Annotated in this window: 51 protein-coding genes and 1 tRNA gene (2 of these 52 running past the window's edge); 33 read left to right on the top strand and 19 right to left on the bottom strand. The window is 61.4% G+C overall.

The window, feature by feature from the left end; genetic code table 11:
* Nucleotides 1–455: the 5' portion of an amino acid ABC transporter permease gene (locus EP30_RS03310; protein WP_094663606.1), read on the bottom strand. Its footprint begins 205 nt before the window's first position; 455 of the gene's 660 nt are visible here — the first part of the coding sequence; the start codon lies at nt 453–455; its stop codon lies beyond the left edge, outside the window.
* Between the two features lie 505 nt (nt 456–960).
* Here EP30_RS03310 and ychF point away from each other — a divergent pair.
* The 4 genes from ychF (at nt 961) to EP30_RS03330 (ending at nt 4,306) form a co-directional block, all read left to right on the top strand.
* A complete protein-coding gene (gene ychF / locus EP30_RS03315) occupies nt 961–2,055 on the top strand; it encodes a redox-regulated ATPase YchF (protein WP_094663608.1) in 1,095 nt (364 codons plus the stop codon).
* A gap of 222 nt (nt 2,056–2,277) precedes the next feature.
* The gene (locus EP30_RS11310) at nt 2,278–2,436 is read left to right on the top strand and encodes a DUF4160 domain-containing protein (RefSeq protein ID WP_219846787.1); all 159 of its coding nucleotides are present in this window, start codon (nt 2,278–2,280) and stop codon (nt 2,434–2,436) included.
* Between the two features lie 132 nt (nt 2,437–2,568).
* Entirely contained in the window at nt 2,569–2,871 is a 303-nt protein-coding gene (locus EP30_RS03325; RefSeq protein WP_258185348.1) for a DUF2442 domain-containing protein, read from the top strand.
* 256 nt (nt 2,872–3,127) lie between these two features.
* Nucleotides 3,128–4,306 (top strand): MFS transporter, encoded by a 1,179-nt coding sequence (locus EP30_RS03330; protein WP_094663614.1) that lies wholly within the window; start codon nt 3,128–3,130, stop codon nt 4,304–4,306.
* On the opposite strand, the gene mmuM is transcribed toward EP30_RS03330, so the two are convergent.
* On the bottom strand, nt 4,299–5,306 hold the full coding sequence (mmuM, locus tag EP30_RS03335) for a homocysteine S-methyltransferase (RefSeq protein WP_140556110.1): 1,008 nt from the start codon (nt 5,304–5,306) through the stop codon (nt 4,299–4,301). The genes EP30_RS03330 and mmuM overlap by 8 nt on opposite strands.
* A gap of 213 nt (nt 5,307–5,519) precedes the next feature.
* Here mmuM and EP30_RS03340 point away from each other — a divergent pair, with 213 nt between their 5' ends.
* The 3 genes from EP30_RS03340 (at nt 5,520) to EP30_RS03350 (ending at nt 7,593) form a co-directional block, all read left to right on the top strand.
* The gene (locus EP30_RS03340; RefSeq protein WP_094663764.1) at nt 5,520–6,422 is read left to right on the top strand and encodes a MazG family protein; all 903 of its coding nucleotides are present in this window, start codon (nt 5,520–5,522) and stop codon (nt 6,420–6,422) included.
* Nucleotides 6,423–6,546: 124 nt separating this feature from the next.
* Nucleotides 6,547–6,861: a hypothetical protein gene (locus tag EP30_RS03345; RefSeq protein WP_094663618.1), complete on the top strand. Its 315-nt coding sequence runs from the start codon at nt 6,547–6,549 to the stop codon at nt 6,859–6,861.
* Between the two features lie 48 nt (nt 6,862–6,909).
* A complete protein-coding gene (locus EP30_RS03350; protein WP_094663620.1) occupies nt 6,910–7,593 on the top strand; it encodes a haloacid dehalogenase in 684 nt (227 codons plus the stop codon).
* Nucleotides 7,594–7,643: 50 nt separating this feature from the next.
* Here the strand turns inward: EP30_RS03350 and EP30_RS03355 are convergent, their stop codons facing one another.
* Nucleotides 7,644–8,489: a sulfite exporter TauE/SafE family protein gene (locus EP30_RS03355; RefSeq protein WP_140556113.1), complete on the bottom strand. Its 846-nt coding sequence runs from the start codon at nt 8,487–8,489 to the stop codon at nt 7,644–7,646.
* 247 nt (nt 8,490–8,736) lie between these two features.
* Between EP30_RS03355 and EP30_RS03360 the strand changes: the two genes are divergently transcribed.
* Nucleotides 8,737–9,447 (top strand): SDR family oxidoreductase, encoded by a 711-nt coding sequence (locus EP30_RS03360; protein WP_140556115.1) that lies wholly within the window; start codon nt 8,737–8,739, stop codon nt 9,445–9,447.
* A gap of 24 nt (nt 9,448–9,471) precedes the next feature.
* Here the strand turns inward: EP30_RS03360 and brnQ are convergent, their stop codons facing one another.
* The 4 genes from brnQ to EP30_RS03380 all read right to left on the bottom strand — a co-directional run bounded on the left by brnQ (nt 9,472) and on the right by EP30_RS03380 (nt 13,859).
* Nucleotides 9,472–10,866 carry a branched-chain amino acid transport system II carrier protein gene (brnQ, locus tag EP30_RS03365; protein ID WP_140556117.1) on the bottom strand — a complete coding sequence of 465 codons (1,395 nt, stop codon included), beginning with the start codon at nt 10,864–10,866 and terminating at the stop codon, nt 9,472–9,474.
* Between the two features lie 90 nt (nt 10,867–10,956).
* Nucleotides 10,957–12,546 (bottom strand): ABC transporter ATP-binding protein, encoded by a 1,590-nt coding sequence (locus EP30_RS03370; RefSeq protein ID WP_140556119.1) that lies wholly within the window; start codon nt 12,544–12,546, stop codon nt 10,957–10,959.
* Nucleotides 12,543–13,253: an energy-coupling factor transporter transmembrane component T gene (locus EP30_RS03375; RefSeq protein WP_140556121.1), complete on the bottom strand. Its 711-nt coding sequence runs from the start codon at nt 13,251–13,253 to the stop codon at nt 12,543–12,545. The genes EP30_RS03370 and EP30_RS03375 overlap by 4 nt, the downstream gene beginning before the upstream one ends.
* Nucleotides 13,254–13,256: 3 nt before the next feature.
* On the bottom strand, nt 13,257–13,859 hold the full coding sequence (locus EP30_RS03380; protein WP_094663766.1) for an MptD family putative ECF transporter S component: 603 nt from the start codon (nt 13,857–13,859) through the stop codon (nt 13,257–13,259).
* 314 nt (nt 13,860–14,173) lie between these two features.
* Here EP30_RS03380 and EP30_RS03385 point away from each other — a divergent pair, with 314 nt between their 5' ends.
* Nucleotides 14,174–15,001 (top strand): histidine phosphatase family protein, encoded by an 828-nt coding sequence (locus EP30_RS03385; protein ID WP_140556226.1) that lies wholly within the window; start codon nt 14,174–14,176, stop codon nt 14,999–15,001.
* Between the two features lie 152 nt (nt 15,002–15,153).
* Here the strand turns inward: EP30_RS03385 and EP30_RS03390 are convergent, their stop codons facing one another.
* Complete coding sequence (locus tag EP30_RS03390; RefSeq protein WP_094663768.1) at nt 15,154–16,410, bottom strand: alpha-amylase family protein; 1,257 nt, start codon at nt 16,408–16,410, stop codon at nt 15,154–15,156.
* Between the two features lie 346 nt (nt 16,411–16,756).
* On the opposite strand from EP30_RS03390, the gene EP30_RS03395 reads away from it, so the two are divergent.
* A complete protein-coding gene (locus tag EP30_RS03395; protein ID WP_140556124.1) occupies nt 16,757–17,761 on the top strand; it encodes a DMT family transporter in 1,005 nt (334 codons plus the stop codon).
* Here EP30_RS03395 and EP30_RS03400 read toward each other — a convergent pair.
* Both EP30_RS03400 and EP30_RS03405 read right to left on the bottom strand, forming a co-directional pair.
* Nucleotides 17,727–18,431 (bottom strand): Fic family protein, encoded by a 705-nt coding sequence (locus EP30_RS03400; protein WP_181160767.1) that lies wholly within the window; start codon nt 18,429–18,431, stop codon nt 17,727–17,729. The two genes, EP30_RS03395 and EP30_RS03400, sit on opposite strands and share 35 nt — an antisense overlap.
* Before the next feature lie 137 nt (nt 18,432–18,568).
* A complete protein-coding gene (locus EP30_RS03405) occupies nt 18,569–19,846 on the bottom strand; it encodes a glycoside hydrolase family 3 N-terminal domain-containing protein (RefSeq protein ID WP_245819334.1) in 1,278 nt (425 codons plus the stop codon).
* A gap of 227 nt (nt 19,847–20,073) precedes the next feature.
* On the opposite strand from EP30_RS03405, the gene EP30_RS03410 reads away from it, so the two are divergent.
* The 17 genes from EP30_RS03410 to EP30_RS03490 all read left to right on the top strand — a co-directional run bounded on the left by EP30_RS03410 (nt 20,074) and on the right by EP30_RS03490 (nt 39,573).
* Entirely contained in the window at nt 20,074–20,823 is a 750-nt protein-coding gene (locus EP30_RS03410) for a L,D-transpeptidase (RefSeq protein WP_140556126.1), read from the top strand.
* Nucleotides 20,824–20,980: 157 nt separating this feature from the next.
* Complete coding sequence (locus EP30_RS03415) at nt 20,981–24,208, top strand: UPF0182 family protein (protein WP_140556128.1); 3,228 nt, start codon at nt 20,981–20,983, stop codon at nt 24,206–24,208.
* Nucleotides 24,209–24,340: 132 nt separating this feature from the next.
* Nucleotides 24,341–24,931 carry a GNAT family N-acetyltransferase gene (locus EP30_RS03420; protein ID WP_258185350.1) on the top strand — a complete coding sequence of 197 codons (591 nt, stop codon included), beginning with the start codon at nt 24,341–24,343 and terminating at the stop codon, nt 24,929–24,931.
* Nucleotides 24,931–25,530 (top strand): aminoacyl-tRNA hydrolase, encoded by a 600-nt coding sequence (gene pth, locus EP30_RS03425; RefSeq protein WP_140556231.1) that lies wholly within the window; start codon nt 24,931–24,933, stop codon nt 25,528–25,530. The genes EP30_RS03420 and pth overlap by 1 nt, the downstream gene beginning before the upstream one ends.
* The gene (mfd, locus tag EP30_RS03430) at nt 25,520–29,137 is read left to right on the top strand and encodes a transcription-repair coupling factor (protein WP_140556131.1); all 3,618 of its coding nucleotides are present in this window, start codon (nt 25,520–25,522) and stop codon (nt 29,135–29,137) included. The genes pth and mfd overlap by 11 nt, the downstream gene beginning before the upstream one ends.
* Nucleotides 29,134–30,738: an anthranilate synthase component I family protein gene (locus EP30_RS03435; protein ID WP_140556133.1), complete on the top strand. Its 1,605-nt coding sequence runs from the start codon at nt 29,134–29,136 to the stop codon at nt 30,736–30,738. The genes mfd and EP30_RS03435 overlap by 4 nt, the downstream gene beginning before the upstream one ends.
* Nucleotides 30,731–31,549 carry an aminotransferase class IV gene (locus EP30_RS03440; RefSeq protein WP_140556135.1) on the top strand — a complete coding sequence of 273 codons (819 nt, stop codon included), beginning with the start codon at nt 30,731–30,733 and terminating at the stop codon, nt 31,547–31,549. The genes EP30_RS03435 and EP30_RS03440 overlap by 8 nt, the downstream gene beginning before the upstream one ends.
* A 117-nt stretch (nt 31,550–31,666) precedes the next feature.
* Nucleotides 31,667–32,224: a MarR family winged helix-turn-helix transcriptional regulator gene (locus EP30_RS03445; RefSeq protein WP_140556138.1), complete on the top strand. Its 558-nt coding sequence runs from the start codon at nt 31,667–31,669 to the stop codon at nt 32,222–32,224.
* Nucleotides 32,221–33,663 (top strand): DHA2 family efflux MFS transporter permease subunit, encoded by a 1,443-nt coding sequence (locus EP30_RS03450; protein ID WP_140556141.1) that lies wholly within the window; start codon nt 32,221–32,223, stop codon nt 33,661–33,663. The genes EP30_RS03445 and EP30_RS03450 overlap by 4 nt, the downstream gene beginning before the upstream one ends.
* A gap of 140 nt (nt 33,664–33,803) precedes the next feature.
* On the top strand, nt 33,804–35,102 hold the full coding sequence (gene eno / locus EP30_RS03455; RefSeq protein WP_094663654.1) for a phosphopyruvate hydratase: 1,299 nt from the start codon (nt 33,804–33,806) through the stop codon (nt 35,100–35,102).
* A 110-nt stretch (nt 35,103–35,212) separates the two neighbouring features.
* Nucleotides 35,213–35,860: a septum formation initiator family protein gene (locus EP30_RS03460; protein ID WP_140556144.1), complete on the top strand. Its 648-nt coding sequence runs from the start codon at nt 35,213–35,215 to the stop codon at nt 35,858–35,860.
* A complete protein-coding gene (locus tag EP30_RS03465) occupies nt 35,857–36,495 on the top strand; it encodes a DUF501 domain-containing protein (RefSeq protein WP_140556146.1) in 639 nt (212 codons plus the stop codon). The genes EP30_RS03460 and EP30_RS03465 overlap by 4 nt, the downstream gene beginning before the upstream one ends.
* A complete protein-coding gene (locus EP30_RS03470; protein ID WP_140556149.1) occupies nt 36,492–37,499 on the top strand; it encodes a Ppx/GppA phosphatase family protein in 1,008 nt (335 codons plus the stop codon). The genes EP30_RS03465 and EP30_RS03470 overlap by 4 nt, the downstream gene beginning before the upstream one ends.
* An 85-nt stretch (nt 37,500–37,584) precedes the next feature.
* Nucleotides 37,585–37,664 (top strand) — tRNA-Leu (locus EP30_RS03475).
* A gap of 160 nt (nt 37,665–37,824) precedes the next feature.
* Complete coding sequence (locus EP30_RS03480) at nt 37,825–38,451, top strand: 4-hydroxybenzoate polyprenyltransferase (RefSeq protein WP_140556151.1); 627 nt, start codon at nt 37,825–37,827, stop codon at nt 38,449–38,451.
* 146 nt (nt 38,452–38,597) lie between these two features.
* A complete protein-coding gene (locus EP30_RS03485) occupies nt 38,598–39,008 on the top strand; it encodes an FKBP-type peptidyl-prolyl cis-trans isomerase (RefSeq protein ID WP_140556154.1) in 411 nt (136 codons plus the stop codon).
* Between the two features lie 79 nt (nt 39,009–39,087).
* On the top strand, nt 39,088–39,573 hold the full coding sequence (locus EP30_RS03490) for a transcription elongation factor GreA (protein WP_094663666.1): 486 nt from the start codon (nt 39,088–39,090) through the stop codon (nt 39,571–39,573).
* 113 nt (nt 39,574–39,686) lie between these two features.
* Here the strand turns inward: EP30_RS03490 and EP30_RS03495 are convergent, their stop codons facing one another.
* Nucleotides 39,687–40,553, bottom strand: coding sequence for a hemolysin III family protein (locus EP30_RS03495; RefSeq protein ID WP_094663774.1), 867 nt, complete (start codon nt 40,551–40,553; stop codon nt 39,687–39,689).
* A gap of 221 nt (nt 40,554–40,774) precedes the next feature.
* Here EP30_RS03495 and EP30_RS03500 point away from each other — a divergent pair, with 221 nt between their 5' ends.
* Entirely contained in the window at nt 40,775–42,256 is a 1,482-nt protein-coding gene (locus tag EP30_RS03500; RefSeq protein WP_140556156.1) for a sensor histidine kinase, read from the top strand.
* A gap of 218 nt (nt 42,257–42,474) precedes the next feature.
* Here EP30_RS03500 and EP30_RS03505 read toward each other — a convergent pair whose 3' ends face one another.
* From EP30_RS03505 to EP30_RS03520, 4 genes are all read right to left on the bottom strand, one after another.
* Entirely contained in the window at nt 42,475–42,753 is a 279-nt protein-coding gene (locus EP30_RS03505) for a WhiB family transcriptional regulator (protein ID WP_093961469.1), read from the bottom strand.
* Nucleotides 42,754–42,851: 98 nt separating this feature from the next.
* The gene (locus EP30_RS03510) at nt 42,852–44,801 is read right to left on the bottom strand and encodes an FtsK/SpoIIIE domain-containing protein (RefSeq protein WP_181160768.1); all 1,950 of its coding nucleotides are present in this window, start codon (nt 44,799–44,801) and stop codon (nt 42,852–42,854) included.
* Between the two features lie 100 nt (nt 44,802–44,901).
* Nucleotides 44,902–45,801: an LCP family protein gene (locus tag EP30_RS03515; protein WP_258185344.1), complete on the bottom strand. Its 900-nt coding sequence runs from the start codon at nt 45,799–45,801 to the stop codon at nt 44,902–44,904.
* A gap of 526 nt (nt 45,802–46,327) precedes the next feature.
* Nucleotides 46,328–47,692 (bottom strand): LCP family protein, encoded by a 1,365-nt coding sequence (locus tag EP30_RS03520; RefSeq protein WP_094663674.1) that lies wholly within the window; start codon nt 47,690–47,692, stop codon nt 46,328–46,330.
* Between the two features lie 401 nt (nt 47,693–48,093).
* Between EP30_RS03520 and EP30_RS03525 the strand changes: the two genes are divergently transcribed.
* Genes EP30_RS03525 through EP30_RS03535 form a run of 3 tightly spaced genes read left to right on the top strand, consistent with a single transcriptional unit; the run spans nt 48,094 to nt 53,171 of the window.
* A complete protein-coding gene (locus EP30_RS03525) occupies nt 48,094–48,435 on the top strand; it encodes a WhiB family transcriptional regulator (protein ID WP_245819336.1) in 342 nt (113 codons plus the stop codon).
* 42 nt (nt 48,436–48,477) lie between these two features.
* Nucleotides 48,478–51,624: a glycosyltransferase family 2 protein gene (locus EP30_RS03530; RefSeq protein ID WP_140556162.1), complete on the top strand. Its 3,147-nt coding sequence runs from the start codon at nt 48,478–48,480 to the stop codon at nt 51,622–51,624.
* On the top strand, nt 51,621–53,171 hold the full coding sequence (locus EP30_RS03535) for a DUF5719 family protein (RefSeq protein ID WP_140556164.1): 1,551 nt from the start codon (nt 51,621–51,623) through the stop codon (nt 53,169–53,171). Before EP30_RS03530 ends, EP30_RS03535 begins: the two co-directional genes overlap by 4 nt.
* A 71-nt stretch (nt 53,172–53,242) precedes the next feature.
* Here EP30_RS03535 and EP30_RS03540 read toward each other — a convergent pair whose 3' ends face one another.
* Entirely contained in the window at nt 53,243–53,713 is a 471-nt protein-coding gene (locus EP30_RS03540; RefSeq protein ID WP_094663778.1) for a metallopeptidase family protein, read from the bottom strand.
* Nucleotides 53,714–53,917: 204 nt separating this feature from the next.
* On the opposite strand from EP30_RS03540, the gene EP30_RS03545 reads away from it, so the two are divergent.
* Nucleotides 53,918–54,736: an HAD-IIB family hydrolase gene (locus EP30_RS03545; protein ID WP_094663680.1), complete on the top strand. Its 819-nt coding sequence runs from the start codon at nt 53,918–53,920 to the stop codon at nt 54,734–54,736.
* Between the two features lie 61 nt (nt 54,737–54,797).
* A complete protein-coding gene (locus EP30_RS03550; protein WP_140556167.1) occupies nt 54,798–55,550 on the top strand; it encodes a ComF family protein in 753 nt (250 codons plus the stop codon).
* A 27-nt stretch (nt 55,551–55,577) separates the two neighbouring features.
* Here the strand turns inward: EP30_RS03550 and EP30_RS03555 are convergent, their stop codons facing one another.
* From EP30_RS03555 to glgB, 3 genes are all read right to left on the bottom strand, one after another.
* Nucleotides 55,578–56,588 carry a cell wall metabolism sensor histidine kinase WalK gene (locus EP30_RS03555; RefSeq protein WP_223848161.1) on the bottom strand — a complete coding sequence of 337 codons (1,011 nt, stop codon included), beginning with the start codon at nt 56,586–56,588 and terminating at the stop codon, nt 55,578–55,580.
* 97 nt (nt 56,589–56,685) lie between these two features.
* Nucleotides 56,686–57,405: a response regulator transcription factor gene (locus tag EP30_RS03560; RefSeq protein ID WP_094663686.1), complete on the bottom strand. Its 720-nt coding sequence runs from the start codon at nt 57,403–57,405 to the stop codon at nt 56,686–56,688.
* Between the two features lie 125 nt (nt 57,406–57,530).
* A protein-coding gene (gene glgB / locus EP30_RS03565; RefSeq protein ID WP_140556172.1) for a 1,4-alpha-glucan branching protein GlgB crosses the window boundary here: on the bottom strand, nt 57,531–57,671 show its 3' portion. The gene runs 2,106 nt beyond the window's last position; the window shows 141 of its 2,247 coding nt (coding positions 2,107–2,247); the start codon falls outside the window, past its right edge; the stop codon is at nt 57,531–57,533.

Below are 57,671 nucleotides of genomic sequence, written 5' to 3' on the forward strand. Positions count from 1 at the left end.
ATCGCGTTGGCGGCCATTGCGGGCACGCTGCGCACCAGTCCCTGGGGGAGGATGACATGCCGGATCATCTGCAACGGCGACAGGCCGAGCGCTTTGGCCGACTCGATCTGGATCTTCGGAATGCCGCCGAATCCGCCGCGGAATGCGCCGGACATGTAGGCGGCTCCAAGCAGGGACGAGCCGAGGATTGCGCAGGTCTCCGCGCTCAGCTTGAGGCCGATGGACGGTAGACCGTAGTAAAGGAAGAACAGCTGGATGAGCAGCGGGGTGTTGCGTAGCAGCTCTTCGAACGTTGCGCAGATCTGCGAGACCACGGGGATGCGGCTATCGCGGGCGATCGCCACCACAAGCCCGAGCAGGGTGGCGAGAATCACGGCGATGGCGGATAGTCTCAGCGTGAGGATGAACGCCTTTTCGAACAGGGGCAGGCTTTGCTGGATGACTTCCCAGCTCATTGCGTGCCTCCTCTCTTATATGGCGTATGTGGAATCGACAATGGTGTCATGGTTTTCTCTTGGAAACGTCTGTGAATACAATACGGGGTTTTCGCCGTCCCACCGGACGCCCATAGGCTCGCCCAATGGGTTTTTGAGGGGTGGAACAAGGGGGACGACGGGTGGCGAGATCATGAAGACCGATGGTTGTCGTTGATCTCAATACGCCGGCATTCGTTGCAAGAAGTGGCGTTTCGACGTGCGGAACATGTCTCGACGAGACGTCCGTGGCATGGAGGATCCTCCAGTCGTTATGAATGATGGTTATGGCGTGCTATCAGCAAATCAATAATAGCTATAACCAAACTTTGGTGTGTCGCGATTGTCTGAACCAAATCAGTTGGGATATTGGGGGCGACGGTCGTCCGGGTGACGGGAAAGTCGCGTCACTGAATGCCGACCATCGGTGTTCTCCGGGCTTCTGCGATATCTCACCGATGTCTGCATTCGCCTTAGACTGGAAGTCATGTCTCTTACTATTGGAATCGTCGGACTGCCCAACGTCGGCAAGTCCACCATGTTCAACGCGCTGACCCGCAACAACGTGCTGGCCGAGAACTACCCGTTCGCCACCATCGAGCCGAACACGGGCGTCGTGCCGCTGCCGGACAAGCGCCTCCCCGTGCTTGCCAAGCTGGTGAACACCGAGAAGATCGTCCCCGCCACCGTCACGTTCGTCGACATCGCCGGCATCGTCAAGGGCGCGTCCGAGGGTGAAGGCCTTGGCAACAAGTTCCTCGCCAACATCCGTGAGGCCGACGCGATCTGCGAGGTCGTGCGCGCCTTCGAGGACGACGACATCGTGCACGTCAACGGCAAGGTCGATCCCGCCGACGACATCGACACCATCAACACCGAGCTGATCCTCGCCGATCTGCAGACCATCGAGAATGCGCTGCCCAAGCTGGAGAAGGATCTGCGCGGCAAGAAGATCGAGCCCGAGTACTTCGAGGCAGTCAAGCAGGCCAAGATCATCCTCGAATCCGGCGAAACCCTTGACAAGGCCGCCCGTGAGGGTCGCTTCGACAAAGACAGCGTCTACGATCTGCACCTGATGACCGCCAAGCCGTTCATCTACGTGTTCAATGTGGATGACGACGAGCTGCAGAACAAGGATCTGCAGTCCAGGCTGGCCGCGTCCGTGGCGCCCGCCCCGGCCGTGTTCCTCAACGCCCAGTTCGAAGCCGACCTCACCGAGCTCGATGAGGCCGACGCGCGTGAGATGCTGCAGGACGCCGGCCTTGAGGAGTCCGGTCTGGACCAGCTGGCCCGCGTGGGCTTCGACATCCTCGGCCTGCAGACCTTCCTCACCGCCGGCGTCAAGGAGGTGCGCGCCTGGCAGATCCACAAGGGCTTCACCGCCCCGCAGGCCGCCGGCGTGATCCACACCGACTTCGAAAAGGGCTTCATCAAGGCCGACATCGTCTCCTACGACGACTTCGTGGCAGCGAACGGTTCCATGGCCGAGATCAAGGAACAGGGCAAGCTCCGTCAGGAGGGCCGCGACTACGTGATGCAGGACGGCGACATCGTCGAGTTCAAGTTCAACGTGTCCAAGTGATCGCCGGGTAGGGTTAAAGGCCTTGGAATCCATTGACGGTTCCAAGGCCTTTTCCGCTCATATGGGGTTATGGTCGTTGGCGATTGTAATGTCGATCGGCATACGTTCGCGGCTACGTTATCCGGTGATGCCCTGCGCATGGTTATGCGCGGTCATTGCCTTGGAGAATATACTTGAGACAGAAGCCGCGCTCATATGGGATGATGGATCGGAGGGACTGGAATGCCGGAGTTGAGTCGGTTCTTTGGCATCATCATTCGCATGATGTGTCAGGACGAGAGTGAGCATCATAAGCCGCATGTCCATGTGTACTACGGTGATTTCAAAGCCTCTGTCGGTATTGACGGCGAACTGTTGGCAGGATCGTTGCCGGCGAAATAATACAAGCTGGTGGCCGCGTGGCTCGTGCTGCACGAGGACGAGCTGTACAAGGCATGGAATGAGGCCGTATCCGGGCGTCCGTTCGACCGTATTAAGCCACTGTCGTAGAGAAAGGAAACCGACGTGTTCGAGATGAATGGCATCCTGTATGCGGATGAACCCTCTCGGGAACTGGAGGTCCGCTCAGCCCGTATCACTGATGATCACATCATGCTGGTGACGTTCTCCACCGGCGAGACACGGTTATGCGATTTCACTGAAATGTTTGACGATGTCCCCGCGTTCTCTCCATTGCATGATGAGAAGATATTCGAGGATTTCCGCATCGACCATGGCGTTCTGACGTGGCAGGACGGCGACATCGACATCTCGCCCACGTATCTGTACAACCATTCATACAAATACGCCATTCGAGGTGAACTGGTCTCGCTTTGATGCCATATGACGGCATCGTCGAGTGCAAGTTCAACGTCTCCAAGTGAGTAGCCTTTCGTTAGAACGGCGGAATCCAGTGTTTCCAGTTTGAGAAGGCTGCGGATTCCGTCGTTTTGCCGGGATATATCAGCCTGCAACGAACAAGGTCACAGAATATGGCAGCTGTCGATTGCAAGCGCTGTCATTCGGCGTTATCCTGTGCTGGTCACAGTCCGTACACTCATGTCGAGAGAGCAGCGAGAGAACAGGAAGACCAGTGAAAAAGAGCCTCTTAGCCATTGCCGCCGGAGCGTTTGTGCTTGGTGCCGCCGAATTCGTGATGATGGGCATCCTGCCCGAGGCGGCCGCCGCCACGCACGTTTCCATTCCGACCGCCGGACACTTCATCTCCGCATATGCGATCGGCGTGTGCGTGGGCGTCACCATGCTTGTCTTCGGCAGGAAGACCAGTCCGAAGCATCTGGTGATCCTGTTCATGATCCTCGCACTGATCGGCAACGCGATGAGCGCCGTCGCGCCGAACGCCACGGTGCTCGTCATCGCCCGATTCATCGCCGGACTGCCGCATGGCGCGTTCTTCGGCACAGGAACCGTCATCGCCAGGGCGCTCGCCGACAAGGGTAAGGAAGGCAAGGCCGTGTCCGTGATGGTCACAGGCCAGACCATCGCCAACATGTTCGGTGTTCCCGCCGGCACGCTGCTGGCCGAATACGTGGACTGGCGTCTCGCCTTCGTGATCCTGGCCATTGGTGCCGGACTCACCATCGTATTGACGCTGGCATGGATGCCGCTCATCGCCGCAGTACCGGACGCCGGTCTGGCAGGACAGTTCCGCTTCCTCTCCAAGCCCGGTCCGTGGCTGGTGCTGGGTGCCGTGTTCGTAGGCAATTCCGGCGTGTTCTGCTGGTGGAGCTACGTGTCCCCGTGGCTGCAGAAGACCGGAGGCTATGACTCGCGGTTCGTGCCGTTGCTTATGATGCTCGCCGGATTCGGCATGGTGGTCGGCGGTCTTGCCGGCGGACATTTCGCCGACCGGTGGCTTCGCGCGGTGACCGCCGCGGTAGGTCAGTCGATCTCCGCAGCCGGTCTGCTTATGGTGTTCCTTGTCCCGGGCAATCTTGTGACCTGCGCGCTGCTTACCTTCTGTATCGCCTTCGGCCTATTCTTCATCAACGGTCCGCAGATGCTGCTCATGGCCGAGGCGGGCAAGGGCGGCGGCGAGCTGATCGGCGGAGCCGCGGTGCAGATCGCCTTCAACGGCGGCAATGCCGTCGGCTCACTGGTCGGTGGCATGGCGCTGAACGCCGCCGGCATGAACTACCACATCACCGGTCTTGCCGGATTGCCGTTCACCTTGGGCGCGGTGCTGCTGCTCGGCATATTCGCCATGCGCTTCGAGCGCAGAAAGCCCGTGGAGCTGAAAGCCGTCAACTAAGCGTTTCTCGGCCGCTGGTTTGCGTTCGCACGGACGGCCCGTGGCAGACTGCGGCCAGATTACGAATATCCGCCGGCGTAGTGCGGCAACAGCCGCGGTGGATCGACGCCCCGGCATCAATCCACCGCGGTGCAAGTTGGGCAAGGCTCAGACCACTGGGATTCGGCGTCCACGTCTTGGTGCCGGGATGATAGATGTCGCCGTTGTTCGGATAGACAATGATCGGCTTGCTCGTGGCGGAGCGAATGCATCCGATCGCATCGCCAACCAATTCCAGCGGCACGCAGTTGACGCCGATCGCGCTGATGCCGGGAACACGGTCAAGCGCGGCGGTGGCCTCATCAAGCGCTGTGCCGTCACACAAATGTCCCGCATCCCGCAGACTGAACGACATCCACGCTTCCATGTCGGAGAATTCGTCGTTTAGCAATCCGACCAGGGCCTGTACCTCCGCCATGTTCGGCATGGTTTCGAAGGCAAAGAGATCTACGCCGGCGTCGGCGAGAACGCGCATGCGCTCGCGGTGGAAGTCACGGTATTCCGCATCGGTGAGCGAATACCCGCCCGTATATTCACTGCCGTCCGCAAGAAACGCCCCGTACGGGCCCACGCTTCCGGCGACAAGCAACGGTCGGGAGCGGCGATCATCGGACGTGTTCTCCATGGCTGGCGCAGGAACGGACGAGCGATAGTCATCTCGTGCCGCAACCGCCTCGTCCACCGCGACGGTGATCAGTCGTCGTGCCTCATCGTCAGTCAGACCGATCCGTTCAAACCCGGGAATATTCGCCTGATAGGTATTCGTGATGGCGATGTTCGCCCCGGCCTCGAAATAGCTCCGGTGCACGTCATGCACCGCCTGCGGGTCACGGATCAACGCCATCGCCGACCACAGTGCGTTCGCCATATCGACCCCACGCTTCTCCAGTTCGGTGGCCATGGCCCCGTCCACGAGCAAAGGAGATTGCGCGGCCAATGCCGTGCCAAGTATGCCGTTCATGATTCCGTCCCGTGCCTTCTTGTGATGGGATATTGTGGTTGCCCTCCACAGTAGCGGCGGATGGCCCGTATTCCGGTATTGCGCTGTATTATGCCATGTCTGCCGGTTCGGCAGATCGTTTACCATGGTGTGCGACGAAGCGAGACGTGGGCGACGTGTCGCCGCGAAGGATGGAGGTCGATCATGGCAGAGTCGAATACGAATAATCCCAACATGGGCGAGACCGCAAACAACGGCCAGAGCACCCAGAACATTCAGGGCAACCGCGGCAAGTACCATCTGCCCGCAGGCTATGAGCATTGCGCGAAGCTGCGTCCCGTCGCCGAGGCGGCCACGGCGCTCGACCGGGTCAAGGCCATCGTCGACATCCTGTACTCGCCGGGTGGCTGTCCGTGGGATGGCAAGCAGACGAACCGGAGCCTCCTCAAGCATCTGCTCGAGGAGACCTATGAGTACATCGACGCCGTGGAAACGAACGATCGTGACAACATGCGCGAGGAACTCGGCGACGTGCTGCTCCAGTCCGTGTTCCAGGCACGCGTATGCGAGACCGATGCCAAGGATCCATTCGATATCGACGAGGTGGCTGACCGACTGGTGGCCAAGCTCATCACCCGCCATCCGCACGTGTTTGTGCCGGACGATGGCAACGATGACGACGATGATGTGGCAAATGTGTCGAATGCCGACACGTCCGTCACCGGGGAGCGTGCCCCGGAGACCCCGGAGGAGACGCTGGCCCTCTGGGAGCGCGTCAAGCAGCGGGAGAAGCATCGCAAATCCGTGCTCGACGGCATCTCGCATACGCAGGGCGCGTTCCTGCGTGCCGCGAAGGTGGTTTCCCGTGTGTCCAAATCCCCGGATGCCGACGAACTGTTCAAGGCGTTCGAGCATGAGGAATGCATGCTTCCTGCGGCATCTGCGGTTTCCGGCACTGAGACCACACCACGTGACGGTGCCTCCGATGATGTTCGGTATGCCGATGAGATCCTTGATGTCATTCGTCGTGCGCAGAGTGCTGGAGTGGATGTGGAATCCGCATTGCGGAACCGATTGCGGATGGTGGAAGCCGAGATCGGCAAGCGAGAGGATGTGTTGCGTTCATCCCGTTCCTGACATTGATGCCGACGGTGGCCCGTATCCGTTACCATGTGTCATGAGGAGAACGGAAAGCAGGACGCTTGCGGGTGGGGCGGGCGAGCCATTTCCAGATATTCGGATACAAAAAAGGAGCCATCATATGCAGTCGACCATCGATCAGATTCTGTTATGGTATGGTGACTTGCCATCGGGTGTGCAGACCGGCATCACCGTCGTGGTGGGTGCCGTTGTGGCGATGATCGTGTTCAAGATCGTCATTCGTTTCCTGACCGGTATTCTTACCGCGGTCATCGCAGCCGCGCTTTCGTTCCTGCTCACTACCGTGCCGGGGCATGCATTACTGCAAACCGGCGTGGATCAGGTGAAGCAGCGTGTGGATACGTCAATCAGTGAACAACAGCGGGGCGATTTCATTGGAGGCGCATCATTCTTAGCGTTTTCTGAGCGTATTTAGCATAATCTTACTTACACTGGAACCGAGTGGTACTGGGGAGAGCGAATTATGCGGGTGTTTGATTTTGACGGCACGATCTACGACGGTGAAAGCCTGTTCGACCTGTATCTGTTCAGCGCCCGCTATGATCCCAAGGTGTTCCGCCATATCGCACCCGTATTGCGATACGCCATCAAATACAAGCTTGGTCGCGCCACTCTTGAACAGATGGAACGCGGCGTAGGCAAAGTCGCCAAAGGCTATCTCAAGGATCTAGCCGGCTCCCGGAGAATCGACGGCATTCGGATGAATCCGCTGCTGCACGCGGAAAATGCGGGCCTGGGGGACGATGTGCTGGCAAGTGACGCGTCCACGATCGAACGGGAGTCGCTTACCGGAGGGCTAAGGTCGCTGGTCAGTGCGTTCTGGGACCGCAACATGCATCGCATCAAGCCGTGGTATGTGCCTCGCCCGGATGACGTGATCCTCACCGCGTCGTTTGATGTGACCGTGGGGGAGGCCTGCCGTCGTCTGGGCGTTGGCCGTCTGATCGCGTCGACTATCAATCCCGCCACGCTGGAGGTTACCTACCTCAATTTCAATACGAACAAGCCGAAGCGTCTACGTGAAGTGCTGGGCGCGGATGCGGTAATCGACGAATTCTACACCGACAGCAAATTCGACCAGCCCATGATCGACATGGCCCGCAAGGGGTTCATGGTCAAGGGGAACCTGATCACTCGCGTCAAATAGCGACAAGCATCGTGGCCATGACAGCCATATCTCTATCCGAGGAATCCTGATCACAGATACGTACTCCAGCCGAGCTTGACGGCAAGCGTCACACTGGCGAGCACGGCTGCGGCGCGCATGATGTTCGCGGGAATGCGACGGGTGATCGGCGGGGCGATGTAGCTGCCGATGAAACATCCGGCGCACAGTGCGATCGCGAACGGCCAGTTGACCGAACCGCGCACGATGAACATCGCCGACGCGGTGATGTTCGCGCCGAATCCGATCACGGTCTTCAGTGCGTTGATCTCATGGAATCGTCCGATATGGCCCAGATCGAGCATCGCCAGGGCAAGCGTTCCAGCTCCCGCGCCGAAGTAGCCGCTGTAGATGCCGACGAAGCTTACGCCCAGCCACATCCACCGTGGATCCTTATGTACATCGTCCTTGGGCCTGTCCAACTCTCGTTGGGCGGATTCCCTCGCCTGCACGGACTGCGGACCAAGCGCGCGGCCTGCCGTGTCCCGGGCGTGTGCCCGTTCCTTCGGGTTGAGCGCGATGATCAGCGCACTGAACAGGATCAATGGCGGAACCAGATATTCGAACACGACCGCGGGAAGCTCGAGCAACAGCATTCCACCGGCCACGCCGCCGACGATGCCGATGCATGCGTAGATGATTACGCGCGTGCGATGACCATGCAGTTCCTTGCGTGCGGAAAGACAACCGCCAACGCCGGTTCCCACCACGCCCACGGTGTTCGTGGTGTTCGCCAGCACCGGAGGCACGCCGATGGCCAGCAGTGCCGGATAGGAGACCAGAGAGGACGCGCCCACCGCATAGCCGACGAATCCGGCCCCGGTGCCGGCGATGAGCACAAGCATCAGGGTGACGGCGGATGTTCCTGGGATGGTCATGACAGCCTCCAGCGCGATCTCACGGGTGTTAGGATTCCGTTAGGGTGCTTGCGAGCATACCCATGACGCCCACGGTGGCGATCGCTGATGATCAGAACGTGGACTGTTTTCGGACGGTCGGGACACGCATTCATCAAACGATTGACATCATGCGGTTTTGAGGCGGTACGATCGGATATGACAACCACTACGCGTCGGGTCGGATTACGGTCCTCCGGCGTTCTCACAACACGACGGGAGTCCCACTATGAGCACACAATCCGGCAGGAAACTCGCCATCGTCACCGGTAGCGCACTGGGTCTGGGCTACGAGCTGGCCCGGCAGTTGATCGACAAGGGCTGGTTCGTGGCTGGCATCGATTTCAACGAGGAGCGACAGATCGAATTATCCCGCCAGTTCCCGGCCGACACCTACCGAGGATTCGTGGGGGACGTGTCGGATGAGCTGTTTGTGAAGGCGTCCGTAGCGGAAATCGCGAAGATCGGTCACATCGATCTGCTGATCAACAACGCCGGTCAGCCCTCGTTCAAGAAGCCGACGGCGTATGAGGCCGCCGATGTGGACAAATGCCTCAAAGGTCTTAAGGGCATGATCCTGTGGAGCGTGGAGACCCTCAAGGCCACCGGCGAACAGGATCTCAAGATCGCCAACGTAATGAGCACCGCCGCGACGCGCGGCAACGCGAACGAATCCGTGTACTGCGCTACCAAGTGGGGGGAAAAGGGCTACACGCAAAGCCTTAAGGTGGCATACAAGGGATCCAGCGTGAAGGTCGTGGGCGTCTATCCCGGTGGAATCGACACGGACTTCTACCGGGACAGCCACGACTACGTTTCGCTGGAGAAGCAGCATTCGTTCATGAATGCCGCGGAACTGGCCGAAGTGATCCTGTTCAATCTTGTCAACGAGGCGAATCTGACCGTCTCCGACATTCTCATCGAACGCAATTACCGGTAATGACGACGACGGTTGCGGTGTCGGCTATCGTCGGGCGGCCTGTCGCCCAACCGGCCGCACCCGGCTGTCGATCACGCCCACGATCATGCCGATAAGCGCGGGACAGAGCCATCCGAACTGGGCGTCGGCAAAGGGCAGCAACGCCAGCATGGCGTCCAGCCATGGAAGCGAGCCGCCGAATACGGCGACCAGACTCGACACGCAGTGCAGCGCGGCGGCGATCCCCGTCAGCAGCACCGTCCAGAAATACACACGCGGGAACCGCGACGAGAACACACGATCGACCATCGACAGCGCCACCAGTACGATGGCGATCGGGTACAAGGCCGACAGCACCGGCACCGACACCTTGATGATCATGCTCAGACCGGCGTTCGACACCACGAAGCTGAACACCGTGAACACCGCGCCCCAACGGCGATAGTTCATGTGACGGCCGGCCACGACGGGGAAGTGGTTCTGGAAATACGTGCCGCAGGTGGAGATCAGACCGGTGCACACGTTGAGACAGGCGATGATGAACACCAGACCGACGAATGCGGTGCCGAACGGGCCGAACATGGCGGACGTCAGATTCGTCAGCACCGTCGCGCCCGTGTCATGCGAGGGATCGATCGAGGCAATCGATCCGGACACCGCACCCATATAGGCCAGTACGCCGTAGATCGCGATGAGCAGCAGACCGGTGCCCACGCCGGCGAGCGCGGTCTCGCGGCGCACCTGTGATTCGTCGTCCACGCCCATCGATCGCACGTTCGCCGAGATCACGATGCCGAAGTACAGGGCCGCGAGGAGATCCATCGTCTGGTATCCGTCGAGGAATCCGCGTGCCATCTGGCCGTTGGCGTAATCGCCCATGGGGGCGGCGAATCCGCCCGGATGACGTATCACGCAGAAGACGAACAGGATCGCGATCAGGATGAGCAGCAGCGGACCCATGAACTTGCCCAGTGTCTTCGACAGTTTCTCCGGATGCTGGGAAAGCAGGTACGACACCGCGAAGAACACCAGAGAATACACGAACTGCGTGAGACCGGTCGGCAGCGCGGTCGTGAACGGCACGATCGCCATTTCGAATGATGTGGTCGCCGTGCGGGGGATCGCGAAGCACGGTCCGATGGTCAGGATGATCGCCAGGCCCAGAATGAGTGCGAATCGGTTCGACACGCGGTTCGCCAGTCGTTCGAATCCGCCGGCGAACGACACCGCCACCACGCCGAGGATGGGCAGACCCACCGCCGACACGATGAATCCGATCGAGGCGAACACCGTGCGTTCCCCGGCCTGTGCTCCCACGAACGGGGGAAATATCAGGTTGCCGGCACCGAAGAACATGGAGAAGAACGTGAACGTGGCCAGTATGCGGTTGCGCCCGTTCAATGCCGTGGCTCCCGTTGTCGCGTTCCGCGTGTCCGTCATGAGGACGATCCTCCCGTGGTGGTTGAGTGGTTTCGAAAAAATACTCAACGCATTGTGATGGAATCGTCCCGATTCGTCAAATCGGCAGGGTCATTCGGCGATGATGACGTCGTCGGTCGGCGGGTCCAGATCGATCACGTCGTCGCACCAGTCGGCGGCCAGTTCCTCGTCATGCGTGACGACGACCACGATCCTGCCATCGCGTTTCAGCCGTTGCAGCAGCAGTCCCACTTGGCGCATGTGGAATCGGTCGAGTCCGCTGGTCGGTTCGTCGAGCACGATCAGATCCTTGCCGCACATGAGTGCCGATGCGATGGCCGTGCGTTGCTTTTCCCCGCCCGATAGGCTCATTGGATGCCGCTCGGCGATGGCGTCGAGATCCAGATCGTGCAGGATACGATCGCAACGCTTGCGCGCCGTGGCGTCGTCACTGGCCGTCTCGGCGAAACCGAGCATGACTTCCTCCCGTACACTGTCGGCGAACAGCTGATAGTTCACATCCTGCATCACCAGAAACGCCTTGGCCGTCAGCGTGTGCGCCTTCACCGGTTTCCCGTTCCACAGGATGCTGCCGCCGATCGGACGGAGCAGACCGCACAGGGTACGTACCAGCGTGCTTTTTCCGGTGCCGTTGGCGCCCATCAGCGCCGTAACCCGTCCGGCTCGCAGCGCCAGATCGGGGACGTCACGAAGGAATTCGCCGCGTGACGAGCGACGGTTGGTGCGGACAAGCGTCCCGAGCCCGCGTCTCCTGCCGTACCCGATGCGCAGCATGCGTGTGCGCAGGACGGGGGTGGTGCCGGCGCCCTCCGCTTCGGGGTCTTCGGTGCCATCACCCATGCCGTTGCCGGTGCCCTCCAACCGCGTTTGTGGTCGTTGACGCTTCGCCTCCACGATGGTCCGGTATCGGCACAGATCCAAGGCGCGCAGGCCCATGCTGGCGATCGTCTCTGGTGAAAGTGCAAGGAAGTCGTGTGCGGGATAGTCGCCGATCACACGTCCCTGTTCGAATACGACGAATCGATCGGCGATATCGCGACACCATGCCAGACGGTGTTCGGCGATCAGTACGGTCGTGCCGGACCGCTTGAGTCGTGCGATCATGTCATGCAGTTCGTCGATCGAGCGGGCGTCGAGATTACTGGTCGGCTCATCCAGCACCATGACCGGTGGATGCAGCATCGTGGCGACCGCCACGGCAAGACGCTGTTTCTGCCCGCCGGACAGACGGAACACACTGCGGTTGAGCAGTTGTTCGATGCCGAACCGGTGCACCGTGTCGGCCATGCGACGCCGGATCTCATCGGAGGGCATGCCCATGTTCTCGCACGGGAATGCAAGCTCCGACGTGGCATCGGCGTTGAAGTACTGGGTCTTGGGGTTTTGGAACACGCTGCCGACCAGCGGCGTGAACGCGTCGATCGGAGCACCCGCGCCCAATCCCGCCGTATGATGTTCGCCGGTCAGTGATCCCGAGAAGAACGTGGGGATCAGTCCGTTGACCAGACGGGTGTAGGAGGTCTTTCCGCAGCCGCTGCGACCGCACAGCATTACGCATTCGCCGGGGGAGACGTGCAGTGAGACGTCGTGCAGGGCGTTGCTGGCTGCGACTGTGTCAGCGGTGCTTGCACCACCATAACGGAAGGTGACATGTTCGGTTTCGATGATGCCGTCGGTCATAGTACTCCTGCGATGTCAAGCGCGACCGGCGCGGCGCATACGGCCATGGCAAGCCAGTCGACCGGTCTCATGCGGATTTCGGTCAGCGACGTATGGGTTCCGGAACGTCCCAGCCCCTTGGTCAGTGCGGCGACGGACAGGTCCTGGGTCACATTGTTCGCGTTCATGAGCAGCGGAACGAGCACATACTCCAACGACTGCATCGGATGACGGACGAGCGCGAACCTGCCGACGGCAATGCCCCGCAATGCCATGGCGGCGCGGATCTGCCGATAGTCCTGGAGGATCGTGGGAAAGAAGCGGATCACCACCATGCACGGGATCACGATCGCCTCCGGCACGTGCATGCGTCGCATCGCGCACACGAACTCGCTGGCGCGCGTGGTGGCGAACGCATACGCGCCGGTGATGAAGCACGGCATCATCATCCGCAATCCCACCGCCACCAGTGCCAGACCATGCAGCCAGGGATTCGTCGAATCAGCCGGCACCAGATAGCTGACGGCCACCAGCATCGCGTAGAAGAGTCCAAGCCGTAGCGTCATGCGCCATCGCCCGGCGGCCAGCATGGGCATCAGCACCAATGCCACCAGCATGATCTCGGTATGCGTATGCACATGGAAGAAAAGCAGAAGATTCGCCAGCAGCAGCATGAACAGCTTAGCGCGCGGATCCAATGCGAGGGGATTCGCCGTCGTCGGTGTCATCGGTCAGACGATTCCGGCCTTGACGAAATGCCTGCGGAGCACGCGCTGACCAAACCAGCCGCCGACCAGCGCACACACGACGATGGCGATCATGGCGATCGCGAACGTGCCCATGTTGATGTGCGAGAACACGCCGTCGATGTAGGCGGCATCCTTGCCGCGGGCCTGAAGGCTGGCCACGTAGGCGTCCTTCATGAACCACAGCGGCAGGATCGGCCCGGTGAGACCGTACGAGAACACCACGTAGCTGGCCAGCAGGCCGGTGCGGCTTCTGTACGAGCCGGCGCGGGCGATCAGATCGGCGATCACGGGAAAGACGATGCTGGCGATGAACGACAGGACGAAATGCCCGGAGACGAACAGGAACAGGCCGATCACGGCGCCCATCACCGTGATCGCGCCGAATTTGCGCACCTTGGTCGCGAGCAGCATGTACACGCAGCCGGAGATGAGTGCGGCGATGGCGGGGAGGAAGATCGAGGCGAACCCGACGAACGCCACTGTGCTGATCAGCGTGGCAACCGCCACCAACACGAAGTACAGTGCCGTGAACACACCGATCGTGATGAGATCCGGCACGGACAGTCTTGCCGCCTTCGCTGCCATCGTCGTGTTGCCAGCCGAATCGACGGATGCGGTCGTGATGTTCGTGTCGTTGCCCTGATGCGTCATGATCCTCGTTCCCGTTGACTGTCCCCAATGTGTGACCGTCACCAATGTAACGGGGAACGTCCGATTGCACAATAGTTTTTCACGGACATTTCCGAGGCATGCGAAGACTGAACGTCGTTTGTCCGCCGTCTGGCCGGAACATGAATTCTTGGTCAACCCTGCGATTGCGTGGGTGTCGCGGGTGCCCATCGACTAGCGTGAAGAGAACATTCGAGATTCTCGACGAAGTGAATGGAGGAACGGCAAGTATGGGAATGCCGTTGGATTTGTATGTGATCCGCCACGGGGAATCCGAGGCGAACGTGATCGTCAAGGCCGGGGAACAGGGCGACAACTCCCTGTACACGCAGGACAACGTGACGGTGCCCGACCGTTCGTGGAGGCTCACCTCCACCGGTCGCAAGCAGGCGGATTGCATAGGACGCTGGCTGGTTGCCCAGCAGCCCCTGTTCGATCGGTATCTGGTCTCGCCGTATGTGCGTACACGCGAGACGGCGGCTACGATGGCGCTGCCCAAGGCCAAGTGGGAGGAGACCCGCGTGCTGCGCGAACGTTCCTGGGGTGAGATCAACACCATCACCCAGGATGAGTTCCGTACGAACTACTCGCGCAACTGGATGTTCAAGCGCACCGATCCGCTCTACTGGCGTCCGCCGGCAGGCGAGTCCATCGCCGACGTGGCGGAGGACCGCGTGCACAATCTGCTCACCTCGCTCAACCGCCGTGCCGAGGCGGAATCCGTGGTGGCGGTGACCCACGGCGACTTCATGCTCGCGTTGATGCTCACCTTGGAGGACATTTCCGACGAGGAGTTCCTTCGCCGTACGTCCGATGACGCATGGACGATCACCAACTGCACCTGCCTGCATTACTCACGTCGCGATCCCAGCACCGGCCGCACCTCGCAGCGAGTGCGCTGGGAGCAGACCGCTCGTCCCGTGTTCAACGAGGAGACGGGACGCTGGGAGGTGAAGGTGGAGCCGTGGCGTGAATTCCAGCGCCCGCTGCTCAGCAACGGCGATCTGGTGGACGTGGTCCACGCCGTGGATCACCACCTCGACCAATACGCCAAGTAGGTCGCATCGCCTTGACCGACATGGCGTTATGAGTTATGAGTTCTGACCAACATGGCGGAGGCGATATCGACGGCTGAACAATGACCGTCGATATCGCCTCCGCCGTTGTGATCGTTGTGATATGGCCGTTGCCTGCTTGGCGGCGATCCGCGTCAGCGATCCGTGTTGCGGTACAGTGTCCCTCCATCCTCGTCGGTGATCGTCACCCGAGGCGTGCCGGACACGTCAAGATCCACCGTGAGCGCATGCGTGCCGTCGGCGGAGACGGAACGATACGTGTAATGCTCGTTCGTCAGCGTCAGCGTCTCCGTACGCGCCTCGACCAGCCAGGGGTTCCGACGGCGCAATCCGATCAGATCCTGATGCGCGCGGTAGATCGGCGCACCCAGCGGGGACAGTTCGTCGGGGGAGTGCGGGAATGCCGGGCGGATCTCGTCATCACCGCCCAGCCGTTCCTCCTTGATGCCCGTATACCCCTGCTCGTCGCCGTAATAGATGCTGGGTACGCCACCGACCGTCATCAGTATGGCCAGCGCAAGCACCGCCTTGTCTGCGCCGATTCTGCTGGCGATACGCGTTACATCGTGGTTGCCAATGAACGTCTGCGGCACGAATGCGTCAAGGAATCCGTTATGGCGGTGCAGCGTCCAATCCAGTTCGAAGAAGTTCCTGGTCTGCAGACTCGACCACACGGCCTTCCACAACTCGTATTCGGTCACCGAGTCCATCGTCGACTCGGTCACGATCCGCGCATAGTCGCCGTGAATCACCTCGCCGAAGATCCATGAATACGGATGGGACTGCTTCACCTGCGGCAGCACCTTCGTCCAGAACGACGGATCCGTGGCGTACGCGGCATCAAGACGCCATCCGGACGTCCCTCGATCCAGCCAGTGGTTCATCACCGTCGTCACATAGGCCGCCGTCACGGGAGATGAGTGATCCAGATCAACCAGACGATCATGCCCCTCGAACACCGCAAGGGTGGGCTGCCCGTCCGGGCCGGGCGTCGTGCGGACCAATCCCGCCCACGGGCTGGCGGAATCCCCCTCCAATGCGGCGCGCACGGCGGGATGATCGCGTCCTACATGGTTGAACACGCCGTCGAGCACCAACTGCAGTCCCTTGTTCCGGCAGGCTTCGGCGAGTCTATCGAACGCCTGATCGCCGCCAAGCCGCACATCCACATGCATATGGTCCAACGTGTCATAACCGTGCGACGAGGATTCGAAGATCGGGCCGAGCAGCAGTCCCGACACACCAAGATCGCGGGCATAGTCCAGCCAGTCGATCAGTGCGTCGAGGCCCCGGCCGCGGAATGTACGCTCGCCGGTTGGACGGATCTCCGCCCCGACGAACCCCAGCGGATAGATGTGCCACCAGATGCCGTACCGCACCCAGTCCGGCATCGGATGCGTCGGCAGAGGACAATGCAACGGCGAACGCCCATCGTCATCATATGATTGCGTATCGTGTACTGCGCCGTTCGCATCGTGCGTGTGGTTTGTCGCGTGATCTGTCGTGGGATCCATATGATTCGCAGCGGCCATGGGAAGCCTCCTGTTCCATGCTGTGAAGTGACGTCCCGTCCCCTTCATATATAGTGGTTCGACACACTGCATGAACGCAACCGATACCGCGTGTCACGGTGGACTCGCCGGCGAACACGACCGTTCATGATCCGATATAATCGCCTCGGTTTGATCGACAGAGGGCCACGTTGCATACGCGACTCCGAGACTGGCGGGAGCGACAATGACGGACAGGGTTCTGCACGCGAATGATGGGTCCCGTGGCATTTCGCCATCACTGGCCCGCCTGATGCTGCTGACGAATGCCGCCGTATGGGGCTCCGGTTACACGATTCTCAAATTCATCCAGACGACCGTGCCCACACAGTGGATGATGACGTTCCGACTGGGGACGGCGGCCATACTGATGGGTCTGATCTTCCTGCCGAAACTTCGGAAGATCGACCTGCGACGACTGATCGTGCCCGGCCTGATCCTGGCGATCACCTACTGGCTGGGATTCATGTTCCAGCTCGCCGGACTCAAGACCATCGCCCCGGGGCGTAACTCGTTCCTCACCGACACCTACTGCGTGATGGTCCCGTTCCTCATCTGGGCGATCACCCGTCGCAGGCCGAACTGGCAGCATATGGCGGCCGCATTCGTCTGCATCATCGGCATCGGATTCGTATCCCTGAGCGAGGGGGCGGCATCCGGACTGCTGTCCGTCAGCTTCGGAGACGCGGTGACGATCGTGGGCGCGTTCTTCTTCGCCGCGAATCTGGTCGCGGTGGGATTCATGGCCAAGAAATTCGATCCCGTGGCGCTGATGTTCATGGAATTCGTGTTCACCACGCTGCTGTTCCTCGGCGGCGCGATCCTGACCGAATCCTCGCCGGAACCGTCATGGGCCAGCTGGAAGATCATCGCCGGACTGGCCTATCTGGTCATCGGCTCGACGATCATCGCACAGATCTTCCAGACCGTAGCCATCCGATACGTGCCAACCTCGCAGGCGTCGATCATCCTCAGCACGGAAAGCCTGTTCGGCGTGCTCGTCTCCGTCATCTTCTACGGAGAACGACTGACCGTGGCCGTGATCATCGGATTCGCGCTGATTTTCTGTGCGATTCTGCTGTCCGAACTGCACCTGCCGAAGCGCAAACGGCGCAAATCCGACGACGATACGGATGCGAGCGCGAGCGCCGACGGGATCAGTGCGCCGGGCCCTGATCCCATCCGGCGATAAGAAATACGCGAGTCGGATTCGCCGGACGAGTGATCGCGTCAAACATGCCGGCAAATCCCGACAGGTCTCCGTTGTAGGCGCGCAGTTTCGCATCCCGATAGCGCTCGCGGGTCACCGGCTCCCAGTCAAGATCCCAGCCGGCGGAATGCGCCAGACGGGATACGAAGATGCGCAACGTCATCGCATTGCCATAGGGGAAGGGGTGCAGGTATCCCAGTTCGTCATAGAAGTGGGCGAGTTTCGTCACAAAGACCGGGCGGTCAAGGCATTTGAGATCACGTGCCTCGGCCAGCTCCGAGGTGATGTTCGCGGCCCCGGTCTCCAGCAGGGCCGCCGGGAAGAACGCCGCTGGACTGGCACCGAGACCGCCGGCGGATGTCGAACTTGTCGTGTCATGCGTGCGGATACCTCCGGCGTCCGACCGCACTCCGCCGAACAGCGTGCCGTGAATGGACCGGAGCTCGCCCAGCCCCCCGCCGGATGCCGGTCGTGCGGCGAACAGGACGATCCGTGCGAACACGGCGTCTCCCAGATCCTGGATGCTCTGCGTGTTTCCGGGATCGGCCTGTGCTGCGTCGGACGGCGAGCATGCCGTCACGAACTCGTCAAGGTGGATCCTGCCCGATTCGTAGTCCCGGGCTGCTTGCATGGCGGCCCTGCTGATCGTCATCGATTCCAGGGCACAGTTCTTCGCGGCGAATGCCACCGCGCTCATTCGTTCTGCTGGCAACATAGTTCGATGATAGCCCGCCTTCACCATGAAGCGCTGCGGAACCGCGGACAACCGCGGACGAAGGCGGGCTATCATCAGCCGGCCAGACCGGCGTTGACCTTCAATGTGAGCACGCGCAACGCTGCCTGATCCACCTGCTGGGCGAAGGAGGGATCGGACTGGGCCTTCTGCACCAGACCGGTGAGGATCGGACGCACATACTCATTCGCCCCGATGCAGATCAGATCGCCTCCCGCCGACACGAACCGCACGCCAAGCTCATTGGTTGGAATGGATCCAAGCGCCGCCGCCGACATGGAATCCGAGGTGACCACGCCCTGATAGCCCAGCGTGCCGCGCAGATAGTCGTTGAGGATCTTCGAGGAGAACGCCGCCGGCTCCTCCGGATCGATCTGCGAATAGGTCGCCAGCGACATCATCACCATGTCGGGATTGGACTGCAGCGCCTGATGGAAACCTTCGATCTGGCCGCTGTTCAGGGTGGTGGTCGTGTCGGTGATGCCCGAATCGGTGAAATCCGTATTGCCGGTCACGCCGCCAAGACCGGGGAAGTGCTTGACCGAGCTCATCACACCCGCGTCACGCATGCCATTGACGAACGCGGCCGCATGCTGACCATTGCCGGACGCATCGAGGCCGAAATCACGGTTGAGCGCTCCGATGGGCGCGTTTTGGGATCGGCTTTGCGTCTGCACGGTGCCGGCCACCGGAGCCAGATCCACGTTCACGCCAGCGGATTTGAGCTGTGACCCCCATGTCTTTGCCGCTGCGCGCAGATCCTCCACGCTCATCTGCCCCTGCTTCACCGCGGAGGGCATGGTGTCGAACCCGGCACCGGTCAGGTGCTGGACCTGGCCGCCCTCTTGATCCGCGCAGATCAGCAGGCCGATGCCGTCCGACGTGTATCCCTGCAGCGTCGAGGATACCTGTGCCACAGCGGTGGTGCCGTTCTTCCAGTTGCCCAGCAATAGCACCGATCCCACATGGTTCTTCTGCACCAGGCTTTGCACGTCCGATGCCCTGTTGCCGGCGAAGAGTGGCACCATTATCAGCTGCCCGACCTTCTGTTCCAGACTCATGCCGGACAGCAGTTGCTTCGCCTTGTCCTGCGCATTGGGAGCCGGGGCCTCGGTCTTGGTTTCGTTGTCGGCGTTCGGGGAGTCGCTGTCATTGTTCTGGCCGTCATTCAGTGCGGTCTTGGTGGTGGCCGGTGCCGATGCTGCCGGGGTGGGGTCGGCGCCACTGGCGAACAGTGGCATGGAGCATCCCGCCGTGGCGAAGAGCAGGGAGACGGTGGTCGCAAGGACGGCGGTTCGGCGGATGAGTACGGACAGGGATCGCTGATGCGTCATATGTTCCTTGATAGCACGTTCCGGCTCCAAAGGGCGTCTTGTGATTTCTTGCAGTCACGGGTGCTACCCTGTATGACGGTGATTCCGCATGACACCTGTTCCGGGTTGGGGTGGTGTGCCGGTCGTCCCGCCGGACTCGTTCACGGGTCGCGGACTCTGATGGCATGCCGGTATGGGAATCACTATGATGAGTGACCGCATATGGCAACGGACGAGTGAGGTGAGATATGGCGGCATCCAACAACGAACGGCGACGCAGGGCGCACGCGTTTCGTCTCAACGTATTTGCAATGATCGTCTCCTTCCTGCGTCTGTTCGACAAGCCGACTCGCGTGCTGATCGTATCCTGCGTGGTGTTCGTCACGGCGTCGCTGTGCGTGATCGTGCCCAAGGGGTCTGCCGCGTTCATGAACGATCAATCCCAGTCTGTGGTGGCCGCGGATTCGAAGGAATCCTCGACGACGGTCGAGAATGGTTCCTCGACGGGATCCTCGACCAAGCGAGCCTCCGCGGTACCGGCAGCGTCAAGCGCCACCGCCACATCCTCCGACCCGTCCTGGATGCTCCCCAGCGGGGGCGACTACGTCGATCTCACCAAAGTGGATGATCTCAACATCCGCGTATCGATCGCCGACCAGAAGGTCTATATCCGCAGTGGTGATAGGGTCGTCTATACGATGATCTGCTCCACGGGCATGGACGGTTCCACGCCCACCGGCAGTTACAACGTGCAGAACCGCGGCGAGGACTTCTTCAACGGTGAGGAGAACATGGGCGCCCGATACTGGGTGTCATGGGCCAACTACGGCGAGTATCTCTTCCACACCGTACCCACCGACAGCAACGGCGAGTACATCGTCTCCGAGGCGGAGAAACTCGGCGTTCCGGCATCGCACGGATGCGTGAGACTGACCGTCGCCGATGCGAAGTGGCTGTATGAGCAGCTGCCCGACAATACGCCCGTGCTCATCGAATAGACGATGCCGAAGGCGATGTCGACTGGAACGGATCGCATCGTCGCCCCCGATGATTTCGCCGTGAACGAAATCCGTCGTCGGCCAATGGCGCAAGCGTTTTCGCAGTCGGTTTTCCATGTTTTCCCACTCGTTTACCGGTCTACGGTAAGGTGGATGCATGTCTTTATTTGATATGTTTGGTTTCCCCGACCCCTTCGACCCCCGCAACGGTCGACGTGGATCACGAGGACGGGACGATGATGATCCCACGATCCTCAATGTGACCGTCGACGGTGACGAGAGCCACGAGGAACATCGCGGCTCCTCCGGTCCCGGGCGAGGCAACGTCCCCCCGAACTTTCCCCGCATCCCGCGTGCGGCGTCAGGCGGCTCCCCGACGGGCATGAGCCGTGGCAACAAGATCTTCATCGGCGTGGTGGTGGCCCTGCTGGTCGTCGTCGGCCTTGTCTTCGGACTGTCGCAATTCATCACCGAGGTCATGTGGTACACGCAGCTGGGCTTCTCCAGCGTGATCTGGACCACCTACGGTGTCCGTATCGGCCTGTGGGTGGCGTATGCGATCCTCGTGGCATTGGTGGCCTATGTGTCCGCGTTGCTCGCCATCCGCGCGCGCCCGGATTTTGAGGACGGCAGCAAGATCCGAGTCCGGGATGGTGTGATGGAGATCGAGCCCGGCGTCGGCTCCAAGCTGGCCCGACGCGTCGCGTTCATCATCTCCCTGCTGGTCGGTCTGGTGTTCGGTGCCCAATTTAACGCCAACTGGGCCGAGGTGCTCCTGCTGTTCCATAACCAGTCGTTCGGCTCCACGGACCCGCAGTTCGGTCTGGACACCGGATTCTACGTGTTCGTCCTGCCCGGTCTCAAACTCGTGGTCATGGCAGTGTTCACGCTGCTCGCCATGGGTCTGGTATTCTCCGTCATCACGCATGTGCTCATGGGTGGCATCCGCCTGACCATGCCGACGCAGGGCCGTTCCATCTTCGACATGACCAAGCGTGCCCGTCGACAGATCGGCATCTGGCTGATCCTGTTCTTCCTCGCCTGGGCAGCCCGCATGGGCCTTGGCGTGTTCTCCACGCTTACCGAACAGGGTGATCGCATCACCGGCGCGGCCTACGCCTCGGTGCACGCCACCATCCCTGTCACCATCGTCATGTCCGTACTCATCGCGCTGCTCGGCGTGGTGCTCGGCGTGTGGATCATGCTCACCAAGTCGCTGAGCAACGCCACACCCGCCACATCCGCCGGCGAGGCGCTCAGGGCATGGCGCACTCCCGTGGTCGCCGTTGCCGTCGTGGTCGTCGCCTCCATGCTGCTCACCGTCGTCTACCCGGTGCTGCTGCAGCGTTTCAAGGTGAACCCGAACGCGCAGGAGCTGGAATCCACATACATCCAGCGCAACATCGACGCCACCACCAAGGCGTATGGACTGGGCAACATCAAGGTGGAGAAGTACGACGCCACCACCGCCGGCGAATCCGGCGCACTGGCGTCCGATGCCGAATCCACCGCGCAGATCCGACTGCTTGATCCGCAGGTCGTCTCCCCGACGTTCAAGCAGCTGCAGCAGTCCAAGCAGTACTACACCTTCGCCGACACGCTTGCGGTGGACAAGTACGAGATCGACGGCGTGAGCCAGGACACGGTCATCGGCGTACGTGACATCAACCTCGCCGGCAACGACAACCGCAACTGGGTGAACGACCACACCGTCTACACGCACGGCTACGGTGTCGTCGCCGCCTACGGCAACAAGGTCACCGCCGACGGCCAGCCCGAGTTCTTCGAATACGGCGTGCCCACCCAGGGCAAGCTCACCGAATCCCAGCACTACGAACCGCGCATCTACTTCTCGCCGAACTCTCCCGACTACTCGATCGTGGGAGCCCCCAAGGGCACGGCCTCATGGGAGTTCGACTACCCGACGGGATCCCAGGGAGCGACCACGACGTTCACGGGCGAGGGCGGTCCGCGCATCGGCAACCTGTTCACGCGCATCCTGTACGCGATCCGCTTCGGTTCGGACCAGATCCTGTTCTCCGACCGAGTGAACAACGAATCGCAGATCCTCTACGATCGTGATCCGCAGACCCGCGTGGCCAAGGTGGCCCCCTACCTCACGCTCGACGGTCGCGTCTACCCGGCCGTCGTGGACGGTCGCGTCAAGTGGATCGTCGATGGCTACACCACCTCCGACGCCTACCCCTACTCGCAGAAAACCGATCTGGGCGCGGCCACCGCCGACTCCCTGACCGAAACGTCCAACACCGTCAAGGGACTCGGCTCCCAGGAGGCCAACTACATCCGCAACTCGGTCAAGGCCGTGGTCGACGCCTATGACGGTTCGGTCAGCCTGTACGCGTGGGATACCGAAGATCCGGTACTCAAGGCATGGGAGAGCATCTTCCCCAACCAGTACAAGCCGATCTCCGAGATCAGCGGCGATCTGATGAGCCACATGCGCTACCCGGAGAGCCTGTTCAAGGTGCAGCGCTCGCTGCTGGCCCAGTATCACGTCACGAGCGCCAACCAGTTCTTCTCGGGCGAGGACTTCTGGCAGACGCCCACCGACCCGACCGAGCCGAAGAAGGATCAGGACGCCGGCATCAAGCAGCCCCCGTACTACCTGACCATGCAGACTCCGGGAACCAAGGAGCCCACGTTCTCGCTCACCTCCACCTACATTCCTGCCGGCTCGTCCACCAGGGAGATCCTCACCGGATTCCTGTCCGTCGACTCGGATGCAGGCAACGAGAAGGGCGTGATCGGCAAGAACTATGGCACGCTGAGGCTGCTGGAACTGCCGAAGAACACCAACGTACCGGGTCCTGGACAGGCGCAGAACAACTTCAACGCCAACGCCGATGTGTCCAAGGAACTCAACCTGCTCGAATCCGGTTCCACCAATGTGGAGCGTGGCAACCTGCTCACCCTGCCTCTCGGTGGCGGACTCGTCTACGTGCAGCCGGTGTATGTCAAGTCGAGCGGTTCCACCAGCTACCCGCTGCTGAAGAAGGTGCTCGTGGCGTTCGGTGATCAGGTCGGATTCGCCGACACCCTCGATGAGGCGCTGGACCAGGTGTTCGGCGGTGATTCGGGTGCCGCGGCGGGCGACGCATCCAAGGGAACCTCCTCGACTCCTGCCTCCGGACAGCAGAACGGCACCACGGATTCCGGCAAGTCCGACACATCCGGCACCGCCGACGGCCAGTCGTCCGGCACGACCACGATGTCCCCCGAGCTCCAGCAGGCGCTCAAGGACGCCGGTCAGGCCATGCAGGATTCCGACACCGCCATGAAGAACGGTGACTGGAGCGCCTACGGCGAGGCCCAGAAGAAGCTGCAGGACTCCCTGAACAAGGCCATGCAGCTGTCCGGCCAGTGATGATGACCGGAATGTGATGCGGTCCTGAGCGGCCGCACCGCTTCGAACATCGGCGAGGGGCCCGTGCCACGATACGGTACGGGCCCCTCGCCGTGTTTTCCGGCACCGGTATACACTATTGCCGTGCAGTTATTGAATGAGACCTATTCCACTACGTATTCCCATGGTCGGACCATCGTGATCCGCGACGCCGTGGACGATGATCTGAGCGATATCACCCGCATCTACAACATGGCGGTCGTCGTCGGCGGCAGCACCGCCGATCTCACCCCGCGTAATCTCGACCAGCGGCGTGAATGGGTGTACTCGCACAATCCACGCAACCAGTATCCGGTCGTCGTCATCGAGGTCGATGGCAAGGTCGCCGGATTCGCGTCACTGTCGAAATACCATGCCCGCGCGGGATACTCCGATATCACCGAATTCAGCTACTACGTGGACAAGGCGTATGCACGGCAGGGGCTCGGCACCATGCTGGTCGACTGGCTGGTCAAGGCGGCGACCCGCATCGGGTTCCGCATCGCCGTATGCGTGGTGTTCGCCGACAACGTCGGCTCCACCGCGCTCATGCACAAGTTCGGTTTCGAACGCTATGGATACTTGCCCGCCGCATGCTGCAACGGCACGCGTCTGCTCGACGTGGCGTACTGGTACAGGAATCTTGACACACACGCCGACGACAACGCGGCGGACTCGACCGACGGCAACCGACAGGGGGAATGATGGCATCCGATTTCTGGCTGATCGCAGGACTGGGCAATCCCGGATCGAAGTATGAAGGCACGCGACACAACATGGGCTTCATGTGCGCCGACGTGCTCGCCGAACGATGGTCGGTGAGTCTGTCCGACCACAAGGGACTCGCGAAGCTCGGCAAGGGCGTCATGTCGCTCGGCGGGCAGCGGGTCAAGTTCTTCCTCGCCAAGCCATTGACCTACATGAACGAATCCGGCAACGCCGTGTCGTCGATCAGCGCCTACTACGACATCCCGGCCGAGCACATCGTGGTGATCCACGACGACATGGACCTCGACTTCGGCCGCATCAAGGTCAAGGCCGGCGGTTCGGCCGGCGGACACAACGGCATCAAATCCATCGACCGATCTTTGGGCACCAACAAGTACTCCCGCGTCCGACTGGGCGTCGGCCATGCCCAGCGTGGCCCTCATGCGCACGACAACACGGTCAACTGGGTGCTCGGCGGCTTCTCGCCGCAGCAGCGCAAGCAGCTTCCCGAGTTCCTCGCCGACGGTGCCGACGCCGCCGAGACGATCATCATCGACGGTCTGAGCCACGCCCAGGAGAAGTTCAATGGCCGATAAGCGTTCGGCCGGCACGATCGACGGCACGCTCGCCCCGCTGCTCGCCGGTCTTGCCGGCGACAGGGGATTCGCCGATGTCGTGAATGGGGGAGAGGACGCCGGTTCTGCCGCGGCCCTTGAATCCCGGTTGACCATCGGCGCCCCTCTTGGCATCCGACCGGCGCTTGCCGCTGCCGTTTGCGCCGCGGACGCCGATCGGTCCGATGATGAGCGGCGGACCGTGGTCATGGTGGTCCCCTCCGGCCGTGATGCGGAGGAGACCACGCAGTCATTGCGGTCATGGTATGCCGGCGATCCGAATGACATCGCCGTGCTTCGGGCATGGGAGACGTTGCCGCATGAGCGACTCTCGCCGCGCAGCGATACCGTCGCCGGTCGCATGGCCGTATTCCGCCGACTCGCTCACCCGCAGTCGGGACATGGAATGTTCGGCCCAATCCGCATCCTCGTCATGCCGGTGCGCTCGCTGATCCAGCCCGTGGTGGCGGGATTGGGCGATGTGGAACCGCTGGTGTTCCGCCCTGGAGAGGAGCTGTCGCTTGACGATGCCGTGCGCCGGCTGATCCAGAACGCCTATACCCGTACGGAACTGGTCATGGACCGAGGGGAGTTCGCCGTCCGTGGCGGCATCCTCGACGTGTTTCCGCCCACCGTCGCGCATCCGGTGCGCATCGAGTTCTTCGGCGATGAGATCGACACGATCCGTGAATTCCATGCATCGGACCAGCGCACCTACGGCGATGACGTGCCCGCCGTCTGGGCCACACCATGCCGTGAGTTGCAACTTACCGACGCGGTGAAGACGCGCGCCAAGACGCTGATCGGGCGGATTCCCGCCGCCGCGGATATGCTCGAATCGATCGCCCAGTCCATCCCCGTCGAAGGCATGGAGTCGCTGCTGCCGGCGCTCGTGGACGATCTGACCCCGGTGCCGTCGCTGCTGCCCAAGCGATCGGTGATCATGCTCTGCGATCCCGAACGCCTGCGAAGGGCCGGAGAGGATCTCAACAAGACGGCCGACGAATTCCTCGCCGCCAGCTGGCACGTCGCCGCTTCCGGAGGCGGCGCGGGAGCTCCGATCAGCTTCGACGAAGCCAGCTTCATCGACTACGACGATGCCGTACGATCCCTGGTCGTCTCCGAACGTCAGGTGTGGCAGCTCACCGATTTCAAGGTCGACGATTCGCGCGACGGGTACGTACAGCTCGCCGCCGACGCCCCCGAGGAATACCGCGGCGTCGAATCACGGGCCACGGCAGGTGTGGAAGGACTGCTCGACCGCGGCATGGCGGTCACGGTCACCGCCGCCGCCAAGGGCACACTGTCCCGTCTGCGACGGGCGCTCGACATGGCGGGCATAGCCCGCGTCGACTATGTACCGTCATGCGCTGTGGACGGATTCGTCGATGAGGCGGCCGGCGTGGCGTTGCTCACCGAACGCGACCTGACCGGAAAGTCCGGCGTGGCGGCCCAGGCCAAAACCCCCAAGCGTCGTCGCAAGGCCATCGACCTCATGGAGCTCAAGCCCGGCGACTACGTGGTGCACGACCAGCATGGCATCGGACGTTTCGTCGAAATGAAACAACGTACGATCGGTGCCGGCAAGGCCCGTTCGCAGCGGGAGTATCTGGTCGTGGAATATGCGCCGAGCAAGCGCGGCGCCCCGCCGGACCGGTTGTTCATCCCCACGGACCAGCTCGACAAGGTCAGCAAATACGTGGGCGCGGATGTGCCCAAGCTCAACAAGCTCGGCGGTTCGGACTGGGCGGCCACCAAGGAGAAGGCCCGCAAGCACGTCAAGCGGATCGCCCAGGATCTGGTGAAGCTCTACTCGGCTCGCCAGAGCGCGAAGGGATTCGCGTTCAGTCCGGACACGCCGTGGCAGAAGGAGCTCGAGGACGCCTTCCCATATCAGGAGACCGCCGATCAGCTCACCACCATCGACGAGGTGAAGGCCGACATGGAGAAGCCCGTGCCGATGGACCGTCTGATCTGCGGTGACGTGGGCTTCGGCAAGACGGAGATCGCCTTGCGTGCCGCGTTCAAGGCCGTGCAGGATTCCAAGCAGGTGGCCGTGCTCGTCCCCACCACGCTGCTGGTGCAGCAGCATTACGAGACCTTCACCGAACGGTTCGAGGGATTCCCCGTGAACGTGGCCGCCATGAGCCGCTTCCAGACCGCCAAGCAGCTCAAGGAGACCACCGAGGGACTGGCCGACGGAACCGTGGACGTGGTGATCGGCACGCACAAGCTGCTCAGCCCCAAGATCCGGTTCAAGGATCTGGGATTGGTGATCATCGACGAGGAGCAGCGCTTCGGCGTGGAACACAAGGAGGCGCTCAAGGCTCTGCGCACGAACGTTGACGTGCTGAGCCTGTCCGCCACGCCTATCCCCAGAACGCTGGAGATGGCGATCACCGGCATCCGCGAGATGTCCACCCTCGCCACGCCCCCCGAGGACCGTCTGCCGGTGCTCACCTATGTGGGCGCCTACGAGGACGCACAGGTCACCGCCGCCATCCGCCGAGAACTATTGCGCGGCGGACAGGTGTTCTACGTGCATAACCGCGTGGACGGCATCGAGCGACTCGCCGCGCATCTCAAGGAGCTCGTGCCCGAGGCGAACATCGGCATCGCCCACGGCAAGATGGGCGAGAAACAGCTTGATGCGGTGATCCGTGACTTCTGGCATCGCGACATCGACGTGCTGCTGTGCACCACGATCATCGAGACCGGACTTGACATCTCCAATGCGAACACGCTGATCGTGGATCACGCCGACCGTTTCGGACTCTCACAGCTGCACCAGCTGCGCGGACGCGTGGGCCGAGGGCGTGAACGCGCCTACGCGTACTTCCTGTACGACCCGTCCAAGACGATGACGCAGACGGCGCATGACCGTCTCTCAACCATCGCACAGAACACCGCCCTGGGATCCGGCTACGACGTGGCCATGAAGGACCTTGAACTGCGAGGCACCGGCAACCTGCTGGGCGGCGAGCAGTCCGGGCACATCGAGGGAGTCGGATTCGACCTGTATGTGCGCATGGTCTCCGAAGCGGTGGAGGAGTACAAGGAACCCGACCGCAAGGAGCCGGTGTCCGTGACCGTCGACCTGCCGGTGGACGCGTCGATCCCCGAGGAGTACATCGACTCCGACAAGCTCCGACTCGAGGCCTACCGCAAGATGGCCGCCGCGCGTGACGAGAACGATTTCCGTGAACTGCGCGAGGAGCTCACCGACCGTTACGGCACACCCCCCACCCAGCTCGACACGCTCTTCGCCGTGGCCCGTCTGCGCGCCCGCGCCCGCGACATGGGACTTGAGGAGATCGTGACCCAGGGGCGTAACGTACGCGTCGGCAAAATCGATCCTCCCGAATCCGTGGCGATGCGCATGGCCCGCATATACAAGGGATTGCAGTATCGACCCGTCACCCACCAGTATCTCATCGCCACTCCGTTCCAGGGATCGATGGGCTCGGGGCCGATGGACTCGCAGGCCGTGCTTGACTGGGTCAACCAGCTGCTCGACGACCTGTCGTGGAAGCATCGGCCGGCCAAGGCAGCCGAGGCCGCCAAGGCGTCCAAGGCTCCCAAGGCATGACCGGCATGGATGACGCGATGGGCACAACCGCGTCGAACTCATCCGCTACGGCAGTCAGCGTCTCCGATGCCTACGGTCCGAGTGCCCCGAGCGTGACACCGCTGCCATATCATCCGGTGGCCGACATGGCCGACGCGCTCGCCGAGACGATGTCCGCCGACGGGCGCGGTGCCATGATGCTGTTGCATTCCGCCCGTGGCGGACGGTATACGATGCTTGGCCTGCATCCCTACCGTCGTCTTCTGCAGATCGGAGACCGGGTGCGGGATGAATCGTTGGCGGCTGATGGGCGTTGGCGCGGCGCAACCGTGGAGGGCGACGCCCTCGCCCTGCTGGGGGAATGGCTGTCCGAACGCTCCGGCCGATCCGCCGATATGGCTGCGCCGGTGGCATCGGATCCCGTCACCGGCGAGCGCCTGCCGTTGGCCGACGGCGTCATGGGGTTCATGTCGTATGATGACGGGCTGCGTCGCGAGGGCATCCGGTCGCGTCACTCCCGGTCGGCGATTCCCGATGCCGCCTGGTGGTGGTTCGACGACATCCTCATTGAGGACATGCTCGCCGGCACGGTTACGCTGGTCTCCCACCGTCGTATGCCCGGTGGTGCCGAGCGCATCATCGAACGTTGGAACTCTCGTAGACGCCAACGCGGGACCGCGACCGGCGTGCCATCGGTCCATGACATGATGGACGGCATCATGCCTGGTGCCGTTCCGCGCCGTGACGGCCATGGCACGACCATTGCCGGCTGGTCGTCCGACCATGACCGCGCATCCTACTGCGAAGGCATCAGGGCCCTGTGCGGGCGCATGCGTGACGGGGACATCTACGTGACGAACTATTCGCTGCGTCTGCGCGTCAGGAGCCTCATCGCGCCTCCGGTCATGTTCAACCGACTGCGATCCGATAACCCGTCACCGTTCATGGCTTACCTCGACGCCGGGGACTGGCAGATCATCAGTTCCTCTCCGGAACGATTTCTGGAAAGCCGGGGAGGGCATGTCGTCACCCAGCCGATCAAGGGCACTCGGCCGAGAGGTCGAGACGTTGCGGAGGACGATCGTCTGCGCGGTGAGCTCGAGCATTCGTTCAAGGATCGTAGCGAACTGCTCATGATCACCGATCTGGAACGTAACGATCTGAGTCGCATCGCCATGCCGGGGACGGTGTCGACCACCGGCTTCGCCGAACTTGAAGCATATCCGCACGTGTTCCATCTGGTCTCTACCGTGGAGGCGGACGTTTCGCCGGGGCGTACGATTGCTGATGTGCTGGCTGCACTGAGCCCGGGAGGGTCGATCACCGGAGCTCCGAAGCACAGCGCCATGACGCTGATCGATCGGTATGAGCACAGCGCCCGTGGCGCCTATACTGGAAGTCTGGGGTACATCGATGCGTCGGGCGACTGTGATCTGAGCATTCTGATTCGTATGGCGATACATCAGGGGAACGCCGCTGTCGGCGGTGCGTATAGTATCGGCGGTGGTGGGGGAGTGACCCTCGATTCGGATCCTGACTTCGAATACGACGAGGCCATGCAGAAAACCGAGGCCCTCCTGTCCGCCTTGGGGTGCGACACGCGAAAGGGATGGCATGACTGAATCGAACACTGCCGATCGGCAGCCTGAGGAACCTGCGGAAACAACGACGGAAAGCGACGTCACATCGACGAGCGAACCCGAAAGCGGACCTAAGCGCCGAACGATCGCACTGGATGAGGGATATCAGTTCGGTCTCGGTGTATTCGAGACCATGGCACTGCGGTCCGGTCGGATCATGATGCTTGACCGTCATCTGAACCGGTTGCGCAAGGGCGCGGAGGCGTTGGGCATCGACGTTCCCAGCGATGATGATCTGCGATGGACCCTTGGCGAGTACCTGCATGAAGCCGATCTGGAGGGTGCGGCGTCCGCCGTGGTCAAGATCATCCTCTCCGAGGCGAACACGGTGATCACGAACCGGGAGAACCCCTATGACGATTGGGGCCCCGACCGTGCGCTGCATCTTGGATGGTGCACGACTCGGCGCAACGAGCGTTCATTGTTCACGTACCACAAGACCCTCAATCAAGGCGACAACATCCTCGAATTCCGCAAGGCGCACGATCTGGGACTCGACGGGGCGGTGTTCCTCAACTCCCGCGGCGAGGTGTGCGAGGCCACCAATGCCAATCTGTTCTTCGTCAGGGACAACCGTTGGTATACGCCGGCCGTCGAGTGCGGATTGCTTCCGGGGACCGTGCGCCAGCGCGTGTGCGAGATGCACCACGCGGTGGAAACGCATATTCGTCCTGATGATCTGGCTGGATTCGACGCATGCTACGCCACGAACTCATTGATGGGCGTGCGTCCGGTCGCCGTTCTTGGCGAGGCGCGATTCTCCGTCAGTCCGTACGGGCTGTTTGGGCGCTGACACTCATTGCCGCCGGTGCTGGCTCACCGGCTGTTTCGTATCTCATGTCGTGAACGCCTATATACTTATCATTGGTAATGACTCTTCGTAATTATCAATAGTAAGGATATTGATCGTATGTCCGACAACGAACCGAATGATTCTCCGGCGGAGAAGACCGGCGGCGGAGCACTGAACGTCGAAGACGTGCGCAGATTGCTCGACGCCTGCTGGAAGGCAAAGCGCATCACCGAGCTGCTGCCCAGCCTGCCGAAGGGCATGAAACCGCGCCACGTCCATGTGATCGACGCCATATGGCACATCAACGAACCATCGGGGCAGCACACCGCCGTCGCACGTGTCGGCGACGTCAGCGCCTTCCTCGACGTCACCACGCCCAGCGTCACCAAACTCGTCAATGAACTCGTCAGACTCGGCCTCGTGGAAAAACACGCGACCGCCGACGATCGCCGAGCAGTGACGCTCACGCTCACCAAGCAGGGAATGACATGCCGGCGCACGTACGTCGAGCAGTACCACGCACATCTCATGCACGTGCTCGCCCCACTCGCCGTCGACCAATGCAACACCACGGTAGACACATTGAACACAGCTCTGCGACTCATGCACGCCGACCTCATCCAACGCGACAAGACCAACGGACCCGACAGCGACAGCAAAGGAACCGACCGATGACCGAAACCAAGCCAAACGTTTCCGAACAACCGCAACGCGCCGTAGGCGGCACCTTGATCGTCACCGTAGTGGCCCTTGCGCTGCTCACCTTCCTCGGCATTCTCTCCGAAACCTCCCTCAACATCGCCTACTCGGCGCTCATGGAGGAGTTCTCCATCTCCGCGGCGATCGTGCAATGGCTCACCACCGGCTACCTGCTGCTGCTCGCCGTGGCTATACCCAGCTCGCCGTTCCTCGTGCGACGATTCCCGACCAAAGCGCTCTTCGCCGTCGCCGTCATCGTCTTCTCGGCGGGAACGCTGCTCGGTGCCATGGCGATCAACTTCCCCATGCTGCTCGCCGCGCGACTCGTCATGGCACTTGGCACCGGTATCTCCCTGCCCCTGCTGACCACGATCATCCTCGACAAGGCGCCATTCGCCCAGCGCGGCATGATGCTCGGACTCGTCAGCCTCGTCACCTGCGCGGCACCGGCCATCGGACCGGTCTTCGGCGGTGTCGTCATGGAATATCTCAACTGGCACTGGATCTTCATCATCATGCTGCCATTCCTTGCGATATCGTTCTCGCTCGGCATCACCACGGTTCCGGATATCCGCAAAGGGGAGCGCGGAACCATCAGCATCCCATCGCTGTTGCTCGCCGCCATCGGACTCAGCGGCATCATCGTGGCCGTCAGCTTCTTCTCCGAATGGAACGGCGACTGGCGGGTCTGGGCCACGCTCGCCGTGGCGATCATCGCGCTCGCCGTATTCGCCCGCATGCAGCTGCACATGGAACGGCCCCTGGTTGAGGTACGTACCTTCACCCATCCCGGATTCACACTCGGCATTCTCATCATCCTCATGAGCAGCGGAAGCGTGCTCGGGGTGAACTTCCTGCTGCCGATCCTGCTGCAACGCGGCTACGGCGAAACCAGCATGGCATCCGCGCTGGTCCTTCTGCCCGGAGCCGTCGCCGGGGCCATCGGGGCACCGCTGATCGGATCGTTGCTCAAAAAGCACTATCCTCCCAAGTTCATCATCTGCGGATTCGTGGCGCTCGCCGTGGTGAACGTCGCACTGATGATGGCCGGGTCCATCTGGGCCGTGGCGGCGTTTTACCTGCTGTTCATGGGCGGTGCGAGCTTCGTGCTCGTTCCCGACCAGACCCATACGCTCAACCAGTTGCCCATGCGGTTGAACGCCGACGGATCGGCCGTGCTCAATACGGTGCAGCAGCTCGCCGGCGCTATCGGCACGGCGGTTGCCAGTACGCTGATCACCGAGTTCGCGGCGCAGGCGACATCCGATGGTATCAATGGGAATGCGGCGTATCTGCAGGCGTTTGCGCGTTCCATGGCAGTGTTCGTCGGTCTTGCCGTCGTCGGTCTGATCGTCGCGTTGATCATGGCCAAGGTCAGCGATCGCAATGTGGAATTGCGCGAGGTCGACGCGTGAGCGCGCCCATGGATGGGGTAAACGCAATATGACGCCACGCCGTATTTTGGAAATCGTTCCGACGAAACATTGCCCTTCGTCCATAAAAGGCATTACGCTTGGTGTTCGTCAGCACAACATATTTGTCTTAAGGAGTAGTTGTGGCAGCTATTGAAAGCGTTTACGCGCGTCAGATTCTCGATTCCCGCGGCAACCCGACCGTCGAGGTCGTCCTCGACACCGAGGATGGCGCTCAGGGTCTGGGCCTCGTTCCCTCCGGTGCCTCCACCGGTGAAGCCGAGGCTTGGGAGCGTCGCGACGGCGACAAGTCCGTCTACGGCGGCAAGGGCGTTCTGAACGCGGTCAAGGCCGTCAACGAAGAGATCGCTCCGAAGGTCATCGGTATGGACGCCTCCGACCAGCGTGCTCTCGACGACCTGATGATCGAGCTCGACGGCACCCCGAACAAGGGCCGTCTGGGCGCCAACGCCATCCTCGGCGTCTCCCTGGCCGCCCTGTACGCCTCCGCTGAGTCCGCCGAACTGCCGCTGTACCGCTACATCGGCGGCACCAACGGCCACATCCTGCCGGTTCCGAACATGAACATCATGAACGGTGGTGCCCACGCCGACTTCGCCACCGACATTCAGGAGTACATGATCTCCCCGTACGGTTTCGATACCTTCCACGAGGCTCTGCGTGCAGGCGTCGAGGTCTACCACACCCTGAAGAACGTCCTGAAGAAGGAAGGTCTGAACACCGGCCTTGGCGATGAGGGCGGCTTCGCTCCGAAGCTGAAGTCCAACAAGGACTCCCTGAACTACATCGTCGACGCCATCTCCGCCGCCGGCTACGAGCCCGGCAAGCAGATCGGCATCTGCCTCGACGTTGCCTCCTCCGAGTTCTACAACAAGGAGACCGGCAAGTATCACTTCGAGGGCGACGACCGTGACGCCGAGTACATGCTCGACTTCTACGAGCAGCTCATCGACGAGTACCCGATCGTCTCCATCGAGGATCCGTACCAGGAAGAAGGCTGGGAAGACTGGGCCAAGATCACCGCTAAGCTCGGCGATCGTCTGCAGTTCGTCGGCGACGACCTGCTGGTCACCAACCCGAAGCGTCTGCAGAAGGGCATCGATCTGGGTGCCGCCAACTCTCTGCTGGTCAAGCTGAACCAGATCGGTTCCGTCACCGAGACCCTCGACGCCATCGAGCTGGCCACCGCTAACGGCTTCACCTCCATGGTCTCCCACCGTTCCGGCGAGACCCCGGACACCACCATCTCCGATCTGGCCGTCGCCAAGAACACCCGTCAGATCAAGACCGGTGCTCCGGCCCGTGGCGAGCGCGTTGCCAAGTACAACCGCCTGCTCGAGATCGAGGAGGAGCTCGGCTCCACCGCTCAGTACGCCGGCTACAGCGCCTTCAAGGCCTGCAAGAAGTACATCGCTGCCTGAGCGAGTTCTTCGTCGTCTTGACGCCTGTCGGCGACATGTCCGAATAGGCGTTAGCGTATAGCGCATACCCGTCGCATTCCTAGTCGAATGCGGCGGGTATTTTCATAGATATGATCAAACCGGGTGTCAAAACAACCTCTCGCGGAGGAAAAGGGAGCAACACCGTCAGAAACGGGAAATCTCCAAAGGCCACAGGAGCCGCGAACAGGAAGACGACATCCAAAGGGCAGCAGGGAGCCGTTCGCTCCTCCGCCATGCCGTTGACGTTCTTCATCGCCGTGATCATCGTGATCCTTGGATCCATTCAGCTGCTGTCCACGTTCCATACGTATGCGTTGAATCTGGCCGAGTTGAATTCGCTGCGTAATCAGGAGGCGGCTCTGGTTGCGAAAAAGGCCGAGCTTGAGAACGATATCAAACGCTGGGACGATGACGCCTATGTCACGGCCCAGGCCCGTGAGCGTCTGGGATTCGTCTTCCCCGGTGAGCGTTCGGTACGTGTGCTTCATCCCGAGGCCGTGACTGGAGACGCCGCCACGGGGAATGACGAAGCATCCACTCCGTCGGACACGGGGCAGACGCGTCCCTGGTACAAGGACATGTTCTCGTCGTTCGGCAAGGCGGACAAGGGCACCACGAAGAGCGCCGGCGATGCGTCGGAGACCTCATCCTCCGAATCCTCCGGCTCGAGTGGCGACGGCACCACAGGAAACACCGGCTCCAACAGCACGGCTAACACTACGAAGGAAGGTCAATGAACAACGACGATATCCGCAAGGTGACGGAGATTCTGCAGGAGCGTCTGAGCCAGGGTCTCGACCAGCGAGACGTGGATGTGGTGCAGCGTCAGCTGGGACGATTCCCCCGTGGCATGGTCGCGGTGGGCGCCCGTTGCGTCTGCGGCAATCCTCTGGCGGTGATCACCCGGCCTCTGGTCGAACAGCGGATCCCGTTCCCCACTACTTGCTATCTCACCTCTCCCGAGGCGGTGAAGGCGGTGTCCCGGTTGGAGGCGGACGGCGATATGACCGAGTATACGCGTCGGGTTCAGGAGGAGCCTGAGGTGAAAGCCGCATACGAACGCGCCCATGAGATGTATCTTGAGTTCCGCCATCAGCTTGCGGAGCGTCTGGGTGATGACGAAAGTCATATCGCCGGCATCAGCGCCGGCGGCATGCCGGTGCGCGTCAAGTGTCTGCACGCGTTGACCGGTCAGGCGCTGGTGATGGGCTGGGGAGTGAATCCCATTGCCGATGACGTACTGCGACGTGTCAAGGCGCAGTTTGATCCGTCCGTATGCCGGTGTTCGGTGCCCTATGGCGTTGTCGACGACGAAGAAGCGAATGCCGAGGACCATTCGGACGCGACCATAGAAAGGGATGATGCACGATGAGCGATGTACGGGTTGCCGGCATTGACTGCGGCACGAATTCGATCCGTCTGATGATCGCCCGTGTGGGAGAGCGCGGCATGAGCGTCGAGGTTCCCCGTATCATGCGCGTGGTGAGGCTGGGACAGGATGTTGACAAGACCCATCGATTCGCCGATGATGCGTTGGAACGCACCTACCGGGCGATTGATGAGTTCGCCGCGGTGCTGAAGGAGCATCCGGTGGACGCGTTGCGCTTCGTGGCAACATCGGCCACGCGCGACGCGGAGAACCGGGAGGAGTTCGAGAACGAGGTGGAGAAGCGCCTTGGGGTACGTCCCGATGTGATTCCGGGCACGGAGGAGGCACGACTCAGTTTTCTTGGTGCCACGTCGGTGCTGCATACCCAGTTCGGCGATCAGCTGCCGCCTGCCCCGTATACCGTCATCGATCTCGGCGGAGGTTCCACCGAGATGGTCATTGGCGGTGACGGTACGGATGTGCCGACTGATAGGGTCGCCGCCGCGTTCTCCATGAACATCGGTTCGGTGCGTATGAGCGAGCGGCATCTGTTGAGTGACCCGCCCACGCGGGATGAAATCAAGCAGGCCGTGGCGGATATCAACGAGCATATCGACGAGGCGTTCGACAAGGTTCCGGCGTGGAAGACCGGCACGCTGATCGGCGTGTCCGGGACGGTCACCACCATGACCGGCATCGCGCTTGGCCTGAAGGACTACGATCGTGATGCCGTGGACGGTGCGGTGATCGGATTCGCCGACGCATGCTCCACCTGCGACAAGGTGCTGACCATGACCCGCGCCGAACGACGCGAATATCCGGTGATCCACCCCGGCCGTATCGATGTGATCGGCGGCGGCGCACTGGTATGGAATTGCGTGCTCAACCGTATCGGCGATGCGGTGCGCACGCGCGCCCATCGTGTACTCAACTCCTATGTGACCAGCGAGCATGGTCTGCTTGATGGCATCGTTCTTGATCTCGGTCGCAGGACGCTGTCCGCATGATGATTTCTGCGCGGTGACTTTTCGGGACGGGTGCGTTCCCGTCCCGGTTCGTGGCATAATAGCCAAGTCGGCTTTTTGCCGGCATGCCCCCGTGGCGGAATCGGTATACGCAGCTGACTTAAAATCAGCCGCTTCGGCTTGTGGGTTCGAGTCCCACCGGGGGCACGTATTCTCTTTTGTCGCGTATTGCTGTGACATGCGTATTGCTGTGACATGCGTATTGCTGTGACATAGCGTGATACATCGCATGCCAACCGACGGTGGCGTGATCATCATCGTGTGTCTCGTAACCTGGTTTTTCGAAATGCGTGGCACTATGATGCGCATGACTCGACAGAATGAAACCAATTCACAGGCATCAGCGCAATCATCGAAGACGTCGACGAACGTCCCACGTTCGACCGGACCGGTCTCCACGGAAGCCCCGACCCTGCCCATCATGCTCACGCAGGCCATTGTGGCTGCCGGCGTGATGTGCGTATGCGAGATCATCTGTGCACCATTGATCATCAGCATGGCATCCGGTGCGTTCGCCCTGGTCCCCTGGATCGCCGTGGCCTGCATGCTTGCCGTGCTGTTCATGGTGATTCTTGGTTTTGCCTTTCTGTGGCTGGCCGACAACCTCTCGCATAATTTCGCCGAACGTCGCGCCCCTATCTGCTATGCCGTGATCGGCGCCATCGCTTTCGGCATCTGGGGAGGTCTGCTGTATCCCACGTTCATCAATTCGGTGCTGGAACCGGCCGGGATCGATCCGATTTCCCGGGGAGACCTGTATGCCGTCGTATTCAATTGTGTGATCGTCGGATTGGTCTCGTATCTGTGTGCATCGTTGTTCGCCGAACGTCTTGCCAGGCGCCGGACGCTGGCCATCGTCATCGGAATCGTACTGGTACTGGTCGCATTGCTGGGCGCGTTCTATCTGTGGCGTTTCTACGCCATGCTGTACTGATCGTTCGCGCCGGTGTCGATCCTGCGGAACGTTTTCTGATCCGGAGCTTGAAACTGTCTTCGATTGCGTATACTTTTGACGGTTATATGCCATGCTCGTCCGTATATCGGGCGGGCATGTTCACATATTCGTATAAGGAGTGACAGATGAGCGATTCGACGATGCCCAAGGTGAACGCCGAGTTCGGTGCCAAGCCCGAGATCGAATTCCCGACGGAGACCGCGCCCAAGGGCCTCAAGAGCGTTGAGATCATCGAGGGTGATGGCCCCGTGGTGCGCAAGGGCGATACCGTGACCGTGAACTACCACGGTGTGGTGTGGGGCAAGCAGGCCCCGTTCGACTCCAGCTTCGAGCGCCACACGCCGGCCAGCTTCGGCATCGGCGTCGGCCAGGTCATCAAGGGCTGGGACCAGACCGTTCCGGGCCACAACGTCGGTTCCCGTCTGGTGGTGTCCATCCCGCCGGAATACGGCTACGGCTCTCGTGGCGTTCCGCAGGCTGGCATCGGCGGCAGTGACACGCTGGTCTTCGTCATCGACATCATCTCCACTCGATGACGTGCCGGACGCGCCTCGGTGGGAATGAGGAGCGTCGGCTGAATTCGAAATATTCAAGGTGATCCAGGAGGATTCACAAATGGCAGACGACAAGGTCCTGCTGCTGACGCAGGAGGCATACGACAAGCTCCAGGAGGAGCTGCAGTACCGTGAGGGCAAGCTGCACGATGAGATCATCGCCAAGGTGGCCGCAGCTCGTGCCGAAGGCGATCTGAGCGAGAACGGTGGCTATCAGGCCGCACGCGAAGCCCAGCGCAAGAATCAGGGACGTATCGAGGAGCTCACTGTCAAGCTCCGCGATGCGAAGATCCTGCAGGCACCGCCGGAAGGCACGGTCGGCAACGGATCGCTGATCACGCTCGACCTGATGGGTAATGAGATGGTCTATGTGCTCGGCGCGCACGATCTGTCTGCCGCCACCGACTACGACATCATCAGCCCCGAGTCCCCGATCGGCGCCGCAGTCATGGGTGCCAGCGTGGGTGACACGGTGAGCTACAAGGCTCCCAACGGCCGTGAGATCAAGGTGACCATCAAGAGCGCCAAGCCGCTCGGTGATGAGTGATTCCAGCAGACGTTGTACGGCAACGCTGACCTGAATCGCGAATGGTCCGTTCCCTTATGAATAGGGGACGGACCATTCGCGTTCCACGGAGCATACCCCGGGGAACGATGCGGTCATTGCCCCAGCATGATGCTGACGATGACGAAATAGATGGCGACCATATGGCAGGCGTATCCGGCGACGGTGCCGCAGTGGAAGATCTCGTGGAAGCCGAAGACCTTGGGCCACGGGTCCGGTTTGCGCAGTCCATAGACTATGGCTCCTGCGATATAGCAGATGCCGCCGGCGACGATAAGCCACACCACCACGGGACCCGCGAAGGGGGATTCCCAGAAGAAGCCGAGGAATGCGGCCCCGGAGACGCCGAAGATGATGTACACGATGGTATACAGCCAGCGTGGCGCCGAGATCCACACCACATGGATGAGCAGGGCCACCAGCGTGCAAGACCAGATGCTGATGAGGATCAGGTTCCTCCAGAAGGGTTCGAGCGCGAATGAGACCGGCGTGTATGTGCCGGCGATAAGCAGGAAGATATTCACATGGTCGATGCGCCGCAGCACGTCGGTGACCTTGGGCGACCAGTCGCCAAGATGGTAGATCGCGGAATTGCCGAACAGGATCAGCGAGCACGCCATGAATGCCGCGCACGCCCATTTGAGTGATGCTGTGGGGGATAGGCAGATGAGTACGATGCCTGCGGCCAGTGCCAGTGGCGTGGCACAGGCATGGATCCAGCCGCGCATCGCAGGCTTTGGACGTCCGTGCACGTCAAGACGGATCTTGTGTATGCCGTGTGCCTTGTCCATGATGCGCTGGGCCTTGAGCTCTCCCTTGGCGATGACGCGGTCGGCCTTGGCTCGCGCGCGTGCACGCACCTCATCGGCCTTGGCCTGACGCTCCTGAAGGTATGCCTCGCGCACCGCCTTGCGGGTGCGCTCCAGTTGCGCCGGACCGGGAAGGTCGTTGGTCGGAGCCATGCGGTTGCCGGACACCTTCCGCGGCTTGACGATCGTCGCTGCCGGCCGCCTTGATGCGGAGCGTCTCTTTCTGGTCATGGGTATCCTTTCGCATCGCTTACGTTACCGTAACTTACGCTACCGTAGCTATCGTGTCAATGCCGACATCCGATATGCGGCGGAACAGTATTGGAGCCGTGTCGGCCCCCGTTTTCCCCCGACTACCCGCTAGCATAAGAACCATGGTTGATTTTTCACATCTTGTAGCGAACAATCCGGATTTCAATGATGCGGATCGCGAATGGCTACATCATCTTGTGGCCGACTGGCAGGTCATCGCCGACCTGAGCTTCGCCGACCTGCTACTGGTGCTGCCCGGCGCGAACGGACAGTATATTGTGGCAGGACAGTGCCGTCCCTCCACGGTGATGTCCGTACGATTCGAGGATATGGTCGGATCGACGATCGAGGGTGAGGATGCCCGTGCGATCTCCAAGGCCATGACCGAGCAGAAGATCTCACGACTTGATCACTATCGTGCCGTGGGCAACACCACGGTATGCGATGTTTATGCGCCGGTTCGGCGCGAGGGCAAGGTGCTGGGCGTGGTGGTTCGCGAGACCAACATGGCCACCCGCATGCTCAACGGTCGATACGAATCGGAAAGCATCGCAGCCGGCAAGAATCTCTTCGAGATGATTCCCGCGGGAACATTCCCGTATCGTGACGCCATCCTCAATCAGCGTCACAATGCCCGTGTATCCGATGGGTTCATCGTCCTCAGCGAGGACGGCATCGTGGAATACGCATCGCCGAATGCGATCAGCTGCTTCCGCCGACTGGGATCCGTCGACGTCATGGAGGGGCAGTCGCTGTCCCAGATCGGCACGTCCCTGATTCACGAGAATGACATGCTTCCGGAGACTCTGCCGCTGGTGCTCGCCGGCAAGGCCGCCGTCGATTCGGAGATCAACGCGAACCGTTCCACGGTGTCCCTGCGTTCCCTGCCGTTCTTCGGACCGCATGGTCGCACCGGTGCCGTGGTGCTGTGCCGCGACGTCACCGAGGTTCGTCGTCGTGAGAAGGAGCTGGAGACCAAGGATGCTGCCATCGCCGAGATTCACCACCGTGTGAAGAACAATCTGCAGGCCGTGTCCGCCCTGTTGCGTCTGCAGGCCCGCCGCACCAAGTCCCCCGAGGTCAAGTCCGAGCTGGAGGAGGCCATGCGTCGTGTGGAGACCATCGCCGTGGTGCACGAGGGGCTGAGCCAGACCGCCGACGAAATCGTCGACTTCGACAAGGTGATCGCCGACCTGCTGCGCATGAGTGTTGATCTGGCCACCAGCAAGGACCAGCACATTCGCATCTCCTATCTGGGCAAGTTCGGCATGATGCCGGCCCAGGATGCGACCCCGCTGTCGCTGGTGCTCACCGAGCTGGTCACCAACGCCGTGGAACATGGTTTCCAGGGGCGTACCGAAGGCAATGTGTGGATCTCCGTGGGCCGTGGAGGAAGCAGCCTCAACATCGTGGTGGAGGATGATGGCATCGGCTATACGTCGGAATCCGATCAGGGCATGGCGCGCTCCAGCGGCTCGGGATTGGGCACACAGATCATCAACACGTTCGTGAAGAACGATTTCGGTGGTTCGGTACGGTGGGAGCCGCGGCGTGACGGTGGTACTCGTGTGGTGCTTGACATGAAGCTGCGTGCCGCCCAGTGATGAACGTGCGGTGATGCAGGTGATGCAATAGGGGAGTGTGCGTGGCTGATCATGACTGAAATAGGTCACGGCCACGTGCACACTCCGTATACGACTTGCATATGACAAAGGTGCCTGCGTGATCAGACCAGATTGGTCGATGAATCACGCAGGCACCTTTGTCATATACGGTTATCGGTACGACGTATGCCGGATTAGACCGTAAGGCCGGAACGACATCAGGCCTGCATCTGCAGGGCGGCTGAACGACGGGCACGCATGGCGCGACGCTTGAGCGCGCGACGTTCGTCCTCGCTTAGACCGCCCCACACGCCGTAGTCCTGGTTGGTGTCCATGGCGCATTTCAGGCAGGCGTCAATGACCTTGCAGGTACGGCAGACGGCCTTGGCCTCTTCGATCTGCTGGTAGGCGGCACCGGTGTTGCCTACAGGGAAGAACAGCTCCGGATCCTTGTCACGGCAAGCGGCCTTTGCGCGCCAATCATATGCACTGCTCATAAGTGTCCTCGATCCCAAACGAAATACAAAACTCTCATGTATGAGCAAACCACGAATACCACGATTTTTCAAGGGTTTTCCGCAACTGGACGCAAGATTCACCAGATTGGGTCGCAGTCATGGCACTGTACCGGCGTGGCGGAGCCCTGCACGAGCAGTACGGCGCGCCCCGGGATGCGTACGTCGTCGCCGTCGAACTGCGACAGCGCCTGCGAGGGGATGCCTGCCATCATGTCGATGGCCCGGTCGCCCGTAGGGAATACCAGTCGTATACCACAGTGATCGGGGAACCTCAGGTGTCGTGATGCGCTCAAGGTGAACACCACGACACGATGCGGATCGGCGAGTGCGTTATGGAATTCGTCATGGTCCGGACCTCGTCCCAGCGGATCGAGCAGTTCGTCGGCATCGTCGACGAGCCAGATCCGCTTCGGAGAGGAATCGGCGTTCGGCGTCCGGGGCTTCTGGCCGGTCGGGTCTGCCGATTCCTCCGCCAAGCCTGTCGCGTAACGCGTGGCGTCGCCAATGATCGTGCCCGTCGACGGATGCTCGGTTACATAGCCGTCGGCGGTCTTTCGGGTCAGCATGACCTCGACGCCATGTCGTGGCAGCAGCGCTCTCGCCATGGCCATGAGCGCGGTGGTCTTGCCTCGTGGGCCGGATCCGATGATCGCGATATTGCCGAGATCCAACGGCAGACGGAACGGTTCGAGCGTGACTCCGGTATCGGCGACGCCGATGATCATCGGTGCATCGGGAGCTTCTGTGACATCGTTCATGGCTGGCGCCTCAAGACGTTGAGGCAGCGGCGGGGAGAACAGTGGGGGAGGGGCCTGCTCGCCAAGGAATCGGCACGCCCACTGTCCTCCGCGGGTCAGGACTTCGCTGGAGGCCGGCACCGCGCATCGGAATGCCTCCCGTTCCTCGCCGCCATAGGCGAATGCGGTACCCGGTGCCTGCGGACTGATCAGAGCGGCGGCTTTCGACCCGAGCAGCTCGGACGACTGCAGGGGGTCACGTACCCGGAGACAGATGTTGAGCCCGATGTTCGCCTTCATCTCACTGCTGACCTGGCCAAGGGGATTCTGCGTACAGGCGATAAGATGCATGCCGAGGGAACGCCCCAGCGCGGCCAGCGCCGTCAGTTGGGTGAGATAGTCGGGAAGCTGCCGTTTCAGGGCATGGAACTCATCGATGACCACTACGATGCGCGCGGGAGGATGCCTCAACTCATTGACATCCGCCACATGCGCGCGGGAGACGATCATCTCACGACGTTTGAGCTCCAATTCCATGGAACGCAGTGCCCGTACGGCGTGCTTGAGATCAAGGTCCGAAACGAAGCCCACGGTGTGGGGCAGTCGGTGCAGCACACGGAATGCCGAACCACCCTTGAAATCCAGGAACACGAAGTTGAGCATGGACGGTGGGAATCGGCTGGCCAGCGAGAGACACCATGATTCCAGCAGCACCGATTTTCCCGATCCTGTGGTACCGGCTACCAGTGCGTGCGGTCCCTGCTTCGGCATGTTGATCGAGAATACGCCGGTCGGCGTGACACCCACCGGTACGGTGTGCAGCGACGTGATCGTCCGACGATCACCCTTATCCTGTGCGGAGCGGGCGCGCTCCCATTGTCGGGCCATGCCCTTCCACGCGGATGGGACATCTCCGGCATCGATGTCGAGCAGCTCCTCCAGCTCCATGTGCATTGCGGCGCATTGCCGGGCCGCTTCGGTGTCTCGCTCATCTGACGATGCGCCGGCCACACCACCGGGAAGCGCACCTCCGGATGATACGCCGCCTGCGTCGGTCTGCGCATTGGACCGCGCACGCCGACGCATGGCGATGTTGGCCAGTGCCGAAGCCAGACATCCAATGAGGCCGGGAACGATAAGCCCTACGAACATCCAACGACGTTCGATGATCATCATCACCAGCATCATTGCCTGTCCGGCGACGGGCGCGATCATGGACAGCAGCAGCAATCCCGAGCCATCGCCTCCTGCTGTGCGAGAGCCGGCTCGTGTTGTTCGTGAGGTAGTCATGCCCCGAGTGTGAACCGCGCCTGACGGCCAGCGCAAGGGGCAGCGCACAATGTGCGTCGATGTGGATGGGCCGGGTGGAGTCGGATGGGATGACTGGGATTTACATTCCGCCCACCGTACCGGCGTCGTGGGTACCGGCCTCCAGCTGGTCGAACAGTTCGGTATTACGGGAATCATCCAAGAGTACCGTCGAACCGATGCCGGACTTCGGATAATAGTCGCTGCTCTTGTAGTACACGCTACCGGTTACGCCCTTGGTTCCCGTCGCGGCCTTGAATGCGGTCGCCATGCCGAACAGGTCGAAGGCTCCGGTCTTCTCGTCGACGGTCAGGGATGACAGCCCTGCCTTCATGAGCTTGCTGACGGTTGAGGGATTGGTGAGCACTGCGGGGGATCCGGCCTTTTTCGCCACTGCGGCGATGACCTGACGCTGTCGCGCGGCTCGGCCGATGTCTCCGGTCGGATCCGAATACCGCATACGGGAGAATGCCAGCGCGGTGCCTCCGTCCGCCTGATGGCAGCCTGCCTCCCATACCAGACCGGAGTTGGCGTCGTTCACGGTACGGTCGTAGCACAGCTCCACGCCGCCGATCGCGTCGACGACCTTCTCCACGCCACCAAAGCCGATCTGCACCACGTGGTCGATCTTCATGCCCGTAATGCTCTCCACTTGGGTGACCAGCGCGGAATAGCCCTTTAGCGTGGCCACCGCATTGATCTTCATGTCCTGTCCATCCACGGTCACGTAGGAGTCACGCGGGATGGAGATCAGGGAGCTGGTTCCGCTCTTGGGACGGGTGAGCACCAGAATCGAATCGGTTCGTGATCCGGGGACGTCCTGTTCGGTGCCGGTGCCGGCGGTGCCATCGCGCTCGTCGGAGCCAAGAATCAGCCATGTGGTCGCGGGCGTATTGGTCATGGATGACAGCATGTTCTTGTGGGTGAGCTGTCCGTCAACCCAGTGGACCAGTCCGAATACGGCGATCAGTAGGATGACCAACAACGCTGCCAGTACCGCGAGCGCACGGTGACGGAACCGATGGACGACGGCAGTCCCGGCATGTCGATGGCCGAAGCCACGCAGCGAGGAGCGATCGAACTGTCGTGTGCCGCGGGAATGGTTCGTGACCGGTTTCGATGCCGCCGACGAGAGCCGGGAATGCGCTCCGCGGTCGAACGAGACGGAGCCCGAAGCGGAAGCGTGATTTCCCGAACCCGATAGGGAACGGGGCTCCGCACGCCGAGCGGAACCGGCTGGGGAGAAGCTCGGAGGTGCGGCCGGGGCGTTCATCGGTTCGATGGCCGGTTCGCTGGCCTGCTCGATATGACGAGGCGCGCTTCGGCGTGGTTGGAAGGACTCCGGCTGCGCCGGGGACGGGGACGGAGCGGAACGGCGACGCGGCGACCCGGAGGGTATGAAACTCGGGGGCGTGTTTTCCGGCGTGCCGTTCATGGATCTCCTCTCGTGGTGGACGATGTGCTCACCTGACTATGACGCATAATGTCCGGCCTGAGGCCGGAGAAGGTCATTCCTTCTCAGTAACGGCACAGAACGTGCTGTTCACATAGGCGTCGGCTATGCCGATGGCCTGACTGGTGACGGGATCACGAATGGTTCCGGTGTTTGGATCGACGATGCCTCCGGTATTCGGATCGACCAGCGTGCCGTCGGCCTTGGTGATCAGACCGGTCTTCGGATCCGGCGTGGAATCGGCGCTTGCGGTGTCGGAGGGGGACGATGATGCGGAATTCGACTGCTCAGGCGAAGCCGAGGGGGCGTCGGATTCGGAGGGGGACTCGGAAGGCGCGGCGCTTGACGACGAATCTGCGGAGTCGCCGGTGGTGGAATCATCCGAATCGGAGTCGTCGGTGAGCGTCAGAGGCTTGTCGTCGGCGAGCTTCTTCCACAGGCTGTCGGCATCCTTCGTCCACACCACGCGATTGCGATCGCGCGACCATTCGGTCACGGGAACGGTCTGGGCGTAGATCTTCGCGGTGTCGAGATCCTTAAGCGCGGCACCCAGGCCCACGAGTACGCCGGCATCGGCCAGACCATCGCTCATCTTCAGCGACTGAATGCCGGCGGTGGCCAGCTGATACAGCTGGTTGGTCTGGGTGAACAGATTCTTGCTGGAGGCCTCGCGCAGCAGCGATTTGACCAGATACTGCTGTCGGGTGGTGCGCATGATGTCGGTGCCATCGCCCACGTGACGTACACGGGCATACTGTGTGGCCGCCACGCCATCGAGATGATGCAGTCCCTGCGTGAGATCGATGCCGGTCGTATCGTCCTTCATGGTCTGATTCACACAGATGTCCACGCCGCCGACGGCGTCGATCATGGAACTCAAACCAGCGAAATCGGCTACGATGAACTGCGAGATATCGAGGCCGGTCAGCGAATTGACCGCGTTGAGCGTGCAACTGGCGGCAGACGCCACATCGCCTCCAGTGGAATAGCCCAGTGCGAAAATCGAGTTGAACTGTACGTTGTACCGTGCCGGCACCGTGCCGTTGGTGGTGTTGCAACTCGGCGCGTTCACGATCGAGTCACGTGGAATGGACACGATATTGATGAAGCTGCGGTCGGCGGAGATCTGCACGATCATCGCCGTGTCGGACTGATGGTCGGTCGCCGATCCGCCGGCGCCGATCGCGGCGTTCGCCTCGCCTTCACGGGTATCCTGTCCGAGCACGAGAATATTGACGGTCTTGCCGGCGTTCGGATCGATGACCTGATTGGTCTTGACGTGCGCCTGTCCGAGCACCGCCGTCTTGCTGTCATTGATCAGCGTGAACAGATTGGTCGCCGTCGCTCCGGTCGCCGTGGCCACGAACGTGAATATGGCCACAAGAACCAGCGCGATCGTGGTCCGGAGTCTATGGCTCACCGTGTATCCAAGAGAATGGAGCGGTCGCGCGCCCCCGTGATTCGCCAGATTTGGGGCGGAGTACCTGCCTCGGGAACTGCTTGGGCGGTGTGAAGCCACGGGAACGCCTTTCTACCGGGTGTATGAAAACAACGGGGGTGCGGCAAAGCCGTCGAGACCGTAATATACAGACTCATCTTTCGACGCACATCAGGCAATACGGTACCAAAATGGGAATTGTTTACAACACCCTTCCATTAGGTACCGGTGATCATTGCACGAGTCAATGTGCTCTACCACTTCAAGTCAATATTATTGGTAACGACACCCCTTAAACTTGACAAAAACTGAGTGACAAGTGTGTAATTTACCATGTCTTCCGTACCGGAGGACATGGCACGGCATTTTTGGGAGGTTTCGACATGTGGGGAGTGTTCGGCGATTCCCAAAAAGGCGACGATTCCGACTCCGCCACACCGGAGTCCGCCGAACGTGCCCTGTTCGAGCTCTGGGGGCTGTTTGACGCCGACGAAGACGTGTCATGGCAGCACAAGGCACTGTGCGCCCAGACCGATCCCGAAGCCTTTTTCCCGGAAAAGGGAGGATCCACCCGGGATGCCAAGCGTGTGTGCGCCCAGTGCGAAGTGCGGGAGCAATGTCTCAAGTGGGCCATTGACCATGATGAACGATTCGGCATCTGGGGCGGGATGAGCGAGCGCGAACGTCGCCGATATAAGAAAGAACATGGTAAAGAACAGGCCTGACGGATACGCCGTGTTCGCCCGGGTTGTCATACAGTGGAGAAGATGAAATCTGTTATGGACGAGGCCCAAGGCATTCAGGAGACGGTCGGCTCCGTACTTTCCGGCCACCGGGCGCAAACCGGACAGGAGGTGGATTCCGCCGTGGCGGCGGTGATCTGCGTGGAATCCGATATCCGATTCCTGCCCGACACGCTCAGCGCCGTGCTGGCGCAGCGTACACTGCCCGGCATCATCGTCATCGCCGACTGCACCGGGGAAACGAAAACCTCCGTGCGATGCGCATTCCGACTGGCGACGCCGGTCTACGGATCATATGACGACGAACATGCGAGCATGGTCCATGACGTCGATATCCAGATCGTCAGTGCGGAAGGAGCCGTCACATTCGGCGATGCCGTCAGCCGCGCACTCGATCATGCCCGTCTGACGGCGGCGATCCGCGCACTTTGGCTCCTGCACGACGATTCCCGTCCTGCCGATGACTCCTGTCTCGACACCATGCGCGAAGCCTGGCGCAACGCCCCCACCGCATCCGTGCTTGGATGCAAGCAGATATCCTGGGAAGGCGACCACCTCCACGACGTCGGCTACTACGCCACACGGCGACACGGCATCGCATCCCTCGTGGTCGACGGCGAACCCGACCAGGAACAGTACGACGCCAGACAGGACGTCTACGCGGTCGATCTCGCCGGCGCCCTCATATCCCTCCAGACGTGGATGGAGCTCAACGGCACCAGTCCGCAGATGGGAACATTCGCCGAATCCGCCGATTTCTGCAGGCGCGTCTGTCTCTCCGGCGGCCGTGTGCTGATCGTGCCTCGCAGCGTCATCCGACACCGTCGTGCGCGATTCGAAGGGCTGCGCACCCATACCGGTCATTCCACCGGCAGCCACACCTCCATCAACCCGTACGCCATGAAGGTCGATGCGCGCGAGCGCTACCGGTTCACCGACATCCGCGGCATCATGTGGCTGCCCACATGGCTCCTGCGCTTCCTCATGTCATTCATCCTCGCCTTCACCCAGTTGGCGGGCAAGCGTCCATACGAAGCGCTTTGCGAACTCGGCGCACCCTGGCGCACCCTGCTCTGGATGCCTAGGGGAGCGTCCGCCCGAGGCAAGGTGGCCAGACAGTCCTCCATGAGTCTGCGACAGCTATCCGTACTTGTCGCCAGGCGCGATCAGCTCGCACAATGGCGGGAACGCAGCAGCGCCTTCGCCGACTCGCAGGGCACCACGCTGCTCAGCCCGCTGGCCCTCGCGCACCTGCGTGCACAGCGCCGTCGCCGTACACTCTGGGTAAGCATCATGATGATCCTGTCGCTCATCGCCGGCATTCTGGCCAATATCAGCGTCCTTACCTCGCTGACCTCGGGAACGTCCTTCCACTCCGCGACCCTTGTCCCGTCCTCCGCCAGCCTTGCCCAGATCGCCGAGGCCGCCACTGGCGTCTTTACCTACGCCAACGGTCCGGGAACCACAGCGCCACCGGCGCCGTTCCTGTTGATCCTTATGGCCCTTACCACGATCGCATTCGGTCATGTCACCGTGGCCATGGCGCTGATCATCCTCCTTGCCGCGCCGTTCTCCGCCCTTTCCTTCTGGGCGCTTGCCGGTATTTTCACCCGTTCCAATTCGGTGCGTGTGGCCACGGGCCTGCTGTGGTGCATGCTTGGTGGCATGTTGGGGCTTTACGCGCAGGGCAATCTGCCGATGCTCATGGTGATGGTCTTCCTGCCGGCGGGCATGGCGTTCGTGTTCCGCGCGGTAGGCATGTATCACACCGAGGCGGTGCTCACCCCTACGGCATCCGTGCAATCCGCCGGACTGGCCTCGCTGTGTCTGGCCGTGGTCGTGGCCTCCGAACCGCAGCTGGTGCTGCCGCTCGTCGTTGTATTTCTTGCGTTCCTGATCATGGTGCGTTCGCACCGGGTGATGCTGCTGCTCATCCCGGTGCCGGGCGCATTTCTGCTGGCTCCTACGTTGCTCAACGTGGTGTTGAATCTCAACTCCGGTTCATATCGTCAGCTGTTTGCCGACATGATGCTGCCGGAGTCGTCCGTGAATGGATCGGTGCGTGCCTCGAATCTGCTGGGAATTCTCGGCGAGACGCTTGGCGTCGCCCCCACCGCGAATTCCTCGACATGGGCCATGCTGCGCGTGCCGGAGTCCGCCGCCGTGCTGGCCACGGTGATCTTGGTTATGGCGGTTGCCGTGGTAGCCCTGTTCCTTCCGTTCGCGTTACGCGCGTCACGCATGATGTGGACCATCGGCTTGACGGGCGCACTGACCATCATCGTCGCGGTGCGCGTGGCCGTTGCCCCGGGACAAGACGGACCGATTGCCGGCACGGCTCTGCCGGGCGTCGCATTCATGATGGTCGGCATGTTCTCCTGCCTGTGCATTGTCGCGGGACGCGCCGTGCGCCCGTTCTCTTCGCTGCTGGTGCGTGATGGCGACGATTCCGCGGCACGCATCGAATCACGTCATCGAAGCTTCTACGGCCGTCGCAATCTCATCATCGTGGCACGCGCGACTCTGGTCGTGCTGCTGGCGGCATGCCTGGGACTCTGGGGCTCGATCTGCGGCGTGAGAGTGCAGCAGGGGGCGCATCTGAATGTGCAGAACCATGAGCTGCCGTTGATCGCGCAGGACTATCTGGCCGCGAATCCGGGCCATCGCATCCTTGCACTGAATGCGGAGTCGTCCACGGCGGTTGACTACTCGTACATGCGCAGCGGACGCGGTGATTTCATCGACAATTCCCCGGCCATCAACGCGCGCGCCGTGTCCCAGCCCTTGGACCAGACTGCTGAGAAGGTGTCCAAGGCCGCGGCGAGCCTGCTGCAGAACAACGATGATTCCGCTGTAGCCACTTTGGCGTCACTGGGTATCGGCGGCATATATGTTCCATATTCCGATGATTCCGCCAACCGTGATCTGGTGGCGAATATTCTCGCAAGCGGCGGTACCCAGTCCGTGGTGAGCAACGAAGCGGGAACCTACGTGCGGCTCACCACCGCGTCCGGCGACGATATCAGTATGGATACGGGTGCCGAATCGCGTGCGCTGTCCGATGGATGGCGTCTGGCATGGGTATGGTGCATGGGCGTGGTCGTGGTGCTGTACTGCATCGTCGCATTCCCGAGATTCCGTCGAATCAACATCAATGGGGGACAGGCATGAGCAGATCAACACGGTCGGGCGCCGCCCGCCGATCCCGTAGCGTGTGGGGCACCGTGGGCAAGGTGTTCGTCTCCTCGGTCACGGCGATACTCCTGTTGGCGGTATTCGGCCTGCTTGCTGTCCTGACGCCGTCCGATCACCTCATTGACGGCTCGGACGCGCGTTCCGGTTCCCATACGATCAGTGTGGGGCAGACCATGCTGCAGTCCTACTGCCCGGCGCGCATGCAACTGGCTGACACCGAATCGTATGGCGACTCCGCGTATCAGATCTCGGAGGGCAATATCGTCGGCAAGGCGAGATTTGCCGCATTCGGCTCCATGTATAGCACCGCCGTCACCTCGCTCAACGGCGATGACAAGCATGACACGCCGGACATTGATCTGACCGATCAGACGAAGGCGTTCGTATACGGATCCGATGCGGGCGCTGATCCGCTGCTGCTCACGTCCAGGATGCTTGATGTGAGCAAAGGATCCGGTGTGGCCTCTTCCGTGGCCTCCTGGGCCACTGAAGGCGACCTGCAGGGATTGTCCTCCGTGCAATGTGTGAATCCTCAGCTTCGGCAGTCGTTCCTGCTGCCTGCCACGCAGACCGGGTGGACCCAGCAGCTTGTGCTGGCCAACCCGACGGAAAAATCAACGACCGTGTCGATGAGCATGTGGGGTACCGGTTCCGCGCAAGCCATCGCATCCTCCACCGACAGCAAGGTGACCGTGGCGGGCAAATCACAGACCGTGGTCGATGTCTCCGCCGCCGCACCTGCACAGGATGGTCTGTATCTGTCGCTGACGAGTAGTGGCGCACCGGTGTCGGCCGTGGTGCGTGTGGTCCATGCCGAGGGGCTCACTCCAAGGGGATCCGACTACGCGACCCCGTTGCCGGCCACAGCAGCCACCGACACGACGATCGCGGGCGTCGGCGGTGGACAGGACGTCATGGTGAATCTGTACTCCGACCAAGACGGTGACGTGACGTTGTCGTGGATCACCGGATCCGGCACATCGGAGGCGAAGAAGGACACGGTGACCGCCAACACGGTCAAGTCCATCGGACTCGGCAAGGCTCCCGATGACGCACTCGGATTGCGCGTGGAAAGCGGTTCCGCGATGTATGTGTCGGCGATCTGCTCGCAATCGTCTGACAATCAGACCGATTTTTCGTTGGCCAATGGCGTTGTCGCCGTTGCGTCGGGTGCCGTTGCCATTCCTGACGGAGTGGACGCCACACTGGCCATGGTGAATACAGCCGACCAGACGGTCACGACGAAACTTACCGGATACGGTGACGACGGCACGCAGAAGGGCGAGAAGGAGATCACGATCGAACCCCACAAGGCAGTGTCGATCAAGCCGAGCGAGATCGCCGATGGCGTTGTGGCGGTGACCATGAGCGATGACAAGGCGTCCATCGTCTGGTCCGCCATGATCGGCGTCAATGCAGTGAACGATGCGCATCTTGCGGGTCTTGGCGTGATCGGATCGTCGAGCCTCATGCCAGCTCAGGCACAGGTGCGAGCCGATCAGTCACTGTCCGTTGTCAAATAGTCGTCCAGTCGAATAGACGACTAGTCGAATAGTCGTCCGGCAGTCCGGCCGTGAGTGTTCCGACAGCCGGATCAGAGTCCCCAGTCCGGGTCGATGTCCTCGGGATGACGGCCGGTCAGATCGGCAAGCCGCGCCACGATCTCGTCACGGATGAGGAACTGCATGTCCAGCCGGCTCTGGCTCCGCTGCTCGATCGGCTTGCGGTACAGCACGATGCGGGCGGGGGAGCCATGTTCGGCGGGGAACGACTGAGACAGGAACGCCCGTTTCATCTCCCATGACACCGGACCCGACGGGGGGACATCCTCCACTGCGCATTCCGTGTTCTTCAGCAGTTCCGGCCAGGCGGCGTTAAGACGCTTCAATTGGGCCACCACCATGCCGTCGAATGTCCCGGATTTGGTGCGATACCGGGGCATGCGAATTCCGAAGGTGGCCTGTCGGATGCCTCTGCCATGACGGTTTCGATAGATCTTGTGCTCCCAGGGCAACACGGTGCCGCTGGCACGTAACAGTGAAGTGAAGTCGGATTCCTTGGTCATGAGGATATACACTAGCCGGCAGTGCTGATGTTGGGCATATGCCTGAGCGACTGTGCCTAAGTTGTGTCTGGGTGCCTCCGGCGGACATGCTGGCAGGCGTTGTGAACAATGACATGCGTCCCACCTTCCGGTGTGGTTGTTGTGCGATAATGCTGAAATGCAGACGTCCGTCGTGGACGCCTATGGGTGTCGAAGGAGGATGTGATGGGCGACGTGATGATTCACCGCTGGGATGATGTGGATTATGACCGGCTGGCCGGGATGATCGATGCCATTGGATTCGATCTGGACACGACGCTCGCCAAATCGAAGACTCCGATGACCGCCGACATGGCTGCGGCCTTTGCCGAACTGACCCATCATATTCCCTGCGCCGTGGTGTCCGGGGGAAAGTACCATCTGTTCACCAACCAGATCCTTGCCATGATCGGGGACATGGCGGATCGTGACAACCTGCATCTGATGCCCACCAGCGGTACGCGGTATTATGCCTGGGACGGTTCCGAATGGCGTTGCCAATATGCGCATGATCTCAGTCCCGAGGATCGTGACGCGGCTATCGAATCGCTGACCAGACACGCCAAGGAACAGGGACTATGGTTGCCTGACGATCGTATCTGGGGCGACCGTCTGGAGGATCGAGGCAGCCAGATCACCTTTTCCGCATTGGGGCAGCTTGCTCCGGTGGACGCCAAGGAGGCGTGGGATCCGGACCGTGCCAAGAAGAACAGGCTCGCGGCCGCCGTGGCTGCCGATCTTCCCCAGCTGACCGTCCGATCCGGCGGATCGACCAGCGTGGACGTGGTCGCCAAAGGCATCGATAAGGCCTACGCCATGCGTCAGCTGTCAAGTATCCTTGATGTTCCCGTGTCCCGTATCGCGTTCATCGGCGATCGTATGGATCCGGACGGGAACGATTACCCCGCAGCGGTGGCGGGCGCGTATGCGATCCGTGTCTCCTGTCCCGATGACACGCTTGAAGCAATCCGTCGACTGATTGCCGCGTTGTCGGTGAATGATTGACGGTGGCGCGATGACTCGGATGGCTGAAGAATCTCGGATGGCTGAGGAATAGAGAAGGATCATGAGTACGCATCCCAGCCGTGTTGATCAGACCGGTCTGTGCCAGGCATGGCGTGGCATGGCCGGTCTGGGACGGGAGATGCGTGATTTGCTGCTTCCTCGCGGCTGTGCGGGCTGTGATCGTCCTGATACGGTGTTGTGTGAATCCTGCGTCGATCTGTTCGATCATGATGTCATTCGGTCCATGCCGACGGCGGTGATGGCCTCCGGACGTGTGCATGCCTGCGGCATCTATCGGGGAGCGGTCCGCCGTGCCGTACTGATGTGGAAGGATCACGACGATCAGGAGCTCGACGGAGAGTTCGCCGTCATGATTGCCCGTTGCCTGCTACGCAGCAACGAATTCGACGGTTTCCAGAATCAGCGCAATATGATTGCGGTGGTGCCGGTGCCATCGGCACGGTCGTCCATGCGCAGGAGGGGACGTTTTCACACGGTTCTGCTTGCGCAGGCGGTGGCGGATGGGCTTCGTCTACGGGGCGTACCGGCACGCTGCGCACCGGCGTTGAGCATTACGGGCACGACGGCGAAATCGGTGCAGTCCAGCAAAGCCGGCGAGCGTGCGAATCGATTGCGTAATCGGCTTCATGTGAATCGAGATCTGCTGCAGGACTGCAGTGCAGCGGTGTTGGTCGACGACATCATCACCACAGGATCGACGATCCGCCAGTGTGCGAAGGCGCTGAACAACGCAGACATGCATGTCCATACGGGGTTTATGCTTGCCGCCGTGCCAGCGCCTTCGGAACGCTGATCAATGGTTGTAATGGTTGTTCATCGACTACTCATCGTCGATGGTGGGATATTTGGGCAGCTCGATCTCGAAGTTCGCCCCTCGAGGATCGGGCACCACGTTTACGGTTCCACCATGCAGGCCCGCCGCCCAGCGGGCGATGGACAGTCCGAGGCCGGTGCCGCCTGAACCGGTGCCCGGGCGTCCCGTACCTTTGACATACCGGCGGAAAATGTCATTGCGCGCTTCTTCTGGTATACGGGACCCATAGTTCACCACATTCGTGATGACCGTACCGCGTTCTTCGTTCTCATGCGTTTCGATGAGCACCTCGGTGCCATCGGGGGAGTGTTTGAGCGCATTCGCGATGACGTTGGTGAACAGCTGACTCAGCCGGTTCGGGTCACCCTCCATCCGCAGATGTTCCGGTACATCGACGTGAATGGTATGACCGTGGCCGCCGTCCGCGATCTCCAGCGGTTTGACGGTGTCATCGATGAATTCGGCGAAGTCGAAGGGCTCGATTTCAAGACTCGCGGCACCGGCCTCCACACGGGACATGTCAAGCAGGAACGCGATGAGATCGGACAGCTTGTGCGTTTGATCGAGAATTCCCTCCAGATTGGCGGGCGTAGGCTCCACTACGCCATCGGCCATATTCTCCACCAGTGCCTGCAGGGCGGATACGGGTGTGCGGAGCTCATGACTGACGTTGGCGACCATGTCGCGGCGCATCTGGTCGGCGTGCTGCAGCTCCTCGGCCATTTCGTTGAAGGACCGGGCGAGCTGTCCCACCTCGTCACGGCTGTCATTGGCGCTTTCCACGCGTACGGTGTAGTCGCCCGCCGCCATGGCCTCGGCCGCATCGCGCATCTGCCGAAGCGGAGCCGTGAGCCCGTGGGCGAAGAAGTAGGTGATGCCCAAGGCCACCACCAAGGTCAACGGCATGGCGAGCCAGCCGCTCCAACCCCATTTAAGGAAGTGCCAGGCCAGAACGAATGCTATGGCGGTGGACAGGGTGATCAGGATGCTCAGCTCGGCCTTCAGGGAACTGAACATGCCGATCGGGCGATCCCTCCAACGGTCCAGCTTGGCCGTCAGACCTTGCGACTCGCCGCTCCGACGCACGGGTCGTGACTGACGTGCCGGCTTGCCCTTACTTGGCTTCTGGCGGTTCAAAGGCATAACCCACACCATGTACCGTGCGAATGAGCTCAGGGCCGAGCTTGTGACGCAGGGCCTTGACATGAGAGTCAACGGTTCGGGTACCGGACGCATCGACCCAGTCCCAGACCTCTTCGAGCAGCTTTTCGCGGGTAAGCACCGACTTGGGACGTCGGGCGAGTGTGGCAAGCAGATCGAATTCGGTGGGGGTCAGATGCACCTCGGTGCCGTCGAGCGTCACGATGCGCTGGGCGGGGTCGATCACCAGCGTGCCGAAATCGAGAATCTTCTCGTTTTCCGAGTTCTTGGCGATGACCTTGGCCCGTTCGACGCGACGCAGCAGCGCCTTGCAGCGGGCGATGAGCTCGCGCATGGAGAAGGGCTTGGTCATATAGTCGTCGGCTCCCGCGCCCAAACCGATCACCTTGTCGGCCTCGTCATCGCGGGCGGTGAGGATCAGCACCGGGACGGGACGGCTGGCCACGATACGCTTGGTGGCCTCGAGACCGTCCATCACGGGAAGCATGATGTCCATGATCACCAGATCGGGCTTGAGCTGGTTCGCGGCCTGTACCGCGCTTGCGCCGTCCCCGGCGACACGGGCATTCCAGCCTTCCGCGGTCAGTCGTTGGGCGATCGCGGTGGCCAGTGTGGGTTCATCCTCGACCACGAGGATCGTACGTCTGGAGGTGTGTGCATCGATAGTGTTCATTATTGCCTTATATCACCTTGTGTTGCCATGTCTGTTGACCACCATCATACGTAAGGCCAGGAAAAGAATCCTGGCCTTACGCTAACGGATGCCGCGTCCGGAAGGATCGGGTGCGGCGGTGATTGTCACTCCTGAGGCTTGAGGAACAGGGCTCCCAGAGCCGGAACGGTGATCTTCACCGAGTAAGGACGGGAATGGTATTCCTCCTTCTCCGCCTCGATGTCGGTGTTGGAGATGCCCGATCCGCCGTACTTCTCGTCATCGGT

The sequence above is a fragment of the Bifidobacterium sp. UTCIF-39 genome, assembly GCF_006408715.1.
Classification (GTDB): domain Bacteria; phylum Actinomycetota; class Actinomycetes; order Actinomycetales; family Bifidobacteriaceae; genus Galliscardovia; species Galliscardovia tissieri.

What these genes read in the sequence shown, in the direction of transcription:
- EP30_RS03485 (WP_140556154.1), top strand. Translation starts at nt 38,598, where the DNA reads ATGAGCGATTCGACGATGCCCAAGGTGAACGCCGAGTTCGGTGCCAAG.
- EP30_RS03400 (WP_181160767.1), bottom strand. Translation starts at nt 18,431, where the DNA reads ATGACGATCAGCAGGGCCGCCATGCAAGCAGCCCGGGACTACGAATCG.
- EP30_RS03395 (WP_140556124.1), top strand. Translation starts at nt 16,757, where the DNA reads ATGACGGACAGGGTTCTGCACGCGAATGATGGGTCCCGTGGCATTTCG.
- EP30_RS03530 (WP_140556162.1), top strand. Translation starts at nt 48,478, where the DNA reads ATGAAATCTGTTATGGACGAGGCCCAAGGCATTCAGGAGACGGTCGGC.
- EP30_RS03535 (WP_140556164.1), top strand. Translation starts at nt 51,621, where the DNA reads ATGAGCAGATCAACACGGTCGGGCGCCGCCCGCCGATCCCGTAGCGTG.
- EP30_RS03510 (WP_181160768.1), bottom strand. Translation starts at nt 44,801, where the DNA reads ATGACTACCTCACGAACAACACGAGCCGGCTCTCGCACAGCAGGAGGC.
- EP30_RS03555 (WP_223848161.1), bottom strand. Translation starts at nt 56,588, where the DNA reads ATGTTCAGTTCCCTGAAGGCCGAGCTGAGCATCCTGATCACCCTGTCC.
- EP30_RS03470 (WP_140556149.1), top strand. Translation starts at nt 36,492, where the DNA reads ATGAGCGATGTACGGGTTGCCGGCATTGACTGCGGCACGAATTCGATC.
- EP30_RS03560 (WP_094663686.1), bottom strand. Translation starts at nt 57,405, where the DNA reads ATGAACACTATCGATGCACACACCTCCAGACGTACGATCCTCGTGGTC.
- EP30_RS03340 (WP_094663764.1), top strand. Translation starts at nt 5,520, where the DNA reads ATGGGCGAGACCGCAAACAACGGCCAGAGCACCCAGAACATTCAGGGC.
- EP30_RS03375 (WP_140556121.1), bottom strand. Translation starts at nt 13,253, where the DNA reads ATGACACCGACGACGGCGAATCCCCTCGCATTGGATCCGCGCGCTAAG.
- pth (WP_140556231.1), top strand. Translation starts at nt 24,931, where the DNA reads ATGGCATCCGATTTCTGGCTGATCGCAGGACTGGGCAATCCCGGATCG.
- ychF (WP_094663608.1), top strand. Translation starts at nt 961, where the DNA reads ATGTCTCTTACTATTGGAATCGTCGGACTGCCCAACGTCGGCAAGTCC.
- mmuM (WP_140556110.1), bottom strand. Translation starts at nt 5,306, where the DNA reads ATGAACGGCATACTTGGCACGGCATTGGCCGCGCAATCTCCTTTGCTC.
- brnQ (WP_140556117.1), bottom strand. Translation starts at nt 10,866, where the DNA reads ATGACGGACACGCGGAACGCGACAACGGGAGCCACGGCATTGAACGGG.
- EP30_RS03525 (WP_245819336.1), top strand. Translation starts at nt 48,094, where the DNA reads ATGTGGGGAGTGTTCGGCGATTCCCAAAAAGGCGACGATTCCGACTCC.
- mfd (WP_140556131.1), top strand. Translation starts at nt 25,520, where the DNA reads ATGGCCGATAAGCGTTCGGCCGGCACGATCGACGGCACGCTCGCCCCG.
- EP30_RS03540 (WP_094663778.1), bottom strand. Translation starts at nt 53,713, where the DNA reads ATGACCAAGGAATCCGACTTCACTTCACTGTTACGTGCCAGCGGCACC.
- EP30_RS03345 (WP_094663618.1), top strand. Translation starts at nt 6,547, where the DNA reads ATGCAGTCGACCATCGATCAGATTCTGTTATGGTATGGTGACTTGCCA.
- EP30_RS11310 (WP_219846787.1), top strand. Translation starts at nt 2,278, where the DNA reads ATGCCGGAGTTGAGTCGGTTCTTTGGCATCATCATTCGCATGATGTGT.
- EP30_RS03460 (WP_140556144.1), top strand. Translation starts at nt 35,213, where the DNA reads ATGATCAAACCGGGTGTCAAAACAACCTCTCGCGGAGGAAAAGGGAGC.
- EP30_RS03435 (WP_140556133.1), top strand. Translation starts at nt 29,134, where the DNA reads ATGACCGGCATGGATGACGCGATGGGCACAACCGCGTCGAACTCATCC.
- EP30_RS03370 (WP_140556119.1), bottom strand. Translation starts at nt 12,546, where the DNA reads ATGACCGACGGCATCATCGAAACCGAACATGTCACCTTCCGTTATGGT.
- EP30_RS03480 (WP_140556151.1), top strand. Translation starts at nt 37,825, where the DNA reads ATGACTCGACAGAATGAAACCAATTCACAGGCATCAGCGCAATCATCG.
- EP30_RS03550 (WP_140556167.1), top strand. Translation starts at nt 54,798, where the DNA reads ATGAGTACGCATCCCAGCCGTGTTGATCAGACCGGTCTGTGCCAGGCA.
- EP30_RS03500 (WP_140556156.1), top strand. Translation starts at nt 40,775, where the DNA reads ATGGTTGATTTTTCACATCTTGTAGCGAACAATCCGGATTTCAATGAT.
- EP30_RS03465 (WP_140556146.1), top strand. Translation starts at nt 35,857, where the DNA reads ATGAACAACGACGATATCCGCAAGGTGACGGAGATTCTGCAGGAGCGT.
- EP30_RS03390 (WP_094663768.1), bottom strand. Translation starts at nt 16,410, where the DNA reads ATGCCGGACTGGGTGCGGTACGGCATCTGGTGGCACATCTATCCGCTG.
- EP30_RS03410 (WP_140556126.1), top strand. Translation starts at nt 20,074, where the DNA reads ATGGCGGCATCCAACAACGAACGGCGACGCAGGGCGCACGCGTTTCGT.
- EP30_RS03415 (WP_140556128.1), top strand. Translation starts at nt 20,981, where the DNA reads ATGTCTTTATTTGATATGTTTGGTTTCCCCGACCCCTTCGACCCCCGC.
- EP30_RS03450 (WP_140556141.1), top strand. Translation starts at nt 32,221, where the DNA reads ATGACCGAAACCAAGCCAAACGTTTCCGAACAACCGCAACGCGCCGTA.
- EP30_RS03385 (WP_140556226.1), top strand. Translation starts at nt 14,174, where the DNA reads ATGGGAATGCCGTTGGATTTGTATGTGATCCGCCACGGGGAATCCGAG.
- EP30_RS03405 (WP_245819334.1), bottom strand. Translation starts at nt 19,846, where the DNA reads ATGACGCATCAGCGATCCCTGTCCGTACTCATCCGCCGAACCGCCGTC.
- EP30_RS03440 (WP_140556135.1), top strand. Translation starts at nt 30,731, where the DNA reads ATGACTGAATCGAACACTGCCGATCGGCAGCCTGAGGAACCTGCGGAA.
- EP30_RS03350 (WP_094663620.1), top strand. Translation starts at nt 6,910, where the DNA reads ATGCGGGTGTTTGATTTTGACGGCACGATCTACGACGGTGAAAGCCTG.
- EP30_RS03380 (WP_094663766.1), bottom strand. Translation starts at nt 13,859, where the DNA reads ATGGCAGCGAAGGCGGCAAGACTGTCCGTGCCGGATCTCATCACGATC.
- EP30_RS03505 (WP_093961469.1), bottom strand. Translation starts at nt 42,753, where the DNA reads ATGAGCAGTGCATATGATTGGCGCGCAAAGGCCGCTTGCCGTGACAAG.
- EP30_RS03355 (WP_140556113.1), bottom strand. Translation starts at nt 8,489, where the DNA reads ATGACCATCCCAGGAACATCCGCCGTCACCCTGATGCTTGTGCTCATC.
- EP30_RS03360 (WP_140556115.1), top strand. Translation starts at nt 8,737, where the DNA reads ATGAGCACACAATCCGGCAGGAAACTCGCCATCGTCACCGGTAGCGCA.
- EP30_RS03545 (WP_094663680.1), top strand. Translation starts at nt 53,918, where the DNA reads ATGGGCGACGTGATGATTCACCGCTGGGATGATGTGGATTATGACCGG.
- EP30_RS03325 (WP_258185348.1), top strand. Translation starts at nt 2,569, where the DNA reads ATGAATGGCATCCTGTATGCGGATGAACCCTCTCGGGAACTGGAGGTC.
- EP30_RS03490 (WP_094663666.1), top strand. Translation starts at nt 39,088, where the DNA reads ATGGCAGACGACAAGGTCCTGCTGCTGACGCAGGAGGCATACGACAAG.
- EP30_RS03445 (WP_140556138.1), top strand. Translation starts at nt 31,667, where the DNA reads ATGTCCGACAACGAACCGAATGATTCTCCGGCGGAGAAGACCGGCGGC.
- EP30_RS03495 (WP_094663774.1), bottom strand. Translation starts at nt 40,553, where the DNA reads ATGGCTCCGACCAACGACCTTCCCGGTCCGGCGCAACTGGAGCGCACC.